We start from the raw sequence: 56,108 nt of genomic DNA, 5'->3' as shown, positions 1-56,108 counted from the left end.
CGGGGGTACACCGTCGATTAGAACGACGTCGCCCTCAATGCGACGAAACGAATGCCGAATCGGCAAACGCTTCCGGAATGGCGAAGTTCGTTTTCATACGCTTGATTTCCGCGGCGGGCGTCAGTCCGAACAGCCGTTTGAACTCCCGGCTGAACTGTGACGGGCTCGTATAACCGACGGCATGGCTCGCCGCTTCCGCGGTCAAGTCTTGACGGACCATGAGCAGGCGAGCTTGATGTAGACGCGTCGTCTTCACGTACTGCATCGGCGATACCTGTGTGATGGCCTTGAAATGGCTGTGAAAACTCGGGACGCTCATCCCCGCTTCCTCGGCGAGTCGCGCAACGTCGAGCGATGCGGCATAGCGCGCATGGATCAGGCGCAGCGATTTACCAATCCTGCCGAATTGCCCGCGCGTCGCCAACGCCTCTCGCATCGAGCCGCCCTGCGGCCCGGTGAGTACTCGGAAATACAACTCGCGCAGCAAGCTCGGACCCAGGACCGCCGCTTCGAGCGGCTCGTGCAGCGCCTGCAGGAACCGCAACACGGAAGCTTGCATGGCGTCGTCGATTGGCGTCGACATCATGCTTCTCGGTATCTGCTCAGAGCGCGTTGCGCCTTCGCCGTCGATTTGCGCCGCTAGTTCGGCCGCCATCGGGAAATCGAGGTGCGGATACAGTGCAAGCAAGGGGCGCTCGGGTGTCGCGTCGGTTTCCATACTGAACGGCACCGGCACGGAGACGGCCAAGTAGTGATGCTCGTCGTAAAGATAGAGTTGGTCGCCGAAGTAGCCGCGCTTGCGTCCCTGGCAAACGATCACGATGCCGGGATCGTATAAGACCGGCGTGCGTGAAAGCGGACGATTCGAACGCAGGATGCGCACGCTCGGCAACGCCGTGAGGTTATAGCCTTCGTCGGGAGCCAAATCGAACAGTAGCTTGGCGATGCGATCTTTGGAACTGCGTGCGAAGCCGGTTGGACGATGTGCCGTCGCGCGTTTCGTGCTCATAGTTTTGTGCAAGAGAATCAGTGAAATAGGGCTTATTCGACCTCATCGGTAAGACTAGTATGCATGCTCCTATCGACATTCAGGAGCCAGATCGATGTCATCCAGTAAGATTTTGCTGATCACCGGCGTCAGTAGCGGCTTTGGCCGCGCACTCGCGCGAGAGGCGCTAGCCGCGGGACATAAAGTTGTCGGCACGGTTAGAAGCGCCGAGGCAAAACGCGATTTCGAAGCCTTGTCGGACGGAGCCGCGTTCGCGTACCTTCTGGACGTGACCGACTTCGATGCCATCGATGGCGTCGTTGCGCGAATCGAAGCGGACGTCGGGCCGATCGACGTCTTGGTCAACAACGCCGGATACGGACACGAAGGCATATTGGAAGAATCGCCGCTCTCGGAGATGCGGCGTCAGTTCGACGTGAATGTCTTTGGCGCCGTCGCCATGATGAAAGCCGTTCTTCCCTTCATGCGCAATCGCCGAAGCGGCCACATTCTGAATATCACGTCGATGGGCGGCCACATCACGATGCCCGGAATTGCGTATTACTGCGGGAGTAAGTTCGCGCTGGAGGGCATCACCGAAAGCCTGGGTAAAGAAGTGAAGCCTTTCGGCATTGCCGTGACGGCGGTGGCGCCCGGGTCTTTCCGCACTGACTGGGCAGGGCGGTCGATGACGAGAACACCTCGATCGATCGCGGACTACGATCCGATTTTCGATCCTATCCGCAAAGCGCGAGAGGAAAGAAGCGGCAAGCAATTGGGCGATCCGCAAAAAGCGGCGCGTGCGATGCTTGCCGTCATCGGTGCGGAGCATCCGCCCACGCACCTATTGCTCGGTAGCGATGCGCTCGGTCTCGTGCGAGACAAACTATCCGTGCTCGCCGGTGAAATCCGCGCGTGGGAGGACGTTACGGTATCGACGGACGGCGGCGCCGTCTAGCCGATGCGCCGCATCAGGCCGATTCGGAAACGATTTGCCTGATGGCTTGCTCGAACACTTCCGCGGGCTGGCCGCCGCTCACGAGATAGCGCCGGTTGAAGATGACGGCCGGCACCGACTGAATGCCCATCGCCTGATACTCCTGCTCTTCGGCGCGGACTTCGTCGGCGAATCGATTGTTTTCCAGCACATCGCGCACTTTCTCGGCGTCGAGCCCGACCGAGCGCGCGGCCTCGATGAGGACGTCGTGGTTGCCGGGGTCCTTGCCGTCGGTATGGTAGGCCCGCAGCAAGGCCTGCTTGAGCGCAACTTGCTTGCCTTCGACGCCGGCCCAGTGCAGCAGCCGATGCGCGTCGAACGTGTTGTACACGCGCGTACGCGAACCGAACTCGAAACCGACGGCCGCGCCTCGCTCGCGGATCATCGCCTGGGTCTCGGCGATCTGCTCCGGAGTACGGCCGTATTTCCGGCTGAGGTATTCCACGGCGTCCTGGCCGCCGGCCGTCATCGTGGGATTGAGTTCGAACGGATGCATGACGATGTGCGCATCGATCGAATCGCCCAGTTGCGCAAGCGCTTGCTGTAGCGAGGAAAGGCCGATCGCACACCAAGGGCACGCGACGTCGGAGACAAAATCGATTTGAATCTGTTGGGCTGTCATTGCGAGCTTCCGAAGATGACCTGGCGGGTGCATGGAGGGTACTTCGCCAGAGCGCTCAAGCGTAACGCGAATCGCTGGGCTCTGCAGGCGAGCACCGCGGGCGACGCGCGGCGTCCATCGGAGAGTGGCGATCGAGAACGCAAGCCAACGCGATTATCGATTCCGAAGTTTCTCGAGCCATTGCAACGCTTCGGGCCAATGGCCCAGGTTGCTATCAGCGTTCAGATGTCCCTTTTCGCGCACCTCGATAAGCTCGCTGCCCCATGCCGCCGCGCAAGCTTGCGCATGGTCCAGGTTGCCGTAAGGATCGTTCGTGCTCGCCACGATCACGGACGGAAAGGCCAACCGCTTGGCCGGGATAGGCTCGAAGCCGGTGGCGGCTGTCCGGGGGAACGCGGGCGATGCGGGGTCGGGTACGGCTACCAACAGAGCGCCCCGAAGCGTGCGGCTGGATCGAGCTGCCCAATGCGCGAGCGCGAGACACCCGAGGCTGTGGGCCACGACGACGGTTTCGGCTCCGCTCTTTGTGAGCTGCCGTTCGAGCGCATGCACCCAATCATCGCAAACCACGTGGTCCCAATCGTCCACTGAGAGGCGTTGCCAATCCGAGTGCGCGGCCTGCCATAGCGTTTGCCAGTGCGACGGGCCCGAGTTTCCGATGCCGGGCACGATGAAAACAGGGCAATTCATTCGTCAAATCTCCGTGAGCTAAACAGCAACGAGTGTAAAAGCGCAAGAATTCGGGCAACATGACGAAACGAATGAATTGAAGGTTGTTTGCTTGGGAATCCACGGAATTTCAAGGCGTTGACGAATGAAAGCAAAGCCGGTGTCGTTGGATCGACTTGACTGGCGGATCCTGGAGGCGCTCCAGCGAAACGCTCGCATGACGAACACGGAGTTGGGTAAGCAAATCGGACTGTCTCAGCCCGCTGTCACTGCGCGCATTAGAAGGCTCGAGGAGTGCGGCGTGATCGAGGGGTATACGGCGCGCGTGAATCCGGTGCTCGCCGGTCGCGGTATCGGCGCGATGGTTAGAATCCGCACGACGCATGCCGAGATCAAACGGTGCTTGCACGCGTTCGAGACGATGCCGGAGATCGTCGAGGCGCATCGGATCAGCGGCGAGGATTGCTTCATCGTGCGCATCGTCGTTCGAGAGATGGCGGCACTCGAAGCCGCGATCGACGCATTGGCGAAATTCGGGTCCGTGACCACCTCGGTCGTGCTGGCAAGCTATCCGCCGAAGGCGTTAGTCGAGGCATGAACCGGGCCTGCAACAATGAAATCGCTAAAGAAGCGCGCATGACCGTGGCACCTGAAAACGTACTGACGACCCAACTCGCAGCACTCGCCGCAGAGTCTTCCTGGTTTCATCCTGCGCTCGTCGCCGTGCGCGATCTGGGCTTGTCGTCGTGGTGTATCGGTGCCGGTGCCGTTCGCAATCTCGTCTGGGATTGGCTCCACGGTTTCGACGGTCGCTCGGCACTGGCCGATATCGATGTGGCCTATTTCGATCCTGGACAGATTTCCGCCGCGCGCGATTCAGCCCTGGAACAGCGACTCAATGCCGCCTATCCGGCAGTGCGTTGGGACGTCAAAAATCAGGCGGGCGTGCACCTATGGTATGAATCGAAGTTCGGGCATCCCGTGCAGCCGTTCCGATCGTTGGAAGAAGCCGTTTCGTCATGGCCTGAGCTCGCGACATGCGTGGGCTTGACGCTGCGCGCCGACGATTCGATCGAAACGATCGCGCCGCATGGATTGAGCGATCTGTTTGCGATGGTGGTTCGCCATAACCCGACGCGAGTCGGCGTCGAGACATTCCGCGAGCGCGTCCAAGCGAAACAATATCAAGCGCGCTGGAACCGGGTTACCGTCATTATTAGTTGATCTTGATGAAAACACATCGCATTCATTGCTTTGGCCGCACCGACGAGAGTGGAAACGCCGCGATCGTCGTCGAAGGCTCGACGTTGACGCAGTCGCAGCGGCAAGCGTTCGCGCACGAGCAAGACGCGAGCGCGACGGTGTTCGTCGATTTCGACGCTTCAGGTGACGTCCAACTCGACTATTACTACCCGCACGCCCGTAGCCCCCTTTGTCTGCATGCAACGTTGGCGGCGAGCGCCGTGTGCTTCGAGCGCGATCCCCGCGCGGGTTCGATCCGATTTATCACGAGCGTGCATCGGCAAGCGCTCGAAGTCGAACGCGTCGAGGAGACCATCTTCATAGGCGTCAGTCCGCAGCCTTGCCCAGCGATGACGGCCGACTTGGCCGAAACGGCCGCGCTGCTGCGCGTCGCCGAGACGGATCTGGCCGGCATACGCGGACCGGCATCGGTCGGCAGCCCTAAGTTGCTCGTCGAGGTCGCGGATCGATCGTTGCTCGATTCCATGCGCCCGAACCTTGCCGGTATCGCCGAGTGGAGCCGAAAGCACGGCATCTCGGGCATCTATGTCTACTGCCGTCTTCGCGACGGCGTCTACGCCGGGCGAAACTTCAATCATCTCGAACCGCGCTTGGAAGACGCCGCAACCGGCGTGGCCGCCGGGGCGTTGGCGCTGGTCCTGCGGCAAAGCGTGACGCTGCTTCAAGGCGACGGACTCGGTCAGCCATGCACGCTCGTCGCGCGATACTTGAATGGGGCGGTGCAGGTGGGAGGACGCGCGGTTCGCGTCACCGCCGCTCGTTCCTTCAACGGTTGAGGGGCGTTCGATGCAAGTACTCGTCGATGCCGATGCGTGCCCAGTAGTCGTGAAGGACATTCTATTTCGGGCGGCACGGCGCACTGAAGTGTGCGTCACGCTCGTCGCGAACCAATATCTTCGTACGCCGCCGTCGCCCTTCATCAAAGCGCTCCAAGTGCCATCCGGCTTCGACGTGGCGGACGATCGCATCGTCGAACTCGCCGGCGCGGGCGACCTCGTCATTACAGCGGACATACCGCTGGCCGCCGCGGCCCTCGATAAAGGCGCCTATGTTCTCGATCCGCGTGGCGAATGGATGACACGCGAGAACATTCAGGAGCGCTTGACGATGCGCGACGTCATGGACCAATTGCGCAATTCCGGCGTCGCGACCGGTGGCCCCAGACCGTACGCGGCACAAGACGCGAAGGTGTTCGCGGGACAATTGGATCGCTTTCTCGCCCGTCACAAGGCCGCGCCGGGGCGGTAGCTCGAGATCTCGTCGACGAAAACGGGAATAGACGGCCGGGTTCTCGAGTTTACCGTCGTGTAGACAGAGACCGAGCCGTTCCTGCCCCAACTTTACCGAAGCACCGAAGCACGACGGCACCCATGGACGTTCTCCTGTCTACAGCACGGATATTTTCACATTTAATTAGGAGTACGAATCATGTTGAAGATTGTGTCCGGCTGGACTGTCGCGCTGGCAATGGCCTCCCTCGGCGCGCCGGTGTCGAGTTTCGCGCAGGCGAGCCATCCGTTGACGCGAGCCGAGGTGCTCGCGGATTTGATCAGGGTCGAGCAGGCGGGCTACAACCCGGCCCGCGGGGACGATCCGAACTATCCCGCCGATATACAAGCAGCGCAAGCGAAGGCCGCCGCGCAAGGCGCGGCAGGCTCGACAGGGCTGGACGTCGGCGGCGTCGCGCAAAGCGGGTCCTCCGGATCGGGATTGCCGTCCGCCACGCCGATGCAATCGGGCTGCGTCGGCCCCGCCGGCTTCTGCTCGCCGTACTTCGGTAGCTAGTGGGTACGACTCGCGTCCTATGCGCATGTTGGCCGGCGCATAGGACCCGGCGGGCTCGACGCCGCGTTCGACCGCCGATTGTTCTCATATTCCGGGACTTCTCCGCCGCGGATCGGAGGCCGGGCTAGCACTGCATTTTCGACTGACCTACCGTTGTCGATGCTGTGCCGTTCCCTATCCGACAAAAAGGAGGAGAGTATGTCGACTTTGGCGAGGTTTTACCCCGAGATCATCGATGTCGCCGTGATGGTGGATGCCCCGCGCATCCTCTATCACTACGGACCGAATAAGGCGCGCGACAACGTGCAGTTCACCGATTACGTTCAGCTCGGCCCGCATGGCGAAGGCGTCGGTTACGTCTATATGGTCTCCACCTGGTGGGACTCGCAGGGCGAAGGCGGTTCCGAATTTCGCGTGTTCGGCAACCCGGGAAACCGCATTCGCTGGCGCATTCAAACGCTATCGATGGGAGGTGTCGCCGACGGTGTCCCCGCCGATAGCCATATGGCGCCGGCTCATCAGTCTGGGCAGACGGAGCAGGGCACCCAACTCAAACCGGCCGTCGCCTATCGGCCGTTCATCAGAGGTTTCGTGATCAATGCCGGTGCGCAAAACATAACGCCTCCGAAGCAAGTCATCGAAACGGTCAATAGTTGGCAGATCGATCCGGCGACCGAGAAGATCGTCCGCACGCAGTTGACGGACGTGTATTGGGAAGCGAAGGTTTTGCAAAAAGGCGAAGTCGTCTACCACATGCCGTTCAATATTTTCTGCAACTGCGACAAATGCGCGGACGGTGACGATGGCGGCGACGACGGCGGGCATGGCGGCGGTGGCGGGGGAGGAGACGGATGCGGAGGCTGGAAGCACGACCCGTTTGTGAACTGAGCCGGCGGCCCCGAATCGACTCAATCCTTCAAGAACAATTCATGCATCGGCGCGAAATGCGCATAGAGCGGCAAGATGGCTCCACCCATCGCTCTCGCATCCGCGCCGATCGTGCCTTCGATCAACTGCGGCCTGACCATCCCTTCCCATTCGATTCGATCGAGTTCACGCTGCGTGCGCCGAATAATCTCTCTGACGAGTTGACGGTCGATCTCCCCGTCGATCACGATGGCCTCCAAATCGAGCAAGGCGGTCGAGCTTGCGATCGTCATCGCAATGGCGGGGCACGCCTCGTCGAGCCATCGTTCGGTTACGGCCCATACGTCGGCATTGAGCGCGCGGTGATCGTGCGCCGCCGCGGCGGTGGCGCCCGCGGCGACGAAGCGTTGCTCGAGCACGAACCCCGAGGCCGTATGCAGCAACTGCCGCGGCGCATGACCGTTGCCTAGCGCCAAGGGCATCGAGCCCACCGCGCCGGCATTGCCGTGGGGCCCGCCGTGCAAGCGCCCGTCGACGACGAGCCCGCCGCCGATGAAGGTGCCGACGAACAGGTACAGGAACGATCGAATCCCGCGCCCTTGTCCCATGACCAACTCGGCCGCGCATGCGGCGGTCGTGTCCTTCGCGAACTCCACCGGCAGCCCCGTCAGCGCCGCGATGCGCGCACTGATATCGATCGCGTTCCACGCCTCGAGCGCGGCGGGCGGCGCACCCAGGAAGTCGCGCCATCCCCCGAGCCATAGCGGCGCGGCCACGCCGATGCCGACCACTTTATCGGCATGCGCGCCGAGCGTAGCGGTCACGCGGGCCACTTTGCTTTCCAGAGCCGGAAACAACGTATCGGGATCGGGGTACGCGTACTCGAGCACATCGCGCGTGCAGATGTGGCCGGTGAAGTCCATCGCGAGCACGTCCAGGCTCCGTCGCCCCACCTTGATCCCGATCGTGTACGCCCCTTCGGGCCGCAGTGCGATCGGCACCGAAGGCTGCCCGATGCGTCCGCGCACGCGCGCTTGCTTAGCGAGTAGGCCATCGTCGATGAGCCGATCGACGATCGTGGACACGCTTTGCATGCTGAGCCGCGTGAGTCGAGCGACGTCGGCCTTCGCCAACGGTCCGTGCAAGCGGATCGCCTGCAAGACGATACGCTCGTTGAATTGCCGCATGCCCACCTGGTTCGAGCCGACTGTTCTCGTCGTGTGCGGATGCGTTCGCGCGTTCATGTCGGCTCGTCCTCGAGCATCGCCATCGGCGCGGTCGGGCGAGTGCTCATGCGATGGCCCGCACGTCGGCTTGTTTGGCGCCCGTCATGATCGCGACCGCATCGGACATATGGATGTCCTTCGCGTTGACGAGTGCGGCGCGCCGCCCGAGCCGCTGGATATGAATGCGATCGGCGATCTCGAACACGTGCGGCATGTTGTGGCTGATGAGAATGACGGGTAGGCCTCGGTCGCGTACGCGGCGGATCAATTCGAGCACCATGTTGCCTTCTTTCACGCCGAGCGCGGCTGTCGGCTCGTCGAGTATCACGACGTGCCGCGCGAAGGCCGCGCTGCGCGCGACCGCAACGCCTTGGCGTTGTCCGCCCGAAAGCGTCTCCACCGGCTGGCGCATCGAGCGAATGCCGATCTGCAGATCCTTCATATGCGAGGTGGCTTCCTCGAGCATGCGGCGCTTGTCGATCATTTTGAGCAGCGCGCCACGCCAGCCGGGCATGCGCCGCTCGCGGCCGAGGAACAGGTTTTCCGCGATGCTCATCGCCGGCGCGACGGCCAATTCCTGATAGACGGTCTCGATGCCTTTTTCGCGCGCATCGAGCGGGCTGCGAAACTTCACGGGCGCGCCGTCGAGCAGGATGTCGCCCTCGTCGGGGACGGTCGCGCCCGAGAGCGCTTTGATCAGAGAGGATTTGCCGGCGCCGTTATCGCCGATCACGGCGAGGATTTCACCGGGCATGACTTCGAAATCACAGCCGTCGAGCGCGGTCACTTGTCCGTAGCGCTTCACGAGGCCGCGTGCTTGCAGCACGGGAGTCGCTGCGCGCGAGCTTGAGGTCGACATGACGTTTCCTTGGCGAATACGAATACGTGTACGAATGCAGGTGGCGAGCGAATACGATCAGCCTCGACGGTGCGTGAGCTTATCGGCCGCCACCGCGAGAATCACGAGAATGCCGGTGATCAGCACTTGATAGACGGACGAGACGCCGATCAGCGTGAGCCCGTTGCGGAATACGCCGACGATCAACGCGCCGAGCAACGTGCCCACGACCGAGCCGCGTCCGCCGAAGAGGCTGGTGCCGCCGAGCACGACGGCCGTGATGCTGTCGAGGTTGTCGGTCTGCCCGGCCTGCGGATCGCCCACGCCGGTGCGCGAGACGAGCAGCAGCGCCGCGATGCCGTAGATCATCCCCGACAGCGAGTAGACGGTCAGCAAGATCCGTTGCGACGACAGACCCATCAGGCGCGCCGCTTCGGGGTTGTTGCCAAGCGCGTACAGATGGCGGCCGGGCACGGTGTTCTTGAGCACGAACCAAACGGCGAAGTACATGAACAGAGCGAGCAGCGTGCCGTAAGTCACTTCCGCCGGCCCTACTCGGAACGTATTGCCGAAGAACATCATCGCGTCGGGCAGGTTCGAGACCGTCTCGGCGTTCGAATAAAGCTGCGTCAAGGCGAATGCGATGTTCAGCGTGCCGAGCGTGACGATGAACGAGGGCAGCTTGACCCGCGTGACGAGCACGCCGTTTAGGAGACCGAACAATGTGCTGGCGGCGATGCCGCACAGGATCGCGAGCACGGGCGGTATGCCGAGCACGACCGCGAACTTGGTCATGATGATCGAGCCGAAGGCCATGACCATCCCGCACGAGAGATCGATGCCGGCGGTCAGCACCACGAGCGTTTGGCCGATGGCGATGACGGCGACGACGATCGTTTGCTGAAGTATCAGCGAGAAATTCTGGAACGAAAGGAAGCGATGGCTTTGCGAGACGAAGAAGGCACACGCGGCGATGAGGGCGATCAACGGACCGGCCTCCGCGAGGCTCGGCATGCGATGTCCGCGCGAGTGAGGAACGGGGGCCGGCGCTAGCGGCCCGGCTGATTGAGTCGTCATGATGCGTCTTCTCCTACGATCGAAATGACTGACAGCGCAGGCGCGGCGGCGAAGCGGCGCTTCGCCGCGCGCCGTGACTGCGTTACTTGCCCCAGCAGTTTTGCAGGCCGTATGCCGTGTCTTTGCTGTCGACGCCAGGCATCGGTTTGTCGGTGATCAGCTCGACGCCGGTATCGGTATAGCCGCTCACCTTCTTGCCGCTCTTCGCATATTCGACACCGGCATCGACGCCGAGCGCGGCCATCTTCAGCGGGTATTGCTGCGAGGTTGCCGCGATTTCGCCGGCCTTCACGTTACGCACGCCTTCGCAGCCGCCGTCGACCGACACGATCAGCACGTTCTTCTCCTTGCCCGCGGTTTTCAGCGCGCGATAGGCGCCGGCCGCGGCGGGCTCGTTGATCGTGTAGACGACGTTGATGTCGGGCGACTTCTGCAGGCAGTTCTCCATCGCCGCTTGTCCCTTCGACTGATCGCCGCGCGTGTCCTGGCTGCAGACGATGCTCGGATCGCCCGCCTTGATGCCGAAGCCTTTCAGGAAGCCGTCGTGGCGCAAGATGCCCACGGAGATGCCCGGTGCGAGATCGAGCGTGGCGATCTTGGCGGGCTTGCCGCCGAGTGCCTTCTTCGCGTACGCGCCGATCAACTCGCCGGCCTTGAAGTTGTTCGTGGCGAACAGCGCGTCGGTGGCGCTTTGCGGATCGGTGGGCGTATCGAGCGCGATGACCATGACGCCGGCGTCGCGTGCTTTCTTGATCGACGGGACGATGGCCTTCGTGTCGCTAGGCGTGATCAGGATCGCCTTGGCACCTGCCGTCGTCATGTTTTCGAGGGCGGTGACCTGGGATGAGTTGTCGCCGTCGAATCGGCCGGCGGCGGTCAGCAGCTTCGCGCCGTCCTTTTGGGCAGCGGCTTGGGCGCCTTGCTTCATTTTCACGAAGAACGGGTTGGTGTCGGTCTTCGTGATGAGGCCGACGATCGGCTCATCGGCGAATGCCGCACCGGCGCAAACAGCCGAGGCAACAGCGGCGCCGAGCATCAAGTGCCGGGCGGCGGCCAGGTAAGGACGGGTTTTCATCGAACGCTCTCCTCCGGGTGATTGACAACGAATTGGCAGCGCGTCGCTTCGGCTGCTCGATTAAATCAACTGCGTGGATTTAGTACAGCAGCGCGAACGGTCGGAGTCAAGGACGGTCGTTGGGTGCAGTGCGAAAAAGACAATTCGGTCTAATGGCGAGCGAAGGCCGCCCCGGCGGGGGAAAAGCGGTTTTATTGCGTTGCGGCAATCGAGGAGGCCACTCAGGGAAAATCCCGAGTCGAATGAGTGGCTCACGAAACGCTTAATCGGCTTTTTTTAGCTTTTATTTGCCGAGTTGCGGTTGCGGTCCCACGGGAGCCGCCTGAGAGGATGCGCCCGCGCGCGACCCTATCTATCGGAGCGGGTCGCGCGGCAGGCGGTATTGGGCAAGCGCTACGGCAAGGGGCGGCGATTACGCGGCTTGCGCCGCTTCGCGGTTGTGTTTGGCTATCGCGGCGCGTTTGGTCTTGCCCGCGCGCGACGGCGGCTGACATGCGCCGCATACGACGTTGTTCTGCAAATCGTGCTTGTGCGCGACGAACTTGCCGCTGCAACGGCAGCAGGGCGTCAATTGCAAGATGTCGGCGTCGAAAAAGCGCACGAGCGTCCAGGCGCGCGTCAGGTCGAGCACGGGCTCGGCGTCGCTATGCTTGCAATGCTCCAGGTACAGGCGATAGCCCTTCGTGAGCGCATCCAGATGCGAGCAACCCGCCTCGTGCTTCAAGAACACGTACGTGTTGTAGAACAGCGATGCGTGAATGTTCGCGAGCCACGTCATGTACCAGTCGGCCGAGAAGGGCAGCATCCCCTTCGGCGGCGATACGCCTTTGATTTCGCGATACAGGCGGATCATGCGGTCGCGAGAGAGGGTCAACTCGCTTTCGAGCACCTGCATGCGCGCCCCGAGCTCGATGAGCGCGATGGCGCGGAATACTTCCTGGGCGTCTTCCGTGAGGCTCTTTTTCTGGACCATGACCTTGCCTCGTCGATTTACGCGAACTGCTCGGCCGGCTGGCTGGCCAGCAGGATAGCGGTGTGCGTGGCGGCCACTTCGGCGTTTTTCGCGGTCTGCGTCAAAGCCGACAGCATCGAGTGGTCGTTGAAGCGGAAGAAGCACAACAGTTGGTCGGAGGAAGCAAGCTTCACGCTCTGCGCGAGCGAAAGCCCGGCCAGCAAATCGGCCAACTCCGACGACAGGCCAAGACGGAACATGCCGATGGCCTTGTCCTCGCGCAGCATGCGCTGCGCAAGCATGATGTACGACAAATTAATTTCGCGGATAGAGTCCAGCGTCTCGCTGCTGCGGTCCATTTCTCACGTTTCCGAAGCCCCGTTGACCCAGTCCGGTATTTTCTACCGTGTAATTTTGTCGCTCGCGGGGACGACATCGTTTGCGCGACCCCGGTGCATTCTTTGATACAGCCAGTTACAACTTGTAACACCATGGGGGCCATTCTAAGAACCGCTTTTACCGAAAGCAATCCCTTCCTAATAAAATGTAGGAAAAAAGCACGCTTAGGGTTTTCGGCAATTTTTTCATGTTGCTGTAACAAGAAAACTTGACCGGCTTCAATCAGGCATTTGCCCAGGGTAAGTGTTACGCGCTACCCGTTGCGGCTCGATTTGTAATGAATTAGAAAGAAAAACGTCGCCCGCGAGTAAAAATTCCCCATCCTACCGGTCGGCCGATCGCGTTCGAATGGCTGGCATCATCGATGCGCACGCCACCATTGCTTCAACACCGGCCAGAGCAGCGTCCCCCAGGTCGTGGCGCAGATCGCGAGCGCGATGAGCACGGCGGCGCTGCCGCAATCTTTCGCGCGGCGCGAAAGTTCGTGCCGGTCCAGCGAGATGCGGTCGACCACGGCCTCGACGGCCGAGTTCAGCAATTCGACGAGTAAGACGAGCAGCACGGAGCCGATCAACATGACCCGTTCGATCGCGGCAACCGGCAGCAACACCGCACAGGGCAGTAACACGACGGCTAGCGCGACCTCCTGGCGAAAAGCACTTTCGGCGCGGAAGGTCGCAAGCAAGCCGTCATACGAATGTTTCAGGGCGAAGAGTGCGCGCGTGATACCGGTTCGCTTCGGGGGCGATACGAGTGGGTCGTGGGAAGGGGAGGCGCTGGGCGATTTGCTCTGACGGACCATCGGGCGTACCTATCGATCGGCCGCGAACGCCGCAGCCGGCTGTGCTGAAAAGTACGGTAAGTTTGTCACACTTGTCTGCTATGCTTGGCGGCTTCGCGCAGCGACACGCCCCCATTGCGCGGGGCATCGAGTCAAGGTCGCAGCTAGGTTCAAATCATTTGTCGCAGGTCAAAGTTCCGACTATATAAGCCATGTATACGAATGAGCCGAAATCGGCGTGCGCCCGGCCGTCTGTGAGCAAGGCCGCGGGAAATTGGCCGGATGGCACGCCGCGCAAGGACAGGCCGTCGGTGGGGCGTCCTCCCGTTCGGCATGAAACGGGCCGTCAATGAAGAAACTCGCGTTATCGACTTACTTTTGTTCGGCCGTCTTGGCCGCCTGGTCGTTCAGTCCTTCGTTACTCGCCGCGCCCCAGAGCGCCGCTTCGCCTTCGGCAACCGCCAATAGCGCGGTGCCCGCGGCGTCCACGACATTCAAGTTCGCGACGCTCGGCGCTTATGAGCCGCTGCATCTGCGTGGGCCCGACGATACGCGCACGATCAACGTGGGCGTGCGGCTCGATCGCGTCGTGACGGCCGCGACGTTGCGGCTACGCTACACCTACTCGCCGGCACTCGTTTTTCCGCTCTCTCATCTGAAGGTATCGATCAACGGCGAGGCCGTGGCGACGGTGCCGTTCGATAGCGAGCACGCGGGGCAAATGATTACGCGCGACATCGCGCTGGACCCGCGCTTTCTGACGGACTTCAACCAGTTGAACGTGCAGTTGATCGCGCACTACACGCTCGATCACTGCGAAGATCCCGAGAACTCCGCGCTGTGGGCCGACATCAGCCCAACCAGCGAAATCCTGCTCGACACCCAGCCGCTCAAGCTACCCGACGACTTGAGCTTGCTGCCCGCGCCTTTCTTCGATCGGCGCGATCCGCGGGAGTTGCGGCTGCCGTTCGTGCTGCCCGCGTCGCCCGACGATTCGACGCTCGAAAGCGCCGGCATCTTAGCGTCGTGGTTCGGCGAACTGGCCGATTATCGCCAGGCGCGGTTCTCGGTCTCGAGCAGCCTGCCGACCGATGGCCATGCCGTTGTCGTCGGCACCCGCGCGCAGTTGCCCGCGGGTTTGACACTGCCCACGATCGACGGGCCGATGCTGATCATGGCCGACAATCCGTCCGCGCCGAATATGAAGCTGCTGATCGTGACGGGCCGCACCGAGGCCGAAGTCAAACAAGCGGCCGATGCGCTGGTGCTGGGCAAAGCCGCGCTGACCGGGTCGCAGGCCAGTATCGAGCACGTGGACATCGGGCCCGAGCGCAAACCGTACGATGCGCCGCGCTGGTTGCCGATCGGGCGGCCGATCCCGTTCAAGCGCCTGGTGGACGATCCCAAACAACTTCAAGTCTCCGGTAGCCGGCCCGACGCGATTCGACTCAATCTGCGCGTGCCGGCCGATCTGTATTCGTGGAGCGGGCAGGGCGTGCCGCTCGATTTGAAGTACCGCTATACGGCGCCGACGGTGCAGAACAATTCGGCTCTGGCGATCTCGATCAACGATTTGCTCGTGAAGTCGCTGCGCTTGCCGCCGGCGGAGGACAAGGACGGCAAGGGCCGGCTGCAACTGCCCATCTTGGGCGGTTCCGACGCGCGCACGGCCGATCTGCTCGATATCCCGGCGTTCCGCGTCGGCAGCGCGAATCAGCTTCAGTTGAAGTTCGATCTCGACTCGCAAAAGACCGGGTTGTGCCAAGGCGTCGCGCAAAACCCGGTTCGCGCCGCCGTCGATCCCGATTCGACCATCGATTTCTCGCATTTCGTGCACTACGCGCGGATGCCGAATCTCGCGTACTTCGCCAACAGCGGCTTTCCGTTTACGCGGTATGCCGATCTGGCGCAGACGGCCGTCATCGTGCCCGATCGCCCCGCGCCGCAAGACCTCGAGGCGCTCCTAACGGTACTCGGCCATATGGGGCAGTGGACGGGCCTGCCGTCGCTGCGCGTGCAGGTGCTGCGCGCGGGACAAGCGCAAGCCGTGAAAGACAAGGACTTGCTCGTCATCGGCGATAGCCGGTCGGATGTGTTGCCGCCGAGCTGGCGCGCAGTGTCGCCGCTCTCGATCGCGGCGGACTCGAACGGCCATATCACGCGGACGGCTTTTTCCGTCAAAGAGTACTGGCGCGACGGCGTGCAGGTGCCCGAGGGCAGCGCGCGCCTCGGCGAAAGCGGACCGCTCGCGGCCTTGCTCGGCTTCGAATTGCCGGGCAGCCACGGACGCAGCGTCGTCGCCATGACCGGCACGTCGCCCGCTCGTCTCGACGATTTGCTCGATGCGCTCGAAAAGCCCGATCGCGTCGCCAAGCTGCAAGGCGACGTCGCGCTCGTTCAGGGCGAACGTATCGAGAGCATGCGCGTCGGCGATACCTATGTGGTCGGTTACGTGCCTTGGTATGCGCAGATTTGGGGCCGCGCCATTCGGCACCCGGTCGTGCTCGGCGTGCTCGGCGCGATCGGTGGGTTGCTGCTCGCTATCGGCGCGTTCACCGCCTTGCAAGAACTGGCGGCGCGGCGCCGGGGGATCTGACCGATGGTGTCGACCGATCGGCGGCGCGCGCTCGGAACTGCAAAGCGTTGGGTGCTGCGCGGTATCGCGGCGGGCCTCGTCGCGGGCTCGAGCACGGCCGGCGCGGCCAGCGCCGGAACGGCCCCGGCGTGCACGCCGGCCTGGCCGCGCTGGGACGCGTTCAAGCACGGGTTTTTATCCGCCGACGGACGCGTGATCGACGTCGGTTCGGCCGACGATCGCACGGTGTCGGAAGGGCAAGCCTATGCGTTGCTTTTCGCGCTTATCGCGAATGACCGGGCAACCTTCGACGAAGTGTTGCGCTGGACCGAGAACAACCTCGCGCAGGGCGATCTGACGAGTCACTTGCCCGCTTGGCTGTGGGGCCGGGATAAAGACGGCGCCTGGCATGTGCTCGACGCGAACGCGGCCTCGGATGCCGATCTGTGGATCGCCTACGCGCTCTTGCAGGCCGGCGAGGTTTGGCACGAGCGCAGCTATACGGCGCGAGGGGTCGTGCTCGCACGCCATATCGCCGACCAAGAAACGGCGATCCTGCCGGGTCTGGGGCTGACGTTGCTGCCCGGTCCTCAAGGTTTCCATCCCAATCCGGATGAATGGCGGATCAATCCCAGCTATATGCCGCTGCAGGCGTTGCAAGCGCTGGCCGGCATGCTGCGCGACGATGGGCGATGGGCGCGCTTGACCGAGTCGGCATCGGCGCTCTTGCTCGGTACGGCGCCGCAAGGCTTTGCGCCCGACTGGGCGCGCTATGTCACGGGCAAAGGCTTCGAGCCGGACACCGATACACAGGCGCGGGGTAGTTACGACGCGATTCGCGTCTATCTCTGGGCGGGCATGCTCGATCCGGCGCAGCCGGGTGCGAAGCCGCTGCTCGCGCGCCTGACGCCGTTTGCCGATTACATCGCCGAACACGGTGCGCCGTACGAGTCGATCGATACGACGAACGGGCAGGCGAAACAGTCCGGCAATTCCGGTTTTTCGGCCGCGGCGGTGCCTTTTTTGAGCGCGCTAGGACGATCGTCCGCCGCTAGCGCGCAAGCCGATCGCGTGCAGTCGCTCGAAGCGCGCGATCCTCCCGGGTATTACTCGAGCGTGTTGACTTTGTTCGGTCTCGGCTGGCGCGACGGCCGCTATCGCTTCAAGGCCAATGGCACCTTGGACCTTCGTTGGCGAGCGGCATGCTCGAGCGAGGGACGATGACGGACAGCGTGCGCCCGAGCGCGGCCGCCCTCGTCCGATGCGCGGCGCTGGCCGCGCTGATCGGGGCGGCCGGCAGCGGCGCCGCTCACGCGGCGGAACCGAAAGCGCCGGATGCCGCCGCGCGGCCGGTGACACCCGAGGCGCGCCTGCTTGCCACGGCGCGTCTGTGGGCGGCCAAACATCGCGACGACCTCGCGTTGCAAGCCGTGCAAAAGGCGTTGCTGATCGCGCCCGACGATCCCGTGCTGCTCAGCGAGGCGGTGCGCATCGAATTGCGGCTGGGCCAAGCGCGAGAGGCCGCGATGCAGCTCGACCGCCTGAAGGCGCGTGCGCCTGATGCCGTGACCACATTGCAGCTCGAAGACGAATACCGCTCGGCCACGAGCGGCCGAGGCGAGCTGGCGACGATTCGCTTGCTCGCGCGCAGCGGGCACGGCGAGGAGGCGGTGCGCCGGTTGCAAGTTCTCTTTCCGCATGGTGCGCCGCCCGGGGCACTCGGCGCCGAGTACTACCGGATTTTGTCCGGTACCCCGGCCGGCTATGCGCAAGCCGTCGAGGGATTGCGTCGCCGGATTGCCGGCGATCCGAGCGATACGGCGGCGGCGCTCACGCTCGTGGGTTTGCTGAACGAGAACGGCGCGACCAGGGCGGAGGCGAATCGGCTCGCGTGGTCGCTTGCTCGGCGCGAAGACGTCGATCATACCGAGGCGATGAACGCGTGGCGAAGCGTGCTGCAATCGGCGGGTGCCGACCCGGCCTATCTCGATGCCGTGCATGCGTATCTGGCGCTCGAGCCCGACGACAACGAATTCAAAGACCGGGCGCAGACGCTCGACGCCCAGCGGCAAGCCCGGCTCGAACTCGAACGCAACCCGGATTACATCGCGCAGCACGAGGGCTTGAAAGCGCTCTCGCGCGGCGACCTGCCCGCGGCCGATTCGTTGCTCACGCGCGCCGCCAAGGCCCGGTCGAACGATGCGGATGCCGTGGGCGGTCTAGGGCTCGTGCGGCTGCGCGAAGGGCGGCACGACGAAGCGCGCACGCTGTTTTCGCGCGCGGCGGCGCTGGCGCCGGACAATCGCTCGAAGTGGGACGGCCTTGCCCGCACGGCGCTCCTATGGGGCACGATTGCGAAGGGGCGCGAGGCGGCTGCGGCGGGCAGGCCGGCCGATGCGCGACGCGAGGCGCAAGCCGCTCTGGCGATCGACCCGGGCAACGCGCAAGCGAAGCAGTTGTTGGCGGACGCCTGGCTGGCCGAACGCAATTGGGCGGCGGCCGAGCCGTTGCTGCGCGAATTGCTGGCCCGCCGGCAGTTGAACCTGGGCGCTGTCGAAGGGATGCAGACGCTTTTGCGCGAGACGGGGCGCGAGCGCGAGGTCGCCGCGCTGTTGGAAGCCTTGTCTCAACGTTTTCGCGACGAGGCCGATCGCCGGGGACTCGCGGGGCTGCGTGCCGACGCCCTGACGCTCGATGCGCAGCGCCTGACGTCGTTGGCTAGGTTCGGACCCGCCGCCGAAGATTACGAAAAGGCCCTGCGCTTGGCGCCGGATGCGCCGTGGACCCGCTTCGCGCTCGCGCGCATCTACCGCGACCTCGGCTTGCCGCAACTCGGGCGGGCGGTCATGGACGACGGTCTAGCCGTGCAGGCATCGCCGGAAATGCGCTATGCGACGGCGCTCTACCGCAATTCGATCGACGACTGGGCCGGCGCGCAAGCCGCACTCGAGGGCATTGCCCCCGAGGCGCGCACGCAAGGCATGCGTGCGCTCGCGAGCAAGCTCGACGCGCAAGTTGCATTGCGCCAAGCGCGCGCGGCTTTCGCGAGCGGCGATCGTGAGACGGCGGAGCAAGCATTGGCGAATGCGCGGACCGAGGGAAGGGACGATCCCTACGTCACCGCTTCGGTTGCCGCCATGTTGATCGACGAGGGCCAAGCCGACCAAGGTCTCGCGTTGATGCGCGATTGGATGGCGAGCCATCCGCAAGAAACCGATGCCGATGTCGAGCTTCGCTACGGCGACTTGCTCGGCAGCGCCGGGCGCAACGATGCGTTGGCGCAATGGCTTGCGAAGCTGCGTCGCGAGCGGCAGTTGACCGCGCAGCAGAGCGCGCGCCTCGAGGACCAATCGTTGCGCTCCGTGTTGCGCGAGACCGATGCGGCGCTCGATCAAAACGATTTCGCGAAGGCGCGCCGCACCCTGCTGCAAGCGAGTGCGGCGGGCAAGCGCGACAAGCGCTATGCGCTCGAACTGGCCGATCTCGAACGCGCGCAGGGTCATTACGGTGCGGCACGCGCGGCGCTCGAGCCGGTGCTCGCTCATGCGCCGGACGATCCCGATGCGCGCCTGGCGCTGGCGCGAGTCCTGGAAGATAGCGGCCATCGAGAGCAAGCGTTGCGTCTCGTTCGATCCGTGCTCGAGTCGGCGCAGCCCGACGATATCGATACGCGCTTGTCGGCCGCGCGCCGTTTGGCGGCCCTGCGTCGTCCGCGCGAGGCGCAGGCACTGACGGACGCGTTGCAGCAGAACTATCCGCAGCGTCCGGATGTGACGATCGAGGCGGGGCGCTTGGCGCAGGATCTCGGCGAATACGACGATGCGGCGTCATTGTTCCGGCGCTCGATCGCGCAAGAGCGCGCCGCCGGCGTGATAGCGCGCGATCCGGCCGGCACGCCGGGGCAAGCGGCGCTGGCCGACCTCGAGCAGCGGCGCGATCCCGAGATCGAGGCGGGATGGATGCCGGCGTTCAAGGCGGGCGATCCCGGCATCTCCGACTATCACGCACAGCAAGTGCCGATTTACATCCAAGTGCCGTATCGCTATCAAGGGCACTTTTTCTTGCACCTCGACACCGTGCACCTCGATGCGGGCACGCTGTCGATCACGGACCCGCCGTCGTATGCGTTGACCACGTTCGGGACTTATTCGGCGTTCTTGCCGCCCGCGACGACACCGGTCTATCTTTCGCATCAACAGGCAACGGGCGTGGCGCTCGGGACGGGATACACCTCGGATGCATGGCGCTTCGATCTGGGCACGACGCCGCTCGGGTTCCCGGTGCATTACCTCGTGGGCGGAGTACGTTACCGTTTCGATGCGGGGCCCGCGAGTTTTTCGGTCAGCGCATCGCGCCGGCCGCAAACGAGCAGCGAGCTTTCGTATGCCGGGTTGCGCGATCCGTGGACCAATGCGGTGTGGGGCGGCGTGCGCCGCGACGGCATCGATTGGCATACCGGCATCGACGTGGGCCGCATGAGTTGGTTCTCCGAACTCGGCGCGGGCGTGCTGACGGGCAAGAACGTTGCATCGAACCAGGAAGTGACAATACGTGCGGGTTTCACGACCCCCGTCTATCGAGGCCGCGACATGCGTGTGAGCACCGGGCTCGTCGGCAATTGGTGGCACTACACGAACAATTTGCGCTTTTACACGTATGGGCAGGGCGGCTACTACAGTCCGCAACGCTATACGTCGCTGGGCGTACCGTTCGAATGGATCGGGCGTCGCGGCGGCCTCACCTGGGATCTGACGGCCACGGTCGGTGCGTCGAATTCCTACGAAAAAGACTCGCCGTATTACCCTGAAGGACTCCCGAACGCGCCGCCCGGGCTTGCGCCGCACAATCCCGGCAGCTTGGTGTTTACGGGCGGCTCGACGGCGGGCCTCAGCCTTTCGTACGGGGTCAGCGGCGTCGTGCAGTATCGATTCAATCGTAGGCTCGTCGCCGGGCTGCGCTTCGACATCGATCATGCGCACGATTACGCGCCCAGTTCGGGGATGATTTACCTGCGATATTCGTTCGACGCGCGCAAGCCGGACACGAGCCTGTCGCCCAGGCCGGTCGGCCTTTATTCGGACTATTAGGAAGATGGAAGAAGGCAAGCAACCCGCACCGCAGCGCGACGATGCGCACCGGCCCCACGGGGCAGGCGGGATCGCCGCGGACGCGCCGGCCGGCCGCGGGCTCGGCGTGCTGTTGCGCGATGCCGTGAGCGCAACCGTGCCGGCGGGCAGCCGTCTCGCAATCGAAGCGTTGCCCGACGAAGTGGCCCTATTGGCGCCGGGGCACTTCTATGCGATCTACGCCAAGCCGCGCACGACGGCGTGCGATGCGTTGATCTGGGGTACCGCGAAAGCCGCTCGCACGCGCTACGTCACGCTCGTGCTCGCGCGCACGCGTGAACGAGCGGCGGCGCGGATGCGGGAGTTGGGATTCGGCGCGAGCGGCGCGGCGCGCGGCTGGCCGCGCAACTTGAACGTGCTGGCGATGCCGGAGGGCGCGACGGACGGTGAAGACGCAGGCGCCGTCCCCGCGGGCGCGCCGCCGCCGGGCACACGGGTCGCCTTCGCGCGCCTCTTTGGCGGCTTGCGTGCGCTCAAGCGGTTCGGCTTTCGTCAAAGCGCGTTGTATTTGGTGGAGGGCGCCGAGCGTTGGCTGACCTGGGGCGACCCCGATGCGCTCGCGCGCGAGGCGAATCTGCTCGCGAACTGGTGCGCGGCGCGGCGGATCGCGCTGGTGTTACTGCTCGATCCGACCAAGATCGACGACGGCAAACCCCGCGATTCGAACGCCGACGGCTTCATGAGCCAAGAGCTCACGCAGCAGCCGGGCTATCTGGAATTGCACGGCGCCTGCGGCGGCGTGGCCCGGATGGGACGCACGCACGGCGAGCTGCTTTGGCACGTCGAGTTTTGGCGCGCGGGCAGGGCATTGGCCACGGGAGAAACGCGTGCGTTGCGCTTCACCGAAGACGGACGATTGAGCGTCGCGCCCGAAGTGGCCGATAGCAACGCGCAAGCCGCCTTGCGCTTGGCACGCGACGAATCGCGTGTGGTCGTCACGCGCGCCGTCGTCGCCAACGAAAGCTGGGTGCCCCCCGAGTGGGAACTCGTGGACGACCAGCAGGCCGCGGTAGCGGCCTGCGTGGGCGCGCAAGCCGCCACCGTCCTGCTCGATTTTCGCGACCGCTCGACGCTCGAGCCGTTGTGCGCGGCCGTGCACGCGTTGCGCCGCGAGTGCGGGCGAGCGCTGAAAATCGTCGTGGTCGAACGCCGCGAGGCGCTTCGTCATCAGTACGAATTGCTGCTGCTGAGCCTAGGGGCCAACTTGATCGTCGGCCGCGAGTTGCCGTTTTCGCGCGTGCAGTCGCTGCTCCGCTCGCTACAGGGTCAGCTCGATACGCGGCCCATCGCGCACGATTACCGGGCCGCGCTAGCCGCCGCGCTGACCGACGAGGTGCGCGGTTATCTGCCCGTCGCCGCGTTTTGCGAGCGTATCGAGGCGGTGCTGGCGCGCGGCGCCGTGCTCGATTTGCCCCATGTGCTCGCCAAGGTGACGCTGTTGCCGGACATCGCTCACGCGCAGGCGCTCAAACACTGCGCGCCGCGCCGGGCGGGCGACGTGGCCACCGCCGACGCCGCGCATCTTTACGTCTTCCTGTTCGCGTGCCGCTTGCCCGATGCGGACGTTGCGCTCGCCCATATCTTCACGGTGCCGGTCGAGCACCTGTCGGATCGCGTCGTCTACTTGGCCGAAGCGAGCATCGAGCGCGAGATCGAGGCACTGGCCGAGGCGAACCGCCGCGCACCGATCGCCGATTACAGCGATCTGTTCAGCGAGGCCGCGCCGTCGCGCGAACCGCGACGGGCCGCGGCGATCGGCGAGCCGGGCGATACGCCGCCCGATGCGGCAACGCCGGGCGATGCCGCATCGCAGTTGATGGCCGTGGAAAGCATGCTGGAAAAAATCAATCGCGAAGGTTCGCCCGCTCGCCGCGCGAACGGTGCGCCGGACGAAGCGAGCGCGGCCGGCACGCGGCCGGCGCAACGAGCGGTCCGGGCCGCAACCGTCGCGCGGCGCGCGGCGCAACCTTGGCCGATGCCCCTACGCGGCGAGGAGAGCCCGAAATGACGTTCTTCTTGCTCCTATGCTTCGCGGCCGGCATCGTCATTGCGGTTCCGGTATGGATCGTGTCGCAGCGCTTCGGTGCTCGCCGCGGCTTGCAAGCCGCACGCCGATTCAATCCCGACGACGCCATCCCCTGCGTCATCGAGCCTGTCGCGCTGAAGGGCCGTTTGATGCCCGATCTCGAGCGTGCGGCCGACGAACCCGGGCGAGAAGCGCAAGGAGACGCGCGATGAAGACGATTGCGCTCGTGTCGACGGTGGGCGGTGCCGGTAAGACGACCGTGACCGCCGCATTGGCTGTTCTGCTCGCGCGTCGCGGGCGCCCCGTGGCCGCCGCGGATCTCGATCCGCAAAACATGCTCGGCGCGCATCTCGGCTTGGATACGTTCGCGCGCGCGGGGCTCGGTCACGCGATGGCGGGGCAAGGGGAGCCTTGGCACGGCAACACGTGGCGCAATGCCGACGGTGTCTTGTTCGCGCCGCATGGAGAGACGACGCTTGCCGAGCGTACGGCGTACGAAGCGCGACTGGCGCAAGAGCCGCACTGGCTCGTCGATGCGCTCGCTCGTATCGATTTTCCCGCGCGCGGCGTCGCGCTCCTCGATACGGCGCGCTTTCCGTCGCAGCAGGCGGCGCAAGCCGTGCGCGCGGCCGATTTGGTGTTGTGCGTGACGCCGCCCGATCCGGCCGGGTGCGCGACGCTCGCCCGTTGCTTTCCTAGCCTACGTGAGACGGGCGCGCTCGTGAAAGTCGTCGTCAACCGCCTCAACCCCGCGCGAGATATGCAGCGCGACGCGCTCGTCTTGCTGCGCGCGGCCGTCGGCGACGCGTTGGAGTTAGCCCACCGCGTGCATTTCGATGCCGCGATGCCTGAGTCGCTGGCCCGCGGCGAATGGTTGTTCGATGAAGCGCCGCATTCGCAGGCCTCGCACGATTTGCACGGACTCGCGAACTGGATCGATGCGTGGCTGGACGGCACGCTCGACGTCGGCATGGCAGTCGATTCGGAGCACACGCGATGAAAGCGCGCCTCGTCGAAGCGTTCCGCGGCGCGCGCACCCGTGCGATCGATTGGATTGCGTTCGGTCTCGGTCTACCCGAGCAGCGCACGCCCCTCGATTGGCTCGTTAGGCTATGGTTCAGACCGCCGCCGGCCGGCAAGCCCGATCGGCCGGCACTGTGGGCGCGCGCCGCGCTGCTCGCGCTGGCCGCGCACTGGGGCGTGCTCGATCCGCGCAGTGGGCGTTCGTGGCTATGGCGCGCATTCGTTCGGCCGCCACGGCCGCGGGCGCAGCCCGGGATATCGCGCGCCAGACAAACGTTCGATCGCATCGAACGCATCTTGTTGCCGGCGGTGCTCGCCGTGCGCGCCGCGTGGCGGCGATTCGAGGCGCTGCTCGCGTTGCTCCCGTGGCAGCGCTGGGGCGAAGCGCTCGAAAGCGGGACCGAGCGCATCGGCCACGTGCGCTGGTTGTTGCCGCTGCTGACCGTGCTCGGCGCGTTGCTATGGACCGGCGTGGGCGCGTCGCCGCTCCAGGCCGCGGGCCAAGTGCAATTTTTCGCGCTGACGATCGCCGTCGCGCTCATCGTGCGCCGTTTCCCGGGACGCTTGCCGGTGCTGATCCTCGCCACGCTCTCGCTGCTCGCGATGGGGCGTTACATCCTTTGGCGCGTGACCGAAACGTTGACGTTTCGTACGCCGATGGAGGCGATCGTCGGTTACGCGCTGTTTTCGGCGGAGATGTATACCTGGCTGATCATGACGTTCGGCATGATCCAAACGGCGTGGCCGCTGAACCGCACGGTGGCGCGTTTGCCGGCCGACCCGTCGACGTGGCCGACGGTGGATATTTACATTCCCACCTATAACGAACCGCTGTCGGTCGTGCGTCCCGCCGTATTCGCGGCGCAGGGCGTCGATTGGCCGTCCTCGAAACTGCGCGTGTACCTGCTCGACGACGGACGCCGCCCCGAATTCGAAGCATTCGCTCGCGAGGCGGGCATCGAATACTTGACGCGCGCCGATAACCGCAACGCCAAGGCGGGCAACATCAATGCGGCGCTCAAGGTGACGAAGGGCGAATACATCGCGATATTCGATTGCGATCACGTGCCGACGCGTTCGTTCTTGCAGATGACGATGGGCACGTTCTTGCGCGACCCCCAGTGCGCGATGGTGCAAACGCCGCATCACTTTTTTTCGCCCGATCCGTTCGAGCGCAACCTGGGCACGTTCAATCGCGTGCCGAACGAGGGCAAGCTGTTCTACGGTCTCGTGCAAGCCGGCAACGATCTGTGGAACGCCTCGTTTTTCTGCGGCTCTTGCGCGATCATCAAGCGCGGGCCGTTGCAAGCCGTCGGCGGCGTCGCCGTCGAAACGGTGACCGAGGACGCGCATACGGCGTTGCGATTGCATCGGCAAGGCTATACGACGGCCTACTTGCCGACGGTTCAGGCCGCCGGTCTCGCGACCGAGAGCTTGGCCGGCCACATCAAACAGCGCACGCGCTGGGCGCGCGGCATGGCGCAAATCTTTCGCATCGACAATCCGTTTCTCGGGCGCGGCCTTGGCTTTTTCCAGCGGCTTTGCTACGGCAACGCGATGATGCATTTCTTCTACGGCGTGCCGCGGTTGATCTTCCTCGTCATGCCGATGGCGTATCTGTTCTTCCAGTTGTATTTCATCAACGCGGCGGCCACCACGATCGCGAGCTACGTGCTTCCGTACATCTTCATCTCGAACATCGCGAATTCGCGCATGCAAGGCCAATACCGGCATTCGTTCTGGGCGGAAGTCTACGAATCCGTGCTGGCCTGGTACATCGCCTTGCCGACGACGTTTGCCTTCTTCAGTCCCAAACACGGCAAGTTCAATGTGACCGAGAAAGGCGGGCGCGTCGACGAAGGCTATTTCGACTGGAGCGTCTCGAAGCCCTATCTCGTGCTGCTCGGCTTGAATCTCGTGGCCTTCTTGGCGGGCGCGTACCGGCTTGCGTTCAACGCGAACGGCGAGGGGCCGACGATCCTCATGAACATGGTGTGGACGATCTACAACCTCGCGTTGCTCGGTGCCGCGGTGAGCGTGGCCAGCGAGGCCAAGCAGGTGCGCGTGACGCATCGGATCGCCATGCGCGTGCCCGCCACGCTGTTGCTCGCCGACGGCACGACGCTCGCATGCATGACGAGCGATTATTCGACGGGCGGGCTCGGGCTGGAATTGCCCGCGGACGGCATGGCGTTCGAGCGTGGACAGACGTTGCACGTCACGCTCAGCCGCGGCGATCGCATCTTCCATTTTCCCGCTCGCGTCACACGGTTGGCGGGCAGACATTTAGGCCTGCAATTCGAGGCGTTGACGCTGGAGCAGGAGCGCCAGTTCGTGCAGTGCACGTTCGGCCGCGCCGATGCATGGCTGAGCGGCGAGGAGCGGCCCATGGAGGACATGCCGTTGGCCGGCTTCAAGGAAGTGATGCTGATGGGTGTCGAGGGATACGCTCGTTTGGCCCAAGGGGCGATGCGCTCGGTGCGCTCGCTGTTGGCACTCGATCGAGCCCGGTATTGACACCGATGCGCAAGGAAATCAGTTCATGACGTTTTGGAATCTTTATTTCATCCTGAAGCTGTCGTTGTTCGCGACGGGACATCTCAAGCCCTTGTGGCTGGCGAACCTCGCGTTCGTGGCTGTATTGGCGTTGACGAGCCCGATTCGGCAGCGCGCTTGGCGCATCGTACGTTTCATCGCCGGCCTGGGTATCGGTGTGCCGCTGCTTTACCACGAGGCCATCGTGCCGCCGTTCTCACGCGTGATGGAGGAAGCCTCGGGTCTCGAATCGTTCACGGCCGGTTACTGGGTGGAGCTCGCGAGTCGATTCCTACCGCCCGCGATCATCGTCGCAGTCGTGGCTGTCGTGCTCGGGCATTGGCTCGTGAATCGCTGGCTACGCGTGGCGAGCTTCGTCGTCGTCGCGTTGGTGGCGTTGCCGATTTGGCACTTCGCCAGCCTCGCGATTAGCTCCGCGCAAAGCGCTTCGGCCAACGGCGCGCGCACCACCTCCGTGGTCGAGCAACCGCTCGATCATAATGCAGCGCTCGCGGCGTTCCGTACGGCCGAATCGCAGCGTCAAGTCACGTTCGGCAAACTCAGCGCCAACCCGAACGAACAATTCGACGTCATCATCTTGCACATTTGCTCGTTGTCTTGGGACGACCTCGATGTCGCGAAGGCGCGCGACAACCCGATGCTGAGCCACTTCGATTATTTGCTGACGAACTTCAGCACGGCGGCGAGTTACAGCGGCCCGGCCGCGATACGCGTGCTGCGGGCGAGCTGCGGACAAGAGGCGCATGCCGACTTGTACAAACCGGCGCCGCAGCAGTGCTATTTGCTCAGCGATCTCGCGCGTGCGGGCTTTACGCCGCAGATCTTGATGAATCACGACGGGCACTTCGACAACTTCCTCGATCTCGCCAAGGAAAACGCGGCCGTGCCGGGCGTGACGGTTCAATCGAATGCCGACGCGGCGGTGACGATGCACGCGTTCGACGGGTCGGTCGTCCACGACGATTACTCGACATGGGCGAATTGGTACGCCAAACGTGCGCAGACGCCCGGGCCGGTGGCGCTCTACTACAACACGATCAGCTTGCACGACGGCAATCGGGTCATCGGCAAGGAAAAGCTGTCGAGCCTCGAGTCGTATCCGTACCGCGTCAATACGTTGATGAACGAGGTCGATCAATTGGCGGACCTTATCGCGAAGTCGGGCCGGCGCGCCGTGATCGTGTTCGTGCCCGAGCATGGCGCGGCGCTGCGCGGTGATGCGAACCAGATCGCGGGATTGCGCGAGATTCCCACCCCTCGCATTATCCATGGTCCCGTGGGCGTGCGGATCGTGGGACTGCCGGGCGCGCACGGCCCGACCACCGTCATCGATACGCCCACGAGCTTTCTTGCGCTCGCGCAATTGCTGTCGAACCTCGTGTCGAACAGCCCGTTCAAGCCCGGTGTGGCGCTCTCGCAGTATGCGGCCGGTTTGCCGCAAACGCAGATGGTCGGCGAGAACGAAGGCACGGTGACGCTGAAGACAGCGAACGGGTATGCCGTGAAAACGCCTGACGGCGTATGGGTGGATCAAAATTGAACGTCGACGACACACGGGGCCGGGGCTGGCCCATCAACGATATCGGCGGCCTCGCGCGCCATGTGCCCGAGGTCGATCCGAATCGCTATTTCGACGAGCAAGCGCGGCTTGCCTATGAAGAAGCGCTCGTCAAATGGCCCGTGCTCGCTCGGCTGATGGGGCTGATGGGACCAACGGGGCTGACTGGCGAAGCCGGCGGTCCTGGTGGGGAGGATCTGCCGGCCGGCCTTCGCGACGTGCCGCTACCGTCTCCGTCCACGCGCTGATACGGCCTCGGTCGGCTTCACGCATCGATCGTCGTCGATCCGATTCGTGCGATGAGCCGATCGACGAGCGCGTCCACGTCGCGCTCGGCCGCCTCGATCGATTGCGCGAGCCGCGCATCGCCGAACTCGTCGTATTCGATCGCGATGCAATGCACCTCGTCGATGCCGATATAGGCGAACGCGGTGGCGATGCTCGCTTCGACATGGTTGCGCTCGGCAAGCCGTGGCGCATCGTAGCCGTAGTCGCCGCGCGAACTCAATAGCACCAAACGTTTGTCTTGCCCCGCCAGCAACGGCCAATACGGATCGCCCGGACGATTGCGATCGAAGCCGAACGTGCGGCCGACACGCACCACGTTATCGATATAGGCCTTGAATTGCGCGGGAGGCCCGAAGTTGTACATCGGCACCCCGGCAACGACGATGTCGGCGGCGAGCAGTTCGTCCACGAGCGCATCGCTGGGCGCTAATACGGCCCGCATCGATCCATCGCGCTCGGCCGGACGTGTGAACGCCGCATGAATCCACTCGCCGGTGACGGGTGAGGGCGGCGCGGCGCCGATGTCGCGGCGCGTCACTATGGCGCCGGGCATCGACTCGCGCCAGCGCGCGACGAAGCGCGCCGATAGCCGGCGCGTGTGAGAGCCATGCGGGCAAACGCCGGATACGCCGGCGCGGGCGCTCGAATCCAAATGCAAAATACGTGTCATGATGCTCGCTCGTTCGGGTTGGAATGCGCATGTGAAGCGATCTATCGCATGCGTCACGACTATACGAACGCACGATGCGATCCGACAAACGAGGAATTTGCGTCGACACGGCCAAGAAAAACTCATCCGTGCCGCCGGCGCACCGAAGCGTATGAGAAACCTGCCATCGTTGAACGCCTTGCGCGCGTTCGAAGCCGTCGCGCGCCACATGAGCATGAAGCTGGCGGGAGAGGAGTTGGCCGTCACGCCGACTGCCATTAGCCATCAAGTGCGGCAATTGGAGGAGTCGATCGGCGCGCCGCTCTTCGAGCGCCGTGTGCGCTCGCTCGTCTTGACGCCGCAAGGCGCGGCGTTATTGCCCGTGCTCTCGAAAGGGTTCGACGCATTCGAGTCGGCGCTTGCCGGGATTCGGCAAGCCAGCCCGCGCGAAACCGTGACGATCAGCACGACGACGGCATTGGCCGCGCGGTGGCTCGCACCGTCGATCGCATCGTTTCAAGCCGCGTGCGCCGAACTCGATCTGCGCATCCATGCGGCCGATAGCCCCGTGACGATTCCCGGCGAACATGCCGACGTCGCGATTCGTTACGGGGCGGGTCATTGGCCGGGGCTCGTGGCCGAACACCTGTTCGACGACGCCTATGCGCCTGTATGGCATCCGCGTTTGGGGCTGCGCGATCCGAGCGATTTGCGGACGCACGCATTGATTCACTCGGAGTGGCAGGCGAAGCTGCGCAATGTGCCCGATTGGGCCGCATGGGCAAGCGTGGCCGGCGTGACACTGACGCAGCGGCAGGATCTGAAGTTCTCCGACGAGTCGCACGCGATCGGCGCGGCGATCGCGGGCCAGGGCGTGGCGCTCGTGAATCTGCCGCTGATCGAGCGGGAACTGCGCACGGGTGAACTCGTCGCGCCGTTCGGGCCTGTGCTGCACCGGTTCTCTTTCTGGCTCGTCTACCCGGACGCATCGAGGCACGGCGGCAGCGCGCGCAACATCGCCGCCGTGTGCGATTGGATACGCGCGCTGCCGCGACCGAACGTGAATGCGTTACTTCGCGACGGCGAACAGCGTGAGGTTCATTAAGAGCTTGAATGCCTCGCCGAGCAGCACGGCGCCCGTCACGCCAGCGGCCCAGAGGACGACGAACCAAACCCAGCGCGGCAGCGCGCCGCGCCGCTTAGTGATAGTGATGCTCGCCATGACGTACCTTCCCACGGAAGACCCAGTAGCCGAGCATCGTATAAGCCAGAATGATCGGCAAGATGACGACCGCGCCCGTCAGCGTGAACGTGAGGGTGCGCTCGGGTGCCGCCGCTTCCCACAGCGTGACGGACGAAGGAATGGCATACGGCCATAGCGTGGCGAGCAGCCCCGCGTAGCCGAGCACGACAAAGCCCATCGCCAGCAGGAACGGGCGCGTATGGTGACGCTCGCGCGCCGCGCGCCGCATGAAATACGCGCACAGAGCCACGAGGAACGGTGCGGGCAGCATGCGATAAAACCACTGAGCGCTGAACCAGCGCGCGGCCACACCGGGCTCTTGCAACGGCGTCCAAATACTGACGGCCGCGATGAACGCGACCAGCACGAGCGTGAGCGGCCACACGAGCCGATGCAGACGGCGTTGGATGTCGCCCTCCGTTTTCGCGACGAGCCAGCAGCACCCGAGCAGCGCATACGTGGCGACGACGCCGAGCCCGGTGAGCAGCGCGAACGGCGTCAGCCAGCCGAACGCATCGCCGGCGAATTCCCCGTTTGCAAGTGGAATGCCTTGCACGAACGCGCCGAGCGAGACGCCCTGAAAAAACGCCGCGCCCGTCGAACCGCCGATGAAAGCGAGGTCCCACAAGTGCTTCGTGCGCGAGGCTTTGCCCCGGATCTCGAACGACACGCCGCGCAAAATCAAGCACGCGAGCATGGCGACGAGCGGCAGATAAAGCGCCGACAGCACAGTGGCATAGACGATCGGGAATGCGCCGAACAGCGCGGCGCCTCCCAGCACGAGCCATGTTTCGTTACCGTCCCACACAGGGGCGACGGTGTTCATCATGAGATCGCGTTCGCGTTCGTCGGGAAACAGCGGAAAGACGATCCCGATGCCGAGATCGAACCCATCCAACACGACGTAAAGCAGCAGACCGAGCGCGATGATCGCGGCCCAGACGACGGTGAAATCCATATGCATCCTCGAATGACGAAAGTTCGGTAACGGTGGCGCTGCGTGGATCGCTCAGGCGGTGACGGGCAGAGCGCGGCGGCCGCCGGTTCCGGCTTCGCGGGTATCCTCGCCTGCCTTCGTGATCCGCGGCCCCGCATGCATGAGCTTGAGCATGTAGTACACGCCCGTACCGAACACGAGGAAGTACACGACGACGAACGTCATCAGCGAGAGGCCGACTTGCTGCGCGGTGAGCGGAGACATGGCCTGGGCCGTGCGCATGACGCCGTAGACGACCCAAGGTTGACGGCCGACCTCGGTGGTCACCCAGCCGGCCAGCAGCGTGACGAAGCCGCTCGGACCCATGAGGAGTGCGAAGCGATGAAACCATCGCGTGTCGTAAAGGCGGCCCCGCCGATTCAGGAGCCAAGCGCAGACGGCTAGAACGATCATCAAGATGCCGAGGCCGACCATCACGCGAAAGCTCCAGAACACCACGGTCGAATTCGGGCGTTCGTCGGGCTTGAACGACTTCAGGCCACGGATTTCGCCGTCCCACGTATGCGTCAGCAGCAGGCTGCCCAAGTGCGGGACGGAGAGCGCGTAACGCGTCGTTTCCGCTTGCATATCGGGCACGCCGAACAGATTGAGCGCGGTGCCGCCCGTCTCGGTATCCCACAGCCCTTCGATGGCGGCGATCTTCGCGGGCTGATAGCGCAGCGTGTTCAAGCCATGCTGATCGCCCACGAATGCCTGCAGCGGCGCGAGCGCGAGCAGCATCCACATGGCCATCGCGAACATCTTCTTGACGGCGGGATCGCGCCGTCCCTTCAGCAAGTGCCAAGCGCCTGTCGCGGCGACGACGAGCGCGGCCACGAGGAACGCGGCGAGCGTCATGTGGACTAGGCGGTAAGGGAACGAAGGGTTGAACACGATCTTGAACCAATCGACGGGCACTGCCTGACCGCCGACGATCGCGAATCCTTGCGGCGTCTGCATCCAGCTATTGGATGCGAGGATCCAAAACGCCGACATCAGCGTGCCCACAGCCACCGTGAGTGTCGCCGCGAAATGGGCCCGCGGCCCGACCTTGTTCCAGCCGAACAGCATGATCCCGAGAAAGCCTGCCTCGAGGAAAAACGCGGTCATGACCTCGTAGGTGAGCAATGCGCCGGTGATGGGGCCCGCGAATTTGGAGAAGCTGGCCCAGTTGGTGCCGAACTCGTAGGCCATGACGACGCCCGAGACGACCCCCATGCCGAAAGCGACGGCGAAGATCTTCGACCAGAACAGGCACAGGTCCTTGTAATAGGCTTTGCCTGTTTTGAGCCATCGCCATTCGAGCACGGCGATGAAGCTCGACAGCCCGATACTCAAAGCCGGAAAGACGATATGAAACGAAACGGTAAAGGCGAACTGAATGCGCGCGAGGTCGAAAGCGTTGAACGAAGACGTTTCCATAGCTGATACCTGATGCTGGTGACGAGCGACGCGCGCCGGCCGGTGTCGACGCGCACTGCATGAGCAGCCGGTCGCAAGCGTAGATCAGCGGAGAAAAAAATGCTGCACCGCATGCGGCGTGCGCCGAGCGCGCAGCATGCGGCAATTTACCGTATCGACTTCGATTAACGCACTGACGAGTAAGCAAAAAATCGACGCATTGCAGCATCGCCGAAGCATGCCGCGCGCGGCGATGTGCGGCAATACACCGCGCATATCCGCGCGGATTGCTTGATGCAAGTCGGCTGCGGCGCATGGGCTACGGTGCTAGCGATCGGCCTTGCGGGGACATTTGCCGCGCGGCAAACGTCCCGCGGCTACAGAAGCGCGACCGCTCCTTGACGCGGCTCGCATCGGCGGAGCAAGGCGCCCGTGGATTTGGAGAGCACGACGAGTTGCACGAAGCTATTGACCGGCGCGAACGGAGCGAAAAAGCCGTCCATCACTTCGATGAACGCGCTTACGCTGTTGCCCGAGAACGCTTGCTCGTCGACGGCGAGCGTGACTTCGATGCCGCGGACGAGGGCGGGGCACGGCTCCATGACGATCCACTGCATCGTCGAGCGCGAGCCGATGAATGCGACGCCTTCGATCTGGCGCGCGGGCGCGGGCGAGAGCGTAGCGAATTGGCGCAAGAGACGCTTGATCTCGTCGAGCCCTTCGGGGCTCAGCGACATGGCGTGCGGCGTGAATTGGGCAATGAGCCGCCATAGCGCGCCGTGACTTTGCTGCGCGCGGACGCTCTGCGTCGGCCGGCGCAACAATACGAGGCGGCATGCCACCGAACCGCCCTCGATCATCAAGTCGCCCGTGGCCGAGCCGTAAGGCAGCGTCGAAGGCAGATTGCGGTTCGTGCAGGTGACGTCCACGGCCACCTGCGAGACGGGAACCACGGCCGGGTGACCGTCGAGGCCGACGAACGCCAGCGTCGTATGCGCGATGTCTCGGTGTTCCGGGTCGTCGTCGCTGCGCACGACCCAGTAGGGGCCGCCCAGCGTCGCGGCGCTTCCGTGCATGAGCCCGAAGAACGGCTGGAACGCGCCGGGGCTCGAGGGCGATTGCTTTTCGGGGTAGACGGCATCGACCGAATAGATTTCGAAGTCGGACGTGCTCGTCGATTTCTGCACCTTGGGCGTGACGGCGTAGGCCTGCGTCAGCGGATCGATCTTGATCGGCTCAGCTTTCGTCTCGAATAAGTTGACGACGGGCGTGCAAAAGAGCTTGAGGTGCTTCTCGCTCAGTTGCGCCATGCGCTGTCCGGCCCAGGAATCGTCGTGGACGCCTTCGATCACCAAGTACAGCGTCAGTGTCGAGCAGGGGCCGGTCGCGGCCAGCATCGAGGCCGCATCGACATCGAAGAAATCGAACTTGTCGGGAAACGCGAAGTACTCCGCGAGCAACCGGAATTGCGCGCTGGCCGTCGCGCCCGTTTCGACGAGCGCGTCGTCGGCGTCGAACCCCGCCGCCTTCACGGGAAACCGATCGAGCGCGATCCAGCGTCCGCTCCCGTCGGCTTCGACGAACGCTTTCGTGGCGCGCATGAGAAGCGTATCGGTCAGCGTCGTGACGATCTCGCGCTGGCCGTGCGCATGCAGGCGGATCGTCGATGGCGAGATGGCATGCAAGCCCGCCGCGCCCGCGGCTCGAGCGAACGTGATGGCGACGAGCCCGGACGTGTCGGGCGGCAGCGAGGCATTGGCCGGCGCCGCCGCGCTGCGCAGATAACGCGCGCTCCTAATGCGCATCGGTGCGAGCGTGACGTCGTAAGCCGTGCGAAAGCGGCACGGCCGGTCTTTCGTGACGATGTCGGTGCCGCGCGCGATCGTGACCGGGCTCGACAGGCCCTCGAACAACCCTTCGATGTCGAATTCGACGATCGAGCACGACGGGTAGGGCCGCAGGTAGTGCGGATACAGCGTCTGCAGCATCCCCTCGGTGAATTCCGGATAGTCGTCGTCGAGCCGGGTATCGATGCGCGCGGCCAGCAACGCGAACGATTGCAGCATCCGCTCGACGTGAGGGTCGTCCGAGTGCTCGCCCGACACCGCCAGTCGCGCGGCGATCTTGGGATAGCGCGACGCGAACTCGTGCAACGAGCGGCGCAGCATGGCGAGTTCGCGTTCGTAGTGCGGCAGCAAATCTTCCATTGAAAATCCGAATTGAGAAAACGTGCCAATTCGAGCCGCGGCATTGCGGCGATATCGGGCGACTCGAATATTACTACCGATACGAGGCCGAACCGGCTCGGCGGCGCGATAGGCGCCGCCGAATACGAATCGGCGCGTGCCGCTATTCGCCCGGGGCGTACATGTCGAGCAGTTTCAACGTGACGCCGTTGGTCCAGCCGAAGCCGTCTTGCAGCGGATATTCACCGCCGCCGCCACCGCCGGCATTGGGGCCTTCGACGACGTATTTTTCAACGAGCTTCTGATCCGACGCATAAACTTGCTTCACATCCGCGAGAAAGCGCGTACCGACTTCTTTCGCGAATGGCTGGTCGCCGTAATGGCGGGCGCCCTTGAGCGTCAGCCAATGCAGCGGGGCCCATCCATTCGGTGCATCCCATTGCTGTCCGGTGTCGACCGTCGTCGTCGCCAAGCCGCGCGGCTGGAGCAATTGCGCCTCGAGCATGCGCAGCGTTTTGTGGGCGCGATCGGGCCACGCCACACGCACGAATAGCGGATAAGCGGCCGCGGCCGACACGCGGCCGGTCAGCTTGCCGAGCCGCCAATCGTAGTCGCCGTAATAACCGCTGGGATTCCAAAGGTATCGGTTGATGGCATAGGCGCGACGTTCGGCCTTTTGGACGTAGTCGGCCGTGCATCGGAAATCGAGCGAGAGCGCGCAGGCTTTCGCGATCGTCGCCTCGAGCGAGAACAGCAGGCTGTTCAGGTCGACGGGGACGATCGACGTCGTGCGGATCGTCGCGAGGGTTTTGCCGTCGCCGAACCAACGAGAGCTGAAGTCCCAACCCGATTCGGCGGCGCCGCGCAAGTCGCGATAGACCCGCTTGGGATCGCGGCCGGCGGCTTGCTTGGCCGTCGAGACATCCTCGTAGTACGACTCGTCGCGCGGCGTGTCGCGCTCGTCCCAATACCGGTTCAAGACGGTACCGTCCTGAAAGACCACGACGTTGCGCGTGGCTTGCCCGCGCGGCGTCGTATCCGCGCCCGTCATCCAGTAGGCGTACTCCTTCTTCAGCTCGGGCAGGTACTTCTTATAGGCGCGCTCGCCTTCCGCTTTGGCGGCCAACTGCACCATGAGACCGAAGAACGGCGGCTGGGAGCGGCTGAGATAGTAGGTACGGTTGCCGTTGGGGATGTGTCCGAATTGATCGATCTCGTAGGCAAAGTCGTCGAGCATGTCGTCGACGAGGTCCTCATGCCCCGATTCCTGCAAGCCCAGCATCGTGAAATAGGTGTCCCAGTAGTAGCCTTCGCGGAAGCGCCCGCCCGGCACCACGTACGGCTTCGGCAGCGGGATCAGCGAACTGTTCGGGGGGACATCGGCCGCCGTCGTCGTTCTCGTCAGCTTGGGCCAGAGCCAATCGATATGTTCGCGCAGCGTTTGGCCGCTCGGCGGCGTGATGACCGGCTCGCTCGGCAAGGTGAAATTCGCGAGGACGAACTGCTTTAGATCGAAGTTCGGTTGATTCTTCGATTGTTCGTACTGCTGAACGATCGCGGCCGGGTCGCCTTTGGGTACCGCATCGACGAACGTCTTCTGGTCGGGGAAGATTTGCTGCATCTGTACGGCGACGAACAAGTCCCCGTACAGCACGGACGGCGGGGGCGGCAAGGCGGACGCGGCATCGGCATGACACAACGGGGATGCGGCGAGGCCGGCCAAAAGCAAGAGGCAAGCGAGGCGCGGCGCGCGCATGCGTGCCCCGGCGGGTGAGGCGCGGCGCGCAAGGGACGATTCGAACATGACTCCTCCATGAGATGGGATAGCTTCGTTCTGGTCCCCTCTTTTGGCTGCGAATCGATGCGCTCGGCCGTGCGGCAGTTCGGCGATTTTGCCTCACTGGGAAATGAAAAGAAATCGATTGAAAACAAACGCGCCTTGAAACGCCGGATATTTTCAATTGGCTGACATGCGATATGGGCAGACAGTCATGTCTGTACCTACGTGGATGCTTTATCGTGAGCGTTGGATAAGGCATCGGCGCAATAAATCGTTCTGCGCGCCGGATCGAGGGGAAGCTGCGATATATGCCGCACGCGGCCGGCTAGGAGTTCAGCCGAGAGCCGGCCTGAGCGCGGATGGGGCGGCAGAAACGACGATAGCGTGCCGGTGTGGCACGCTGTCGCATGCTTATGTCTGATGAATCAGTGGTGGTTGTGACGACTTTGGCTGCGTAGATCTTCGCGAACGCGCTTCGTCACGAGGACGGGGAGGTAGTCGGTGATGCGGGCACCGTCGCTGAAGGCTTGCCAAGTCTGCGAAACCATCCGCGACACGGTTTCGGGCGGGGCGCCGGTGTCGCTTGCGATGGATTGCACCAGGTCGTCCACGTTCGGTTGCGTCATTTCGATCTCCGTGGGAGGCGCACGGAGATCGTATGCCCCGGGCGCGTCTCGTTATTTAAGTTGGGTGGGCTCGGCCTTGCCAATTGAATTCAGCTATCGATCCTAGGACGGTTCGTAGCCGCGCCGGCGATGTCCGCACGCATGGCTCTGGTATGGATACCCGACCGATGACACTGGTGATGCGAGTTCGAATCGTCCCCATTGGGGGAGTTCGATCCCAATATGGGCTTTTTGATTCGATCGATTTTGTGCCATGAATGAATCGATGAAATTGAGGTCGTATTGAATAATTGATAGATATTCTTCCCTCGAGAAACCCTAAAGATTGTTCGTTCGGTTGCCGTTAACTACAGGCGCGCATCGACTGTAGGCTCGTCGACTGCATGTCACCATTGCCCAAATCGAACGAAAAATGAAGAAAACAGCATGCATCGCCGCAGCTTTGATCCTTACCGGTTGCGCCAGCATCCGCGACTCGGATCAATGTCCCGTTCAATTTCGACTCGGTCAGCGCATGCCGGTCTGCGCATCGCAAGCGCTGTCTCCGCCGGCCCCGGCGCATTCGGGGCAAGCTTTGCCGAGTGCGGACCCGTCGCCTAGCCTCGCTCTGCCGGCACCGGCCGCGTCTTTGCCCTCGTCGGCCCCGCTGCACGAACGCGTGGTCACGAAGGAGGTGGCAGGCAAGCAGGTCACCTGCCATATCCCGCTCCCCGAATATCCCATCGATGCGCAGCGGGCCCACCAGACCGGAACGGTCATCGTCCGCATCACCGTGTGGCCGCCGAACATCGTCAAGCAACTGACGTTGGCGGAATCGGGCGGGAACCCGTCATTCGACGCGGCGGCGATGAGGGCGGCCGAAGGCACGGTTTGCACGAGTGCCGAGGAGCGCTTTCAGTTGTTCCAATCGTTCGAATTCAATTTGTGGAAAAGCCCGGGGGCGCAACCGAACTGATTGTCCGCGTCAGCGGGGCGTCGCGCGGCGGGATTTCGTCGATAAATTCGATGACCGTTCGCGCGACGGCGTCGGCGTGACTGAGCAACACCCAATGCGTCGCGTCGAGTTCGATCCGGCGATGCGGGCCGAGCCAGCGATCCAAGCCCGTGGATAACGACGGGCCCACATAGCGATCGCGCATCGGCACGATGAACTGCACGGGCGTATGGGTAGCGCGTGCGCGAGGCTTGCGCAGCCGCTCGACGAAATTAGCGCGATACAGCCCGAGCCCATTGATCGCATTGCGCAATAGGGCCGGGTCGGCCGTCGTACTCAAGCCCTCGGTCGCTCGAAGCCAGAGCGTCCAGGTCGGAGCCCACAGCCGGCGCCAAGCAAATTCGGGCAGCCGCGGCAGCAGAAAGAAATAGATATAGGTGGATTGGAGCATCTGCCGCATGCTTGCAAAGAGAGCGCGCGCGGACTTCCATCGATTGCTCTCGCGCAGCAAGACGCCCGCGTAATCGAGCGAAGGCCCGGAGATCGACGTGAAGGAAGCGATGCGTCCATCGAACGCCGGGCTCGTTACGGATTCCCAGCTTTGCACCGATCCCCAATCGTGTCCTACGAGATGAAACGGCCTCGCGCCGCACGTCGCGTCGGCAACGGCGGCGAGGTCGCAAGCCAAGTGTTCCAGACGGTAACCAGCGAGTGTCGCAGGCGCCGACGAGGCGCCCGCACCGCGTACGTCATAAACAATCACGCGAAAGCGGTTATCGAGCCGCGCGCGCACGGCGTCCCACACGCGCGCGGAATCGGGGTAGCCGTGCACGAGCACGATGCACGGCGCATCCGGCGGTCCGCTCGCATAGACGGCGAGACTCACGTCGCCCGATGGCACCGTCAGCGTCTCGCAGGCGCGATGCGCACGATCGATGGCACCTGCCTGCGTCATGCCGATTTTTGCGATCGCGCCATCATGCGGGCCCGCACCGCGCTCGGCTTATCGCGGCCGCCCGCCGCTTCGACGGCGGCGACGACGGAATCGATGCGCGCGAGCTGGCTGCGATTGTCGTGGTCCCACGGATGGAAGCTGGGCTTGAAAAAGCGCAACCAATCGAGGGCGATGGTCGGAAACACGCCGCGCCGTCCGAATAGAAAGCGCATCAGGGTCCAGATGCCTCGCACGTGACCGCCTCGATGCCGGTCGGCGATCAGCAAGCGGGTGTGAAACCAAAACACGATCGTCCAGAACATCAGCGTGATCTGCAACATCGCGGCGGCTCTTATCAGGTATCGCTTCAGTCCCGGTCTCATGACGGCATTCCAAACGTCGAACGAGACGGCCTTATGCTCGGTCTCCTCGAGCGCATGCCATGTCCACAGTTGCGCGTAGATGGGAACGCCGCTTGCGATCCGCGTCTCGTCGTCCAACAGCATGCCGGCCAGCATGGCGGTGTAGTGTTCGAGTGCGACGGTTTGAGCGAGTTGGACCGAGTGCGGTGCATTTCTGCGCCCGAAATCGAGCAGCCTCACGACATACTTCTCGAGGTGCGCGGCGGGTAGTCCCGCGGCTTTGAGCGTTTCGTTGTACTCGATATGCTCGCGCGTGTGCATGGCTTCCTGTCCGATGAAGCCCAGCACCTGCTTCTTCAGTTCGGGGTCTTCGATACGGTCGCGATAGTAACGCACGCTATCGATGAAGTAGCGCTCGCCGGCCGGAAAGAGCAGCGACAACGCGTTGAAGAAATGCGTGACGTAGGGGCCCAACGCATGCCAGTCGCACGCGCGCTCGGAGGGCAGGGGGAACCGCAAATCGCGGCGTACGGGCATCGTCATGGCAGTTCGTTCTCCATGGTGGCGGCGTGCGCGCGTGAGGCGCGCTTGCGCGCGGCGCGACTCATGCGCAGCGCCGATCGAACAACGAGTGCTTGATAGGCCGACGGCAGTATGCGTGCCAGCCAGTCGGCCGCGTGCGCATCGCGCCCGATCAGCACGCGGCGCCGGTTATGCCGCACGCCGTCGAGAATCGCGCGGGCAGCCTGCTCCGCGCTCGTGATGAAAAGCCGCTCGAAGTCGCGCCGGCCTTGCCGGTCGTCTTCGATGAGGAAGCCGCACATATTCGATGAAATGCGGCTCGTGCGAGCGATGTTGGTGCGGATGCCGCCCGGGTGAACGCACGTGGCGGACACCCCGCATCGCAGCATATCGAGCTCTTCGCGCAGCGATTCGGTGAAGCCGCGCACGGCGAACTTCGTCGCGTTATAGGCGCTCATGCCGGGCTGCGAGAACAGGCCGAACACGCTCGACGTGTTGACGATATGCCCGTCGCCCGAGGCCTTCAAATACGGAAGAAACGCTTTCGTACCGTGTACGACGCCCCAAAAATTGATGGAGACGATCCATTCGAGATCCTCGTAGGCCATGCCTTCCACCGTGCTCGAAAGCGCGACGCCGGCGTTGTTGAATATCAAATTCACGCGCCCATGCTGTTCATGCGTTGCACGCGCCCACTCGAGCATGGCCGCGCGCTCGGCCACGTCGACGACCGAAGTCGTCACGCGCACGCCAGCCGGGCTCGCCGCATCGGCCGAGCACGCGGCGGCTTCGGCCAAAGCGGCCGTCTCGGCCAGCGCGCGTGCATCCACATCGGAGAGGGCGAGATGGCATCCTTGCCGCGCCAGCGCCAAGGCCAGGGCCCGCCCTATGCCGGACGACGCCCCCGTGATCGCCGCGACTTTGTCGTTGAAGGTTTTCACGATGCGCGTTCCTATGCGGAGTGGGCCGTAGGGTGGGCGACGGCGGCCGGTGCGCCATCGGGCTCGGGCGCGCCGGTATCTGCTTGCCTGTCGTCCACCTCGGCGTAGGCGAGATAGTCGGTCATGCGAAAGCGCTTCGTGGCCTGGCGAAAGCGCCAGGCGAATCCCGGCCACAGCGTCGTGTTCTTGCCGGTCTTGGGATCGAGATACCAGCTATTGCATCCTCCCGTCGACCAAATGGCATGGGACAACTTCCTCTGAATGCGTTCGTTGTATGCACGCTCGATGCTACCTCTGACTTCGATCGCATCGGCGCGCTCGTCTCGCATGGCGCGCAGCGCGCCCAGGATGTATTCGATCTGCGATTCGATCATGAAGACCATCGAATGGTGGCCAAGGCCCGTGTTCGGGCCCACGATCATGAAGAAGTTCGGAAATCCCGGCAGCGTCGTGCCCAGGTAAGCGTGCGCGCCGTCGCGCCAGACATCGACGATGTCCACGCCGCCGCGGCCTCGCACGAGGCCGCGCGGGAATGGATCGGTGACATGAAAGCCGGTGCCGTAAATCAAGCAGTCCGCGCGATGGAGCGTGCCGTCGCCGGTAACGACACCGTCGGGGGCGATTCGTACGATCGTCGACGTGACGACCTCGACGTTCGAACGCGCGAGTGCCGGGTAGTAGTCGTTCGATATCAGCACGCGCTTGCAGCCGATGGTGTAGTTCGGCTCGAGCGTGCGGCGCAGCTTCGCATCCGGAACTTGCCGCCGCAGGTGTTTCATGGCCAGCTTTTGAACTTGCTTCATCAATGCCGGATGCACGGAAAATCCGAGCGCGCGCGATTCGAGTTGCCAATACAAACCCGCGCGAACGAGCTTTTGCGTGGCGGGCACATGTTCGAACAGCCAACGCTCGGCGCGTGTCACCGAGCGATCGGGCTTCGGCATGATCCAAGGCGGCGTGCGTTGAAAAAGCGACAACCGCGCGACGCGCGGCGCGATCCGCGGCACGAATTGAATCGCGCTGGCCCCCGTGCCGATGACGGCAACGCGTTTGCCGTCGAGGCAATACGCGTGGTCCCATTGCTGGGAATGAAACGTCTTGCCCTCGAACGAATCGAGCCCGGCGATGTCGGGCAGCGCCGCGCGTGAAAGCCCGCCCATCCCCGACACCAGCACGCGCGCGTTCACACGCGTGCCGTCGGCAAAGCGCAACCGCCAGCGTTGCGCGGTCTCGTCGTAGGTGGCCTGCGAGAGCGCCTTGCCGAAACGTAGATGCGGTTCGATGCCGAAGCGCTCGGCGCATGCTTGCAGGTAGGCGCGAATTTCGGGCTGTGGCGCGAACATGCGCGTCCAGTGCGGATTCGGCGCGAACGAGAACGAGTAGACGTGCGATTGCACGTCGCAAGCACAGCCCGGATAGTGATTGTCGCGCCAGGTGCCGCCGATCGAATCGGCCTTTTCCATGACTAGAAAATCGTGCGTGCCGGCTTGCTTGAGGCGAATGGCCATGCCGAGTCCGGCAAAGCCCGATCCGATGATGGCAACGTCGACCGTCTCCATCCGCGCCCTCCCTGATTGGCGTCTATCGTTACATTGATCGATGTAAAGATACGATGCGCCGCACCGCTGTTCAAGGATGCATTTAGACGCGAAATTCTATGAACGCGCGCGATATCGCGCAGGCCGGCCGGTCAAGGCTCGCGGAGCGATATTCAAACGTTGCGAAGCGAATCGGCCGTCGCCAAGGCACTGATCGTGAGGGAAAAACCGGCATGAAGCAGGGGAGGCGAAGTCAACCTGAGCGTTTGCGGCGCGTGCGTCGCGCGCCGGTTGCCGTTGCGCGATCGAGGCGTTTGTCGAGGATGGCGGATACCCGATCGGCGAGATAGCCTTCCGAGGCTTCTTCCAGCGCGCGGTTCATTTCGCTTTCGACGAGCACCATCGCAAGCGGACGCAGGCGCCAGATCGCATCGACGAGTGCGGGCACGTCCGCGGGCGGAGGAAGGGCGTCTTGCTCGTAGCGATCGAGGCGCCGGACGACCAAATCGACGAGTGCCTTGGCCACTTGTTCGAAGTGCGGGCGCGAGAGGCGTACGGCTTCGAGCAAATCGCCGGGCGGGACGCCCTCTTTGACGAGGGCCGCGCCGGCATTGACGACGGCGGGGCTGCGCGCGACGAATCGGGTCCCGTCCCGTTCGAGCAGGCCCAATTTGAGCGCTTTGGCCAATCGAATAGGCGAGACGTCGCCGAACATTTTGGCGAGCGCGGCGAGCGTATACGTTTGAGCTCGTTCGTGCGACCAGCGCGAACCGATCGCGCTTTCGAGGCCGAGAATCGAGCGCAAATCGTGGCCTTCTTCGATCGCTTGAATCAAATCTTGGATGTTCGCGAGCGTATACCCGCGTGCCAGCAGATGATTGATCAGCGTAAGCCGCGCGACGTGAGTATCGTCGTATACGGCGACGCGCCCCCGCTTGGTCGGAGGTGCGAGTAATTCCCGATCCTGGTAAGCGCGAATATTGCGAACGGTTGCACCAGCGACGCGGGCGAGTTCGTCGACGGTGTATTCGTTGGGCTCGGAGGCGGGGGTTTTCGGCATGCGCGGATTGTAACGTGAGGCAGTGCCGCCCCGGCAGCGACGGGCGCGCAGGGATTGCGAGGGCGGGCCTCTGCTTCCTCGGACATTTGACCGTCCGCAAGCGCCATCGGCGGGTCGCGCGCACGTTTTTGGCTCTTACCGGGAATTTCATCGTCGTAACTTAACGGCGTGGTATCGTCCGCCGCGATTCCGGGCTCAGGTATCGGCCATCAGCCGATGCATGGGCCGCGACCGAATCTCGCATGCAACTTCCGCGAGGGTGAAACGGTCCGAGGAGCTGGCGTAAGTATCGATAGCGACAACAAAGGGTATGAACGGACTGATGAGACTCGAACAGATGACGGTGGTCGTCGTTGAAGACGACCCGTCCAGTAGAGAGTCGCTTGCGATGATGCTCGAATCCGAGGGCGCACGTGTCGTGGCCGCCGCCGATGCCGAGGAAGGGGTGGAAGCCGCGCTCAAAGTGGCGCCGGACGCCGTGGTGTGCGATATCGACTTGCCGGCGATGGACGGGTTTTACCTGATCCAACGGCTGCGCGACGACGAAATCCGCAACGACCGCCCGCCCGCCGTGGCGGTGGCGCTCACGGGCCATACGGACGAAGCCTACCGGTTGCGAAGTATCGGTGAAGGCTTTCATCACTTCATGAGAAAGCCCGCCGAGCCCGAGCAACTGGTGTCGTTGCTCGCCGACGCGATCGCGACGCGCGCCGTCGGTTGACGGTCGATACGCGTTGTTTCCTGGTGGAGTTTTTGCAAAAGCGAATGTCAAAGTTGCTCTCGCAACGATAGACATCCATCCGAACTTTGCTTGCTTGGGCTAATTCGGCGATGAAGCGCGGGCGGGGCCCGCGCGCGGCGGGCTGCGCTCTCGCTTGCATAAGCACGTGCCATCGCTAGGCATGAGTTGTGCTTTTGTCTTCTCCCAGCGGCAATCAGTGTCGCATTCTTCCAAAATGAAAACGCCGCCGTTATGCGTCCGGATAGCTTCGCCAGCGATCGCCACCCCTTGTCTTCGCCACCCGAACCGGCGGTGACGTCAGAAGAACGTCTGCGGATTCTGCTCGAGTCCGTTCAGGACTACGCCATTTATCTGCTCGACACCGACGGCTGCATCGTCAGTTGGAACAGCGGCGCCGAGAAGATCAAGGGCTATACGGCGCAGGAGGTGCTGGGGCAGCACTTCTCGATGTTTTATCCGCCGGACGACGTGGCCAACGGTACGCCCGAGGCGGAACTGAGTGCGGCGGCGCGCACGGGGCGGGTGGAAGAGGAAGGCTGGCGCGTGCGCAAGGACGGCACGATGTTCTGGGCCAACGTCGTGATTCGAGCCGTCTATACGCCAAGCGAGGACGGGCCGCGGCTGCGCGGTTTCGCGAAAGTCACGCGAGACATGACGGAGCGCAAGCGGCTGCGCGAACTCGAAGCCGCTAGCCAGCACATGAACGAATTCTTGGCGACGCTCGCGCACGAGTTGCGCAATCCGCTCGCCCCGGTCAGCAACGCGCTGAGCGTCATGATGCTCGAGCCGCTCGTCAGTCCCACGCTGCGTCAGTGCCGCGACATGATCGATCGGCAAATTTCGCATTTGACCCGTCTCGTCGACGACCTGCTCGACGCCGGCCGCGTGACGACCGGAAAAGTGGCGTTGCGTTTGGAGCCGGTCGAGCTCTCGGACGTGGTCGTGCGCGCGATAGAGATGATTCGCCCGCACGTGGCGTTGCGTCAGCAAGCGGTGGAAGTCCACGTGCCGCCGACGGGAATCATGGTCAACGGCGACGGCACGCGGCTCGTGCAAGTCGTGCAAGGTTTGCTCAACAATGCCTCGAAGTTCTCTGAGCATGGCGGCCGTATCGGCATCGAAATCGACAAGGTGGGCGCGTTCGCTCGTTTGCGGGTGTCGGACGACGGCTGCGGCATCGATGCCGCAGCGCTCGATTCGATCTTCGATTTGTTCGTTCAGGCCGACAATCGATTCGAGCGGAAGGAAAGCGGTCTCGGGATCGGACTGACGCTGTGCCGCTGGCTCGTGGAGATGCACGGCGGATCGATCGAGGCCGCGAGCGAGGGCCTCGGGCGCGGGGCCACGTTCACCGTGCGCCTGCCGCTTTACGCGGTGCAAGGTGCCGCGAACGACGAAGGCATGCGCGGCGATTCGACGGGGCACGCCGAGCTGGGGGCCTTAGCCGTGCTCGTCGTCGACGACAATTGCGATTCCGCCGACAGCATGGCGATGCTGCTGCGTATGAAGGGGCATCGCGTTCAAGTGGCCTACAGCGGGGCGCAGGCGCTCGACGCCGCCGAGCGCTCGGAGCGCATCGACGTCGCCCTCATCGATATCGCGATGCCCGGTGCGGACGGCTTCGCCGTCTTGCGGCAACTCAAAGGCACGAAGGCCCTCGGCGATGCGTGCTTTGCCGCGATGACCGGTTTCGGTCAGGAGAGCGACGTTGCGCGCTCCCTCGATCAGGGCTTCGATCTGCATTTGACCAAGCCCGTACAACTGCCGCTGCTCGATACGCTGCTCGAGCAAGCGGGAGAGCGCCGCGCCGGGCATTGACGTCGCGCGGCCTCAAGTCAAAGGCAGATCGATGTACTTCTTGAACGCGGCGCGCTGCGTCAGCCGTTGGTACCAGCGTTCGAGGCTCGGCATCGGTGGGCGCTCGATTCCCTCCAGCCCGAACCAGCGTTTCGCGAATGCGCCCAGCACGATGTCGGCGATCGTGAAGCGGTCGCCCTCGGGATGAAAGCGCCCTTGCAGATGGCCGTCGAGGACCTTCCAGCGAGCGACGAGCGTTTTCATGTTCGCGGCGAGCGCTTCCATGTCGCGCTGCTCGGGCGGCGTGCGCACGAGCGTGAGGAATACGGGGCGCTCCGCGGGCACGAGGCTCGAGAGCGACCAATCGAGCCAACGATCGATGCTGGCACGCAGCTTCGGATCGGAAGGATACAGCGCGCTCGATGCGCCATACTGCATCGCTAGATAGCGCAGAATCGAGTTCGACTCCCAGAGGACGAACGTGCCGTCCACGAGTGTGGGGATCTGACCGTTGGGATTGAGTTCCCGATAGTCGGGATCGTTGACGCGGCCGAACTGCAAGCCGGCGTCCACGCGCTCGAACGGAAGGCCCAACTCGTCGCAGCACCAGAGCAGTTTTTGTACGTTGACCGAGTTCGCTCGTCCCCAAATCTTCAGCATTTGATTTTTCCTCCGGAAGAAAGCTGCGGCGCCGGCAAGTGAGCCTGCGCTGCGCGATTTGTACAATACGCCGAACCGAGAACCTCAAAGCGAGGATTACCGCCCCATGGCACGCCTAATTCCCGACGATTGGAAGAATCTAGCCGCGACCGGCGCCGCCGAGCGTGAACGCGAAACGCTCACGTTGCTCGAGCACGCGCTGCCCGACGACTACACCGTGTATCACGGCGTGCATTGGACTCGCCTGAATCGGGCTTTCTCCGTATTCGGCGAAGCGGACTTCGTGATCGTGAGCCCGGCGGGGCGTCTCATGCTCGTCGAGCAAAAGGCCGGCTTCTTACGCGAGACGCCGAAAGGGCTCGTCAAGGTCTACCTGCAAACGGAGCGCAACGTTTCGATTCAACTCGCGAGGACGCTCGAAAATCTGCATCGCCGCTTCACGGCCGCGTTCGGCGCGGGCACGTACTGTATCGAAGCGCTGCTGTTTTGTCCCGACTACATCGTCAAAAACGCCGCGATCGCCGGCGTGCCGACCGAGAGCATCGTCGACGCGACCCGCAAGGACCGCCTCGCCTCCGTCATCTTGGCGGCGCTGCCCGCCGACGAACCGAAATTGCCTTGCGCGGCGAAGATTCATCACTTTTTGGCCGACGAATTGGCGTTGACGCCCGATACCAGCGCGCTCGTCGGGCAGGCGGGAACGCTCGTCACGCGTTTGTCGGGCGGCTTGGCGACTTGGGCACGCCGGCTCGAGTTCACGCCGTTCCGGCTCAGGGTGATCGGCACAGCGGGCTCGGGTAAGACGCAACTGGCCGTGCAAGTCATGAAGGATGCGGCGGCGAGCGGCAAGCGCGCGTTGTACGTCTGCTTCAATCGGCCGCTGGCCGACCACATCGCCCGCGTCGCCCCGGAGGGCTCGCGTGTCGCGAACTACCATCAGCTCTGCGATTGGGTAGCCCGCGACGTGGGCGCGGTGCAAGACTTCCGCGCGCCCGATGTCTTCGGACGATTGGAGACGGCGTTCGCCGATGCGCCGATCGACGAGCGCTGGCAGTTCGACGTCTTGATCGTGGACGAAGGGCAGGATTTCCAAGAGCCCTGGGTGGAGGCGCTCTCGCGGCTCGTCCGGCCGAACGGTGCGTGGTGGTGGCTCGAGGATCCGCTGCAAAACCTCTACATGCGCGAGAGCGTCGCCTTGCCGGGATGGACCGTGCTGACGGAGACGACCAATTACCGCAGCCCCCGCGACATCCTGGATTTCGTGCGCGAGAAGATTGGCTCGGCGGAACCTCGCGCGTCGGGTCTCGTCGCGGGCAGTCCGTTCGACGGCTCGCAAATCTCGTTCATGCCGTATGACGACGCGCAGGACGAGGCGGTGATCGATGCGACCAAACGCGCCATCACCCAAGCGCTCTCGCTGGGCTTTCGTAAGCAGGACATTGCCGTGCTCTCGTTCCGGGGGCGCGAAGGATCGGCGTTGACGGCGCTCGAGCAGTTGGGGCCACATCGGCTGCGCAGCTTCACGGGCAAATACGATCTGTTCGGCAATCCCGAGTATCGCGACGGCGACGTGCTGCTCGAATCGATTTACCGCTTCAAGGGACAGTCGGCGCCGTGCGTGGTGCTGACGGAAGTGGACTTCGATTCGTTCGACGAACGGGCGGCCCGCAAGCTCTTCGTCGGCGCCACCCGCGCGACGATGAAGCTCATCGTGGTGGCATCGCGCCGGAGCTGCGCGTTGCTGGGCGCTCACGACTGACACACGCGTGAGCGGGTCGCGACCATCTTGCGCAGATGATCGCGACAGTTTCAGGATAAATTATTGGAAGCTGAAAACGTTTTCATCCTGTTTGACTAATTCATTTACTTCGATTTACTGCAATTGGCTAATGCTGCAATGCAGTATTGATCTCGATCAAAATTGAGAAATGCCCCTCGTTATATTGTCTGCGTCTAGCGCGGAAATCGACGGTCATTCGGCCTGAGTCCGCGCGCAATGCCGCGCCGGGCAACGGTGTGGAGGGTTAGAGCGGTGGCCGTAAAAGTACGATTGTTGCATTTTTATGTTTATCTGTCCCTCAAAAAACGGTAAACGATTTAGATCGGTTTTAGGATTATCGAATGTCGAATTCGACTCCATGTTTTCCCTAAAATCGCTTGTAGAATAATAATTCTATTGTTAGTCTGTCCTTGACCTCGACGCGATGGCGAGGCAATGAAAGAGCAAGCGGTTTTTGGGTTTCCGTTCCGTTTGCTACCGCACGATTTGCTTAACCAGTCCGTGACCGGACGTTCCAATGCTTTGCGACGGAGTACACATGTCGACGGCTACCCGTGACCTAGTTGATGAGTTTTGCGTTGGCGATGTCGTGACGCTGAAGGCGGGCGGTTCACGCATGACGGTGACGGCGGTCGCGAGCGACGCCGTGGTCTGCCAATGGTTCGACGAACAGGGCGAGTTCCGGCAAGACAGATTCGCGCGCGAAGCGCTCGGGCGCGAGCCGCGCTCGATCTCTCCCGGCCTCGTCCACGTTCGGTTGTACGCGGCGGCGATGGCCGGCTCGGTGGCGGTGAGCATGCCGTTCGTCGAGGCGGCGTTCAAGTCCGCGCTTTGAGGCGCAGAGGCTGCCCCGGCATTGGCCCCGATGGATGGTTCGCTGTGGCGCTCGCGGCTCGCGGCTCGTGGCGCTATCGATGCGCGCCGTCGTGCTTGGCCGCGCGCCGGTCGATTCGTGCCATCAACGCGCTCGAGAAGGCCGTCATCCGTGTAAGGCGCCGCTGAGCCGCGACGTCGCGTGCCAAGCTCTCCGGGGGATTGGGCAGATGCGCCCAATACAGCGCGAGCAGCCAGCCCACGACGCTCCACCCCATACACGCGTTGAATAGCGCGAGCGTAAGGATGTCGTGGCGTTTGCGATGGTCCGCGATGATGGACGGCAGGAAATAAATCGCCAGAGCAAACACCACCTCGACGACCTGTAGGGCAATTCGATCCAACATGATGCCTACCATGAAGTGGGCTATGACAGATTGTCGCGCGTTCCGCCGGTTTCTGCTCGAAGGCATGCGGGTTGCGCGCGACGCCTGGTTGCGCTGAGCGCTTTTGCGAATCAGGACTCGCGAATCCGGACTATCATGTGCGCTTTGACTGCCACAGCCCAAAGCCATGACCGCACTTGATGCGAAGCAGCAAAACGACGTCTCGCTCGACCGCCCCGCATTGACCCAATTCGTCGAGCGCAAATGGAACGAAGAGATCGTTCCCGCCCTGACCGATTACATTGCCATTCCCGCGAAAAGCCCGGCCTTCGACGCCGACTGGGATAAGCACGGATACCTCGAGCGGGTCGTGGCGGACGCGGCCACATGGGCGCAGGCGCAGCGCGTCAAGGGGCTCAAGCTCGAGATCGTGCGCTTGCCGGGGCGCACGCCGGTCATTTTCTTCGAGACGCCGGCCACGCGTTCGGGCAGCACCGATACGGTCGTGCTTTACGGTCACCTCGATAAACAACCCGAATTCGACGGATGGCGGCGCGACCTCGGGCCGTGGACACCCAAGCTCGAAGACGGCAAGCTCTACGGCCGCGGCGGCGCCGACGACGGCTATGCCATTTACGCGAGCGTCTGCGCGCTGGCGGCGCTCGATGCGCAAGGTGTGGAACGGCCGCGCTGCGTCGGCATCATCGAGACCTGCGAGGAATCGGGCAGCTACGATCTGCTGCCCTATGTCGATGCGCTGCGCGAGCGGCTCGGCAACGTCGGGCTCGTCGTCTGTCTCGATTCGGGCGCGGGCAATTACGATCAGCTTTGGCTGACCACTTCACTACGGGGTCTCGTGGGCGGCTCGCTCGAAGTGCAGGTGCTCGACGAAGGCGTTCACTCGGGCAGTTTCGGCGGCATCGTGCCGTCGAGCTTTCGCATCATGCGGCAGCTATTCGAACGGCTCGAGGATTCGGCAACGGGTAAGCTGCTGCCGTCCACGTTTCACTGCGAGATTCCGGCGAGCCGTCTGGACGAAGCGCGTGCCACCGCGGCGATCCTCGGCGACGAAGTTTGGAAGGCATCGCCTTGGGCCTGCGGGCAAGACGGCAAACCGGTGCTGCCGGTCACGGCCGATCCCTATGAGGCGTTGCTCAACGCCACTTGGCGCCCCTCGCTTTCCGTGACGGGGGCACAAGGGCTTCCGCCTTTGGAAAGCGCGGGCAACGTCTTGCGGCCGCGCACGGCATTCAAGCTCTCGCTGCGCGTGCCGGCGCTCGTCGATGCGGCGCGCGCCGTGGCCGATTTGAAGGCTTTGCTCGAACTCGATCCGCCGTACAACGCCAAGGTGACGTTCAAGCCGGAAGCCGCCGCCTATGGTTGGAACGCGCCGGAACTCGCGCCTTGGCTCGCGAGCGCCGTGAACGACGCATCACGCGACCACTTCGGCGCGGATTGCGCGTACATCGGGCAGGGCGGCACGATTCCGTTGATGAACGTGCTGCAGGAAGGCTTCCCGAAATCGCAATTCGTCGTTTGCGGCGTGCTGGGGCCGAAATCGAACGCGCACGGGCCGAACGAATTTCTGCATGTGCCGTACGCCAAGAAGTTGACCGCGGCAATGGCGCAAGTGATCGCCTCCGCGCCTTGACTCGACGAGCCCGCCTAGCGGGCGCCGTGGCGCGCCCGTGGACCTCACCCGCGACACGCGGATTAAGCCGGTAATAACGAAGGAGTTCGACGTGGCGATATTGATTCTGGGCTTGCTCATTTTCATCGGCGTGCACTCGATACGGCTCGTTTCGCCTGCTTGGCGCGATGCCCAAGTGGCCCGCTTGGGCGAAAACGGCTGGAAGGGAATCTATGCCGTCACGTCGCTCGTCGGCTTCGTTTTGATCGTCTGGGGCTACGGGATGGCGCGGCGCGTACCGCAGGTCTTGTGGATTCCGCCCGCCGGCATCCGCCATCTCACCGCGCTTCTCGTTGCGGTCGCATTCATTTTGATCGCCGCGGCGTATATCCCCGGCAATCGGATCAAACGCCTTATCGGCCATCCGATGATGGCGGGCACGGCGATGTGGGGGCTCGGCCATCTTCTCGCTAACGGAACGGTCAATGCCGTCGTCCTATTCGGGGTCTTCCTCGTGTGGGGCGCCGTCGGCGTGCTGGTCTCGCGTAGCCGCGATCGCGCGGCGGGCGTGCGGTACCCGGCCGGCACGGTATCGGGCGACGCCAAGGTCGTTCTCGTCGGACTGGTTGCGTGGGCGATCTTCGCGTTCGTGCTGCACCGCTGGCTGATCGGGATGAGTCCGCTCGCCTAGACGAGCGGCGCGCGCGTCGCTCTACCGTTCAATCGGTGGCGAGCAGGGCTTGCGCAACCTCGCGCGGGGCGGAGCTCACGGCCAGCTCGGGTGTGCCGTGCCATTGGGCACAACGGGCAAGCGCCCGGCGCATATCCGCGAGCAGCGATGCGCTCACGCGGATACCCGGCTCCAGATGGACCGATTTCAATTCGAAGACGCCTTGGGCGCGATGCGCCTTCGCATCGACGCGGCCGATCAATCGCCCCCGTTGCAGAATCGGCAGGCAGAAGTAGCCGTACTTGCGCTTGGCTGCCGGTGTGTAGCATTCGATCGCGTAATCGAAGCCGAATAGCGTGGCCGCGCGTTTGCGATCCCAAACCACGGGATCGAACGGCGAAAGGACGGTCGTCACCGTCGAACGCAGACGGCCTTGCACCGCGTCTTCGATCAAAGGAGCCAATTCGATCGGAACGAAGACGTCTTCCTTCCAGCCTTCGACTTTCACCGGAACCGCTTCGCCGGCATCGGCCAGCGCATGCAATTCGGCCGTGTATTTGCGGCGCTCGAGGCGGTAATAATCGGCGATCCAATCGGCGCGCGCGATGCCGAGCGCGCGGCAGGTGCGTGCGACGAGCGTCGGCGTGACGGTTGCCGCGGCGGGCAGGTCGCGCGAGTCGTTCCAATTGGGCAGCACGCGTTGCGCGACGTCGTAGACGCGATGAAAGTTGCGGCGCTCCGCCACCATCAGGTGTCCTAGCGTGAAGAGCACTTCGAGGTGGCGCTTCTCCGGCTTCCAATCCCACCAACCGTTGCCGCGCCCCGCTTCGCGCTCGAAGTCGGCCGCGCGCACAGGGCCGTTCTCACGCACGTGGGCGAGCAGCCGGTCGATGTCGTCTCGATGGCGCCGGTGCCATTCGGCCGGGTACTTCCAACCCATCTTGCTCGGGTCGAGCATGCGATGGCGCATGAGGCCGTAATCTTCGATCGGCACGAAGCACGCCTCGTGCGACCAATATTCGAATAGATGTCCCTCCGCCAAAAGTTCGTCGAGCCATTGCGGCGGATAGGGGCCGACGCGGCTGAACACGACGAGATAAGGGCTGCGGGCGACGACGTGGATCGTGTCGATCTGCAATTGAGTCATGCACCGGATCGCGGCGAGTACGTCTTGCTTGACTGCTTTGCGGCGCGGCGGAGATAGGAGCCCTTGAGCGGCGAGATGAAGCGTGCGTGCGGCGGCGATAGAGAGCGTGGTCATCTGCGGTGTGCGGCTGGCTTCGTTTTTATGCGGTTCGATGCGGGAGCGTACACCGGCGTCGAAAATCGTGCGCGGGGAGCGGGCCGCGCGCGATTCACGAATGGGAAGTGCACTAAGCTTGCACGAAGTGAAAGCACTGCTGTTCGATGCCTTCGGCAAGGGCGAGCATTTTGGGATGAAATGCAGTCCTGTATCATACGGCTCGCACTTGAGAGGGTGCATCACCTAATGATTCTTAAAAAATAGATGAGCCGTTTCGAACCTGGACTACTCGATAAGTTGTTCGGCGATGGCGCGCATTCGCCGGCCTCGGCGATCGTGCGGCAGTTATCGCTGGACGAACTCAAAGGCTCGGTCGCGCACCATATCGAGTCGCTTCTGAACGCGCGAATTACATTCACCGACGAACGCCTCGCCGGGTTCAACGAATGCCAGCGGTCGGTGCTGACCTACGGGCTGAACGACTTCGCAGGGCTCAGTCTGGCCAGTCACGACGACCGACAGACCATCTGCAATTCGATTCGACGCGCCATTGAACGCCACGAGCGCAGGCTAAAGCAGGTCGAGGTCAAACTAGAGGTGAACGCACAGTCCACGAACGTGCTGTGCTTCGCCATTAAAGCGATGCTGGTCGTGCATCCGGCTGCGGAGCCGGTCAGCTTCGATGCGATGCTGCAACCGGCAACGTTGCAGTATTCGGTCATACGCGCGCGCCCAAAAAGGCTCTGAGGGCTTCAGGGAAAGTCCACGAGCACGATAGCGGCGCTCCGCTCGAGTCGCAAACAATCCAGAGAGCTAGATGGAAGAATTGCTGCCGTACTACGAGCGCGAGCTATCGCACTTGCGCCACTATTCCGGGGACTTCGCGCGGCGCTTTCCCAAGATTGCGGGGCACCTTTTGCCGGCGGATGAGCACAGCGACGATCCGTACGTCGAGCAATTGGTCCAGGCGATAGCGATGCTCGATGCACGTATCGGCAAGAAGCTCAAGGACGATTATCTGCACGGTGTTGAAGCGCTATTGGATGTGATGCACCCGCACTATCTGCGGCCGTTCCCGGGATGCTCGATCGCGCAATTTTCCGTCGCGACCGCCACAGGCGGTAAGCCGAATATCCACAAGCTGGCACGGGGCACGGAATTGGTCAGTCGGTCGATCAACGGTGTCCAATGTCGATTCAAGACCGCCTACGACGTGACCCTGGCACCGCTCAAGGTCAGCGAAGCTTGCTATGTGCCGGCAGCTGCGGCTCCTGTCGTTTTGCCCGTGAACGCTGCGGGCATCGTGTCGGTGACATTCGAATCGACTGCGCCACATCTGGATTTGCGACCGCTCGGCCTGCGTACTGTCCGCACGCATTTGAATGGCGAACCCTCGTTCATTGCGGCACTCAGCGACGGCCTATTCATCCATGCGCTAACAAGCTATGTGGAAGCGGATGGGGATGGCCGCTGGAAACCGTTGCGGTCCGTACCCGTCACGCAGGCCGGTTTCGATAAGAACGATGCGCTGCTCGACTATCCATGGAAGTCGCACCCAGCATACCGTCCCCTGGCCGAATATTTTGGCTTCCCGGAGAAACACGATTTCGCCGACATCGATCTGAACGCGATACTCGATGCGGCGGGCGCATGCCGACGTGTGACGCTCCACGTGGCGCTCAAGGAGGCCCACGGTAATCCACACGCGGCACGCCTCCTGGACTCGTTGTCTGCCACTCACTTTCGCCTGTTCTCAACGCCGGTCATCAACCTATTTCGCCGGCCTGGTGAACCGATCCGCGTCGCACACCGAGAGGTCGCATATCCGGTCGTGGCCGATGCAAGCCGCGCGGCCTCTTACGACATTTACTCGATCGATTCGGTGCAACTCGTGCGCCAAACGCAAGAGCGCGACCGCGTGATCGAGTTTCGGCCGATTTTCTCGCAGCGCCACGGGGACGATCCACGATCCGTGCGTTATTGGTTCGCCCGTCGCGACCCGGCTGTGGCTCTGGCGAGTCCTGGCTACGACACCGAGATTTCGGTGATCGACACCGATTTCGATCCGATGGCGTCGCAGACCGATACGTTGAGTCTCGAGCTGACGTGCACGAACCGGGATCTGCCGGCGAGGCTGGCCATCGGGCTCGACGGCGGTGATTTGTTCTTGCGGGGCAGCGACGACTGCGGCGGCCTGTCGATCGGCGCCGCGATGCTGCGCCGTCCCACGCCGACGCTGCGTTTCGATCGAACCGACGCGTTGCGTTTGAGGCTCGCGACCCACCTTGCGCTCGATCATCTCTCGCTTGCGGATATGACCATTGAAGCGCTCAAGGCGGCGTTGGTCCTGTACGACCTACGGCGCACCGCGGTGTCGTCGCGGCATATCGAGGGCATCGTAGATGTCGAGGCGCGCACCCCCGGCGTCAGACTAGTTGTCGTGTCGTTTGAATCTTAGACGAGGTCCGGGGGCGGTAGAATCGGCATGAATGAAAGCCTACTCAGCAGAACGAAAAGAAGCCCTGGTGCGTCGTATGATGCCGC

At 63.5% G+C, this 56,108-nt stretch carries 52 protein-coding genes; 27 read left to right on the top strand and 25 right to left on the bottom strand.

All coding sequences use genetic code 11. The annotated features are described in order from the left end of the window. Nucleotides 1-34: 34 nt before the first annotated feature. The gene (locus C0Z18_RS29240) at nt 35-1,009 is read right to left on the bottom strand and encodes an AraC family transcriptional regulator (RefSeq protein ID WP_102648933.1); all 975 of its coding nucleotides are present in this window, start codon (nt 1,007-1,009) and stop codon (nt 35-37) included. A 94-nt stretch (nt 1,010-1,103) separates the two neighbouring features. Here C0Z18_RS29240 and C0Z18_RS29235 point away from each other — a divergent pair, with 94 nt between their 5' ends. Then, nucleotides 1,104-1,946, top strand: a complete 843-nt coding sequence (locus tag C0Z18_RS29235) for an oxidoreductase (RefSeq protein ID WP_102648932.1) — start codon at nt 1,104-1,106, stop codon at nt 1,944-1,946. Between the two features lie 13 nt (nt 1,947-1,959). Here C0Z18_RS29235 and C0Z18_RS29230 read toward each other — a convergent pair whose 3' ends face one another. Beyond that, entirely contained in the window at nt 1,960-2,607 is a 648-nt protein-coding gene (locus C0Z18_RS29230; protein ID WP_102648931.1) for a DsbA family oxidoreductase, read from the bottom strand. A 153-nt stretch (nt 2,608-2,760) separates the two neighbouring features. Further along, complete coding sequence (locus tag C0Z18_RS29225) at nt 2,761-3,297, bottom strand: RBBP9/YdeN family alpha/beta hydrolase (RefSeq protein ID WP_102648930.1); 537 nt, start codon at nt 3,295-3,297, stop codon at nt 2,761-2,763. 124 nt (nt 3,298-3,421) lie between these two features. On the opposite strand from C0Z18_RS29225, the gene C0Z18_RS29220 reads away from it, so the two are divergent. The 6 genes from C0Z18_RS29220 (at nt 3,422) to C0Z18_RS29195 (ending at nt 7,212) form a co-directional block, all read left to right on the top strand. Continuing rightward, on the top strand, nt 3,422-3,874 hold the full coding sequence (locus C0Z18_RS29220) for an Lrp/AsnC family transcriptional regulator (protein WP_102648929.1): 453 nt from the start codon (nt 3,422-3,424) through the stop codon (nt 3,872-3,874). 38 nt (nt 3,875-3,912) lie between these two features. After that, nucleotides 3,913-4,500, top strand: coding sequence for a nucleotidyltransferase family protein (locus C0Z18_RS29215; protein WP_102648928.1), 588 nt, complete (start codon nt 3,913-3,915; stop codon nt 4,498-4,500). 5 nt (nt 4,501-4,505) lie between these two features. After that, complete coding sequence (locus C0Z18_RS29210; protein WP_102648956.1) at nt 4,506-5,315, top strand: PhzF family phenazine biosynthesis protein; 810 nt, start codon at nt 4,506-4,508, stop codon at nt 5,313-5,315. A gap of 10 nt (nt 5,316-5,325) precedes the next feature. After that, the gene (locus C0Z18_RS29205; RefSeq protein ID WP_102648927.1) at nt 5,326-5,787 is read left to right on the top strand and encodes a YaiI/YqxD family protein; all 462 of its coding nucleotides are present in this window, start codon (nt 5,326-5,328) and stop codon (nt 5,785-5,787) included. A gap of 180 nt (nt 5,788-5,967) precedes the next feature. Beyond that, nucleotides 5,968-6,324, top strand: coding sequence for a DUF4148 domain-containing protein (locus C0Z18_RS29200; protein ID WP_102648926.1), 357 nt, complete (start codon nt 5,968-5,970; stop codon nt 6,322-6,324). A gap of 198 nt (nt 6,325-6,522) precedes the next feature. Beyond that, nucleotides 6,523-7,212 carry an AidA/PixA family protein gene (locus C0Z18_RS29195; RefSeq protein WP_158244329.1) on the top strand — a complete coding sequence of 230 codons (690 nt, stop codon included), beginning with the start codon at nt 6,523-6,525 and terminating at the stop codon, nt 7,210-7,212. A gap of 20 nt (nt 7,213-7,232) precedes the next feature. Here the strand turns inward: C0Z18_RS29195 and C0Z18_RS29190 are convergent, their stop codons facing one another. The 7 genes from C0Z18_RS29190 to C0Z18_RS29160 form a co-directional block, all read right to left on the bottom strand. After that, nucleotides 7,233-8,435: an ROK family transcriptional regulator gene (locus tag C0Z18_RS29190; protein WP_102648924.1), complete on the bottom strand. Its 1,203-nt coding sequence runs from the start codon at nt 8,433-8,435 to the stop codon at nt 7,233-7,235. 46 nt (nt 8,436-8,481) lie between these two features. Continuing rightward, the gene (locus C0Z18_RS29185) at nt 8,482-9,276 is read right to left on the bottom strand and encodes an ATP-binding cassette domain-containing protein (RefSeq protein ID WP_102648923.1); all 795 of its coding nucleotides are present in this window, start codon (nt 9,274-9,276) and stop codon (nt 8,482-8,484) included. 57 nt (nt 9,277-9,333) lie between these two features. After that, a complete protein-coding gene (locus C0Z18_RS29180) occupies nt 9,334-10,269 on the bottom strand; it encodes an ABC transporter permease (protein ID WP_102648955.1) in 936 nt (311 codons plus the stop codon). A 145-nt stretch (nt 10,270-10,414) separates the two neighbouring features. Further along, nucleotides 10,415-11,368, bottom strand: a complete 954-nt coding sequence (locus C0Z18_RS29175; RefSeq protein ID WP_408647155.1) for a sugar ABC transporter substrate-binding protein — start codon at nt 11,366-11,368, stop codon at nt 10,415-10,417. 451 nt (nt 11,369-11,819) lie between these two features. After that, the gene (gene flhC / locus C0Z18_RS29170; protein ID WP_102648921.1) at nt 11,820-12,380 is read right to left on the bottom strand and encodes a flagellar transcriptional regulator FlhC; all 561 of its coding nucleotides are present in this window, start codon (nt 12,378-12,380) and stop codon (nt 11,820-11,822) included. A gap of 17 nt (nt 12,381-12,397) precedes the next feature. Beyond that, nucleotides 12,398-12,718 (bottom strand): flagellar transcriptional regulator FlhD, encoded by a 321-nt coding sequence (flhD, locus tag C0Z18_RS29165; protein ID WP_102648920.1) that lies wholly within the window; start codon nt 12,716-12,718, stop codon nt 12,398-12,400. Between the two features lie 398 nt (nt 12,719-13,116). Further along, nucleotides 13,117-13,560 carry a diacylglycerol kinase gene (locus C0Z18_RS29160; protein ID WP_102648919.1) on the bottom strand — a complete coding sequence of 148 codons (444 nt, stop codon included), beginning with the start codon at nt 13,558-13,560 and terminating at the stop codon, nt 13,117-13,119. Between the two features lie 328 nt (nt 13,561-13,888). On the opposite strand from C0Z18_RS29160, the gene bcsB reads away from it, so the two are divergent. Genes bcsB through C0Z18_RS33695 form a run of 9 tightly spaced genes read left to right on the top strand, consistent with a single transcriptional unit; the run spans nt 13,889 to nt 28,651 of the window. Further along, nucleotides 13,889-16,135, top strand: a complete 2,247-nt coding sequence (gene bcsB / locus C0Z18_RS29155; protein WP_102648918.1) for a cellulose biosynthesis cyclic di-GMP-binding regulatory protein BcsB — start codon at nt 13,889-13,891, stop codon at nt 16,133-16,135. 3 nt (nt 16,136-16,138) lie between these two features. After that, nucleotides 16,139-17,338 (top strand): cellulose synthase complex periplasmic endoglucanase BcsZ, encoded by a 1,200-nt coding sequence (gene bcsZ, locus C0Z18_RS29150; RefSeq protein ID WP_102648917.1) that lies wholly within the window; start codon nt 16,139-16,141, stop codon nt 17,336-17,338. Then, nucleotides 17,317-21,201, top strand: coding sequence for a cellulose synthase subunit BcsC-related outer membrane protein (locus C0Z18_RS29145; RefSeq protein WP_233217537.1), 3,885 nt, complete (start codon nt 17,317-17,319; stop codon nt 21,199-21,201). The genes bcsZ and C0Z18_RS29145 overlap by 22 nt, the downstream gene beginning before the upstream one ends. A 4-nt stretch (nt 21,202-21,205) precedes the next feature. After that, nucleotides 21,206-23,248 (top strand): cellulose biosynthesis protein BcsE, encoded by a 2,043-nt coding sequence (bcsE, locus tag C0Z18_RS29140; protein ID WP_102648916.1) that lies wholly within the window; start codon nt 21,206-21,208, stop codon nt 23,246-23,248. Continuing rightward, nucleotides 23,245-23,478, top strand: a complete 234-nt coding sequence (locus C0Z18_RS29135; RefSeq protein WP_102648915.1) for a hypothetical protein — start codon at nt 23,245-23,247, stop codon at nt 23,476-23,478. The genes bcsE and C0Z18_RS29135 overlap by 4 nt, the downstream gene beginning before the upstream one ends. Further along, nucleotides 23,475-24,266, top strand: a complete 792-nt coding sequence (gene bcsQ / locus C0Z18_RS29130) for a cellulose biosynthesis protein BcsQ (RefSeq protein WP_102648914.1) — start codon at nt 23,475-23,477, stop codon at nt 24,264-24,266. The genes C0Z18_RS29135 and bcsQ overlap by 4 nt, the downstream gene beginning before the upstream one ends. Next, entirely contained in the window at nt 24,263-26,806 is a 2,544-nt protein-coding gene (bcsA, locus tag C0Z18_RS29125) for a UDP-forming cellulose synthase catalytic subunit (RefSeq protein ID WP_102648913.1), read from the top strand. Before bcsQ ends, bcsA begins: the two co-directional genes overlap by 4 nt. Nucleotides 26,807-26,831: 25 nt before the next feature. Continuing rightward, nucleotides 26,832-28,385 carry a cellulose biosynthesis protein BcsG gene (gene bcsG / locus C0Z18_RS29120; RefSeq protein ID WP_102648912.1) on the top strand — a complete coding sequence of 518 codons (1,554 nt, stop codon included), beginning with the start codon at nt 26,832-26,834 and terminating at the stop codon, nt 28,383-28,385. Further along, nucleotides 28,367-28,651: a hypothetical protein gene (locus tag C0Z18_RS33695; RefSeq protein WP_233217536.1), complete on the top strand. Its 285-nt coding sequence runs from the start codon at nt 28,367-28,369 to the stop codon at nt 28,649-28,651. Before bcsG ends, C0Z18_RS33695 begins: the two co-directional genes overlap by 19 nt. A 17-nt stretch (nt 28,652-28,668) precedes the next feature. Here the strand turns inward: C0Z18_RS33695 and C0Z18_RS29110 are convergent, their stop codons facing one another. After that, nucleotides 28,669-29,361, bottom strand: coding sequence for an FMN-dependent NADH-azoreductase (locus C0Z18_RS29110; RefSeq protein WP_102648911.1), 693 nt, complete (start codon nt 29,359-29,361; stop codon nt 28,669-28,671). 151 nt (nt 29,362-29,512) lie between these two features. On the opposite strand from C0Z18_RS29110, the gene C0Z18_RS29105 reads away from it, so the two are divergent. Then, nucleotides 29,513-30,445, top strand: coding sequence for a LysR substrate-binding domain-containing protein (locus C0Z18_RS29105; RefSeq protein WP_102648953.1), 933 nt, complete (start codon nt 29,513-29,515; stop codon nt 30,443-30,445). Here C0Z18_RS29105 and C0Z18_RS33075 read toward each other — a convergent pair. The 5 genes from C0Z18_RS33075 to treA all read right to left on the bottom strand — a co-directional run bounded on the left by C0Z18_RS33075 (nt 30,410) and on the right by treA (nt 36,950). Then, nucleotides 30,410-30,562 (bottom strand): hypothetical protein, encoded by a 153-nt coding sequence (locus C0Z18_RS33075; RefSeq protein ID WP_158244328.1) that lies wholly within the window; start codon nt 30,560-30,562, stop codon nt 30,410-30,412. The genes C0Z18_RS29105 and C0Z18_RS33075 overlap by 36 nt on opposite strands. Beyond that, nucleotides 30,540-31,541: a cytochrome d ubiquinol oxidase subunit II gene (gene cydB, locus C0Z18_RS29100; RefSeq protein ID WP_102648910.1), complete on the bottom strand. Its 1,002-nt coding sequence runs from the start codon at nt 31,539-31,541 to the stop codon at nt 30,540-30,542. The genes C0Z18_RS33075 and cydB overlap by 23 nt, the downstream gene beginning before the upstream one ends. A gap of 51 nt (nt 31,542-31,592) precedes the next feature. Next, entirely contained in the window at nt 31,593-32,981 is a 1,389-nt protein-coding gene (locus C0Z18_RS29095) for a cytochrome ubiquinol oxidase subunit I (protein ID WP_102648909.1), read from the bottom strand. A 356-nt stretch (nt 32,982-33,337) separates the two neighbouring features. Beyond that, entirely contained in the window at nt 33,338-35,167 is a 1,830-nt protein-coding gene (gene tssF / locus C0Z18_RS29085) for a type VI secretion system baseplate subunit TssF (protein ID WP_102648907.1), read from the bottom strand. 142 nt (nt 35,168-35,309) lie between these two features. Next, nucleotides 35,310-36,950, bottom strand: a complete 1,641-nt coding sequence (treA, locus tag C0Z18_RS29080) for an alpha,alpha-trehalase TreA (RefSeq protein WP_102648906.1) — start codon at nt 36,948-36,950, stop codon at nt 35,310-35,312. Nucleotides 36,951-36,959: 9 nt separating this feature from the next. On the opposite strand from treA, the gene C0Z18_RS33070 reads away from it, so the two are divergent. Beyond that, nucleotides 36,960-37,115 carry a hypothetical protein gene (locus C0Z18_RS33070; protein WP_158244327.1) on the top strand — a complete coding sequence of 52 codons (156 nt, stop codon included), beginning with the start codon at nt 36,960-36,962 and terminating at the stop codon, nt 37,113-37,115. 236 nt (nt 37,116-37,351) lie between these two features. Here C0Z18_RS33070 and C0Z18_RS29075 read toward each other — a convergent pair whose 3' ends face one another. Continuing rightward, nucleotides 37,352-37,552, bottom strand: coding sequence for a DUF3562 domain-containing protein (locus C0Z18_RS29075; protein ID WP_102648905.1), 201 nt, complete (start codon nt 37,550-37,552; stop codon nt 37,352-37,354). A 412-nt stretch (nt 37,553-37,964) separates the two neighbouring features. Between C0Z18_RS29075 and C0Z18_RS29070 the strand changes: the two genes are divergently transcribed. Continuing rightward, nucleotides 37,965-38,507 (top strand): TonB family protein, encoded by a 543-nt coding sequence (locus tag C0Z18_RS29070; RefSeq protein ID WP_102648904.1) that lies wholly within the window; start codon nt 37,965-37,967, stop codon nt 38,505-38,507. Here the strand turns inward: C0Z18_RS29070 and C0Z18_RS29065 are convergent. The 5 genes from C0Z18_RS29065 to C0Z18_RS29045 all read right to left on the bottom strand — a co-directional run bounded on the left by C0Z18_RS29065 (nt 38,470) and on the right by C0Z18_RS29045 (nt 43,843). Further along, nucleotides 38,470-39,441, bottom strand: coding sequence for an alpha/beta fold hydrolase (locus C0Z18_RS29065; RefSeq protein WP_102648903.1), 972 nt, complete (start codon nt 39,439-39,441; stop codon nt 38,470-38,472). The genes C0Z18_RS29070 and C0Z18_RS29065 overlap by 38 nt on opposite strands. Continuing rightward, the gene (locus tag C0Z18_RS29060; protein WP_199189575.1) at nt 39,438-40,325 is read right to left on the bottom strand and encodes a metal-dependent hydrolase; all 888 of its coding nucleotides are present in this window, start codon (nt 40,323-40,325) and stop codon (nt 39,438-39,440) included. The genes C0Z18_RS29065 and C0Z18_RS29060 overlap by 4 nt, the downstream gene beginning before the upstream one ends. Then, nucleotides 40,322-41,245: an SDR family NAD(P)-dependent oxidoreductase gene (locus C0Z18_RS29055; RefSeq protein ID WP_102648902.1), complete on the bottom strand. Its 924-nt coding sequence runs from the start codon at nt 41,243-41,245 to the stop codon at nt 40,322-40,324. Before C0Z18_RS29055 ends, C0Z18_RS29060 begins: the two co-directional genes overlap by 4 nt. An 11-nt stretch (nt 41,246-41,256) precedes the next feature. Then, nucleotides 41,257-42,804, bottom strand: coding sequence for a flavin-containing monooxygenase (locus C0Z18_RS29050; protein ID WP_102648901.1), 1,548 nt, complete (start codon nt 42,802-42,804; stop codon nt 41,257-41,259). Nucleotides 42,805-43,036: 232 nt separating this feature from the next. Beyond that, nucleotides 43,037-43,843 carry a MerR family transcriptional regulator gene (locus tag C0Z18_RS29045; protein WP_102648900.1) on the bottom strand — a complete coding sequence of 269 codons (807 nt, stop codon included), beginning with the start codon at nt 43,841-43,843 and terminating at the stop codon, nt 43,037-43,039. Nucleotides 43,844-44,153: 310 nt separating this feature from the next. On the opposite strand from C0Z18_RS29045, the gene C0Z18_RS29040 reads away from it, so the two are divergent. Both C0Z18_RS29040 and C0Z18_RS29035 read left to right on the top strand, forming a co-directional pair. Beyond that, nucleotides 44,154-44,564 carry a response regulator gene (locus C0Z18_RS29040; RefSeq protein ID WP_233217535.1) on the top strand — a complete coding sequence of 137 codons (411 nt, stop codon included), beginning with the start codon at nt 44,154-44,156 and terminating at the stop codon, nt 44,562-44,564. Nucleotides 44,565-44,876: 312 nt separating this feature from the next. Continuing rightward, nucleotides 44,877-46,403, top strand: a complete 1,527-nt coding sequence (locus tag C0Z18_RS29035; RefSeq protein WP_158244326.1) for a PAS domain-containing hybrid sensor histidine kinase/response regulator — start codon at nt 44,877-44,879, stop codon at nt 46,401-46,403. Between the two features lie 12 nt (nt 46,404-46,415). On the opposite strand, the gene C0Z18_RS29030 is transcribed toward C0Z18_RS29035, so the two are convergent. Further along, a complete protein-coding gene (locus C0Z18_RS29030) occupies nt 46,416-47,042 on the bottom strand; it encodes a glutathione S-transferase family protein (protein ID WP_102648898.1) in 627 nt (208 codons plus the stop codon). A gap of 106 nt (nt 47,043-47,148) precedes the next feature. On the opposite strand from C0Z18_RS29030, the gene C0Z18_RS29025 reads away from it, so the two are divergent. Both C0Z18_RS29025 and C0Z18_RS29020 read left to right on the top strand, forming a co-directional pair. Next, entirely contained in the window at nt 47,149-48,801 is a 1,653-nt protein-coding gene (locus C0Z18_RS29025) for an ATP-binding domain-containing protein (protein ID WP_102648897.1), read from the top strand. Nucleotides 48,802-49,360: 559 nt separating this feature from the next. Then, a complete protein-coding gene (locus tag C0Z18_RS29020) occupies nt 49,361-49,657 on the top strand; it encodes a YodC family protein (RefSeq protein WP_102648896.1) in 297 nt (98 codons plus the stop codon). A 73-nt stretch (nt 49,658-49,730) separates the two neighbouring features. On the opposite strand, the gene C0Z18_RS29015 is transcribed toward C0Z18_RS29020, so the two are convergent. After that, entirely contained in the window at nt 49,731-50,042 is a 312-nt protein-coding gene (locus C0Z18_RS29015; RefSeq protein ID WP_102648950.1) for a superinfection immunity protein, read from the bottom strand. Between the two features lie 166 nt (nt 50,043-50,208). On the opposite strand from C0Z18_RS29015, the gene C0Z18_RS29010 reads away from it, so the two are divergent. Continuing rightward, nucleotides 50,209-51,672 (top strand): M20 family metallopeptidase, encoded by a 1,464-nt coding sequence (locus C0Z18_RS29010; RefSeq protein WP_102648895.1) that lies wholly within the window; start codon nt 50,209-50,211, stop codon nt 51,670-51,672. Between the two features lie 91 nt (nt 51,673-51,763). Further along, complete coding sequence (locus tag C0Z18_RS29005) at nt 51,764-52,342, top strand: NnrU family protein (RefSeq protein ID WP_102648894.1); 579 nt, start codon at nt 51,764-51,766, stop codon at nt 52,340-52,342. A gap of 28 nt (nt 52,343-52,370) precedes the next feature. Here the strand turns inward: C0Z18_RS29005 and C0Z18_RS29000 are convergent, their stop codons facing one another. Further along, a complete protein-coding gene (locus C0Z18_RS29000) occupies nt 52,371-53,582 on the bottom strand; it encodes a winged helix-turn-helix domain-containing protein (RefSeq protein WP_102648949.1) in 1,212 nt (403 codons plus the stop codon). Between the two features lie 246 nt (nt 53,583-53,828). Here C0Z18_RS29000 and tssE point away from each other — a divergent pair, with 246 nt between their 5' ends. Together tssE and tssF (C0Z18_RS28990) are read left to right on the top strand one after the other, a co-directional pair. Continuing rightward, a complete protein-coding gene (gene tssE / locus C0Z18_RS28995; protein WP_102648893.1) occupies nt 53,829-54,311 on the top strand; it encodes a type VI secretion system baseplate subunit TssE in 483 nt (160 codons plus the stop codon). Nucleotides 54,312-54,381: 70 nt separating this feature from the next. Beyond that, nucleotides 54,382-56,022 carry a type VI secretion system baseplate subunit TssF gene (tssF, locus tag C0Z18_RS28990; protein WP_102648892.1) on the top strand — a complete coding sequence of 547 codons (1,641 nt, stop codon included), beginning with the start codon at nt 54,382-54,384 and terminating at the stop codon, nt 56,020-56,022. Nucleotides 56,023-56,108: the final 86 nt, after the last annotated feature.

The sequence above is a fragment of the Trinickia dabaoshanensis genome (assembly GCF_002879885.1).
Classification (GTDB): Bacteria; Pseudomonadota; Gammaproteobacteria; order Burkholderiales; family Burkholderiaceae; genus Trinickia; species Trinickia dabaoshanensis.
This window is presented reverse-complemented; position numbering and strand designations above follow the sequence as displayed.

What these genes read in the sequence shown, in the direction of transcription:
- C0Z18_RS29240 (WP_102648933.1), bottom strand. Translation starts at nt 1,009, where the DNA reads ATGAGCACGAAACGCGCGACGGCACATCGTCCAACCGGCTTCGCACGC.
- C0Z18_RS29235 (WP_102648932.1), top strand. Translation starts at nt 1,104, where the DNA reads ATGTCATCCAGTAAGATTTTGCTGATCACCGGCGTCAGTAGCGGCTTT.
- C0Z18_RS29230 (WP_102648931.1), bottom strand. Translation starts at nt 2,607, where the DNA reads ATGACAGCCCAACAGATTCAAATCGATTTTGTCTCCGACGTCGCGTGC.
- C0Z18_RS29225 (WP_102648930.1), bottom strand. Translation starts at nt 3,297, where the DNA reads ATGAATTGCCCTGTTTTCATCGTGCCCGGCATCGGAAACTCGGGCCCG.
- C0Z18_RS29220 (WP_102648929.1), top strand. Translation starts at nt 3,422, where the DNA reads ATGAAAGCAAAGCCGGTGTCGTTGGATCGACTTGACTGGCGGATCCTG.
- C0Z18_RS29215 (WP_102648928.1), top strand. Translation starts at nt 3,913, where the DNA reads ATGACCGTGGCACCTGAAAACGTACTGACGACCCAACTCGCAGCACTC.
- C0Z18_RS29210 (WP_102648956.1), top strand. Translation starts at nt 4,506, where the DNA reads ATGAAAACACATCGCATTCATTGCTTTGGCCGCACCGACGAGAGTGGA.
- C0Z18_RS29205 (WP_102648927.1), top strand. Translation starts at nt 5,326, where the DNA reads ATGCAAGTACTCGTCGATGCCGATGCGTGCCCAGTAGTCGTGAAGGAC.
- C0Z18_RS29200 (WP_102648926.1), top strand. Translation starts at nt 5,968, where the DNA reads ATGTTGAAGATTGTGTCCGGCTGGACTGTCGCGCTGGCAATGGCCTCC.
- C0Z18_RS29195 (WP_158244329.1), top strand. Translation starts at nt 6,523, where the DNA reads ATGTCGACTTTGGCGAGGTTTTACCCCGAGATCATCGATGTCGCCGTG.
- C0Z18_RS29190 (WP_102648924.1), bottom strand. Translation starts at nt 8,435, where the DNA reads ATGAACGCGCGAACGCATCCGCACACGACGAGAACAGTCGGCTCGAAC.
- C0Z18_RS29185 (WP_102648923.1), bottom strand. Translation starts at nt 9,276, where the DNA reads ATGTCGACCTCAAGCTCGCGCGCAGCGACTCCCGTGCTGCAAGCACGC.
- C0Z18_RS29180 (WP_102648955.1), bottom strand. Translation starts at nt 10,269, where the DNA reads ATGCCGAGCCTCGCGGAGGCCGGTCCGTTGATCGCCCTCATCGCCGCG.
- C0Z18_RS29175 (WP_408647155.1), bottom strand. Translation starts at nt 11,368, where the DNA reads ATGCTCGGCGCCGCTGTTGCCTCGGCTGTTTGCGCCGGTGCGGCATTC.
- flhC (WP_102648921.1), bottom strand. Translation starts at nt 12,380, where the DNA reads ATGGTCCAGAAAAAGAGCCTCACGGAAGACGCCCAGGAAGTATTCCGC.
- flhD (WP_102648920.1), bottom strand. Translation starts at nt 12,718, where the DNA reads ATGGACCGCAGCAGCGAGACGCTGGACTCTATCCGCGAAATTAATTTG.
- C0Z18_RS29160 (WP_102648919.1), bottom strand. Translation starts at nt 13,560, where the DNA reads ATGGTCCGTCAGAGCAAATCGCCCAGCGCCTCCCCTTCCCACGACCCA.
- bcsB (WP_102648918.1), top strand. Translation starts at nt 13,889, where the DNA reads ATGAAGAAACTCGCGTTATCGACTTACTTTTGTTCGGCCGTCTTGGCC.
- bcsZ (WP_102648917.1), top strand. Translation starts at nt 16,139, where the DNA reads ATGGTGTCGACCGATCGGCGGCGCGCGCTCGGAACTGCAAAGCGTTGG.
- C0Z18_RS29145 (WP_233217537.1), top strand. Translation starts at nt 17,317, where the DNA reads ATGCTCGAGCGAGGGACGATGACGGACAGCGTGCGCCCGAGCGCGGCC.
- bcsE (WP_102648916.1), top strand. Translation starts at nt 21,206, where the DNA reads ATGGAAGAAGGCAAGCAACCCGCACCGCAGCGCGACGATGCGCACCGG.
- C0Z18_RS29135 (WP_102648915.1), top strand. Translation starts at nt 23,245, where the DNA reads ATGACGTTCTTCTTGCTCCTATGCTTCGCGGCCGGCATCGTCATTGCG.
- bcsQ (WP_102648914.1), top strand. Translation starts at nt 23,475, where the DNA reads ATGAAGACGATTGCGCTCGTGTCGACGGTGGGCGGTGCCGGTAAGACG.
- bcsA (WP_102648913.1), top strand. Translation starts at nt 24,263, where the DNA reads ATGAAAGCGCGCCTCGTCGAAGCGTTCCGCGGCGCGCGCACCCGTGCG.
- bcsG (WP_102648912.1), top strand. Translation starts at nt 26,832, where the DNA reads ATGACGTTTTGGAATCTTTATTTCATCCTGAAGCTGTCGTTGTTCGCG.
- C0Z18_RS33695 (WP_233217536.1), top strand. Translation starts at nt 28,367, where the DNA reads ATGGGTGGATCAAAATTGAACGTCGACGACACACGGGGCCGGGGCTGG.
- C0Z18_RS29110 (WP_102648911.1), bottom strand. Translation starts at nt 29,361, where the DNA reads ATGACACGTATTTTGCATTTGGATTCGAGCGCCCGCGCCGGCGTATCC.
- C0Z18_RS29105 (WP_102648953.1), top strand. Translation starts at nt 29,513, where the DNA reads ATGAGAAACCTGCCATCGTTGAACGCCTTGCGCGCGTTCGAAGCCGTC.
- C0Z18_RS33075 (WP_158244328.1), bottom strand. Translation starts at nt 30,562, where the DNA reads ATGGCGAGCATCACTATCACTAAGCGGCGCGGCGCGCTGCCGCGCTGG.
- cydB (WP_102648910.1), bottom strand. Translation starts at nt 31,541, where the DNA reads ATGGATTTCACCGTCGTCTGGGCCGCGATCATCGCGCTCGGTCTGCTG.
- C0Z18_RS29095 (WP_102648909.1), bottom strand. Translation starts at nt 32,981, where the DNA reads ATGGAAACGTCTTCGTTCAACGCTTTCGACCTCGCGCGCATTCAGTTC.
- tssF (WP_102648907.1), bottom strand. Translation starts at nt 35,167, where the DNA reads ATGGAAGATTTGCTGCCGCACTACGAACGCGAACTCGCCATGCTGCGC.
- treA (WP_102648906.1), bottom strand. Translation starts at nt 36,950, where the DNA reads ATGTTCGAATCGTCCCTTGCGCGCCGCGCCTCACCCGCCGGGGCACGC.
- C0Z18_RS33070 (WP_158244327.1), top strand. Translation starts at nt 36,960, where the DNA reads ATGAGATGGGATAGCTTCGTTCTGGTCCCCTCTTTTGGCTGCGAATCG.
- C0Z18_RS29075 (WP_102648905.1), bottom strand. Translation starts at nt 37,552, where the DNA reads ATGACGCAACCGAACGTGGACGACCTGGTGCAATCCATCGCAAGCGAC.
- C0Z18_RS29070 (WP_102648904.1), top strand. Translation starts at nt 37,965, where the DNA reads ATGAAGAAAACAGCATGCATCGCCGCAGCTTTGATCCTTACCGGTTGC.
- C0Z18_RS29065 (WP_102648903.1), bottom strand. Translation starts at nt 39,441, where the DNA reads ATGACGCAGGCAGGTGCCATCGATCGTGCGCATCGCGCCTGCGAGACG.
- C0Z18_RS29060 (WP_199189575.1), bottom strand. Translation starts at nt 40,325, where the DNA reads ATGACGATGCCCGTACGCCGCGATTTGCGGTTCCCCCTGCCCTCCGAG.
- C0Z18_RS29050 (WP_102648901.1), bottom strand. Translation starts at nt 42,804, where the DNA reads ATGGAGACGGTCGACGTTGCCATCATCGGATCGGGCTTTGCCGGACTC.
- C0Z18_RS29045 (WP_102648900.1), bottom strand. Translation starts at nt 43,843, where the DNA reads ATGCCGAAAACCCCCGCCTCCGAGCCCAACGAATACACCGTCGACGAA.
- C0Z18_RS29040 (WP_233217535.1), top strand. Translation starts at nt 44,154, where the DNA reads ATGAACGGACTGATGAGACTCGAACAGATGACGGTGGTCGTCGTTGAA.
- C0Z18_RS29030 (WP_102648898.1), bottom strand. Translation starts at nt 47,042, where the DNA reads ATGCTGAAGATTTGGGGACGAGCGAACTCGGTCAACGTACAAAAACTG.
- C0Z18_RS29025 (WP_102648897.1), top strand. Translation starts at nt 47,149, where the DNA reads ATGGCACGCCTAATTCCCGACGATTGGAAGAATCTAGCCGCGACCGGC.
- C0Z18_RS29020 (WP_102648896.1), top strand. Translation starts at nt 49,361, where the DNA reads ATGTCGACGGCTACCCGTGACCTAGTTGATGAGTTTTGCGTTGGCGAT.
- C0Z18_RS29015 (WP_102648950.1), bottom strand. Translation starts at nt 50,042, where the DNA reads ATGTTGGATCGAATTGCCCTACAGGTCGTCGAGGTGGTGTTTGCTCTG.
- C0Z18_RS29010 (WP_102648895.1), top strand. Translation starts at nt 50,209, where the DNA reads ATGACCGCACTTGATGCGAAGCAGCAAAACGACGTCTCGCTCGACCGC.
- C0Z18_RS29000 (WP_102648949.1), bottom strand. Translation starts at nt 53,582, where the DNA reads ATGACCACGCTCTCTATCGCCGCCGCACGCACGCTTCATCTCGCCGCT.
- tssE (WP_102648893.1), top strand. Translation starts at nt 53,829, where the DNA reads ATGAGCCGTTTCGAACCTGGACTACTCGATAAGTTGTTCGGCGATGGC.
- tssF (WP_102648892.1), top strand. Translation starts at nt 54,382, where the DNA reads ATGGAAGAATTGCTGCCGTACTACGAGCGCGAGCTATCGCACTTGCGC.